Genomic DNA, 56,193 nt, shown 5'->3' with positions numbered 1-56,193 from the left:
ATAGGCGATCGGCGGAATCGGGCGCAGTACCTGCACCAGCGGATCGAACAGTTTGTAGATGGTCTTGTTGGTGCCCATCAACAGGCCCAGCGGCAGGGCCAGGCCGGCGCCGATGGCAAAACCGCCCAGCACGCGGGACAGGCTGGCCCAGGCGTCATGCGGCAGTTCGCCCGAGAACATCCACACCAGGTAGTTGCCGGCGTCGGGCGTATAGGCCGCCATCGGGATCAGGTATTCGTACCATTTCACCACCACCGCCACCGGCGACGGCAGGATCTGCGGATTGATCCAGCCGAACGTGGACATGGCTTGCCATAACAGCAGCACGGCCACCGGCACGATGGCACCGTGCGCGAAGCGTTTCATCATTTGTACATTCATCGTCAGCCTTCCAGGGTTAGCGTGGTGCGTAGGATTTCTTGGCTTTTTCCAGCAGGTCCAGCTTGACCCAGTCGCTGGCCGCTGGCGGCTTGGCCATGCGGCCGACGCCGAATTTCACCATATAGTCGGTGGTCAGCTGTACGTGGCTCTGGGTGATGTCTTCCGTAAAGATGGCGTTGTCGATCGCATCGCGGTAGTCCTCGCTGGTGATCTGGTTCTTGAACATCGATTCACGCACGTATTTTTCCGCCAGTTTCGGGTCGGCCAAAAAGGCGCGGGTGGCGGCCACGAAGCAATCCATGAAGCGCTGCGCCACGGCCGGTTTTTCCTTGTACATTTTTTCCGTCATCACCAGCGCGCGCACCGGTTCGCCCAGCGGCGTGTCGTAGGGCTTGATGATGGCGGCGCCATATTTCTTGTGGATCGCCTGCGTTGAATACGGCTCGGACTGGCTCATCACGTCGATGTCCTTGGTGAGCAGGGCCTGGTTCAGGTCCGGGTAGCCCATGTACAGGATCTGCACGTCCTTGCCCGGCTTGTCGGACCAGGTCAGCTTGGCCTTGGTCAGTTCGGCGAACAGCAGGATTTCCTGCGGACCGCCACGGGTGACGCCGACTTTCTTGCCTTTCAGGTCGGCGATGCCCTTGATATTGAGGTCGGGGCGGCCGACGATCTGCACGCCGCCCTTGGCGAAACCGCCCACCAGATACACCGGCAGGCCGGTGGCGCGGCCGGTGATGGCCGCCTCGAGCGCACTGGCCGAGACGTCGATCTCGCCGGCGATCATGGCCGGCACGATGTCGAGGCCCTTGGCGAAGATGCGTTCCTCGATCTTCAGGTCATATTTCGGCGCGATTTCCTTCATGTAGGCCACTGCGCCATAGTGGGCGAATTTCAGGTTGCCCAGGCGAACCAGATCGGCCGCGTGGACGGACAAGGGCAATTGCGCGGCCAGCGCGACGGCGATGGCCAGGGCTTTGGTGTTGAACAGGGATGAAAAAGACGAAGTGCGGGCAGGGCTGGTCATGCTGTCTCCAATATAGATGGTGTTTTACGGGCTGCTCTGACGGCGGCCATGGAAAACATAAAAGCATCTTCCGTGCCAGTGAAACGTATTTTGGAGGGAATGGCAAGTGATTGTTTCTAAACGTTAAATTGTGGCGTGCACAAAACGTTTACCGAACGGTTTCCGCTTTTCCGCACGCAGGGCGGAAAAATTGTGCGGCTGGCCGCACCGGCTAGCCGTACGGGTGACTGGGACTTGAGCCAGATCAATACGGGCTGGGTGAACCTGCGGCGTGGAATCGGCTCAAAACATAAAAAAACGCGTTGGATCGAAGACCGCAACGCGCAACTCCCCCGAGGAGTGGGGGCGCGCCGCGCTGTGGCTTTGATTCTTGCTGCGCGGCGCCGTATGGAACGACTGGCTACATCATGTTGATTATTGCGCTGGTGGCGTGGCCGGCGGCACGGCCGGTGTGGTGGCAGGGTCGGTCAGGGGAGCTGGCGTGACGCCGGGCGCCGTTTCAGGCGTGGTGGCGGGCGCGGCCGGATCAACCGGGGCTGGCGTCACTGCCGGTGCGGTGGCGGGGGGCGCGGCTTCCGGCATTGGCGCGTCAGCGGGTTTCTTGCACGCGGAGAGACTGATCAGGGCAGCGGCGGCCAGCAGATAAGGCATTTTCATCATCATGATTCCTTTGCAAAGTCAGGTTGGGAGATGCTGGTTGGTGCCGTCTGGATTACAACGCCGGGCCATGCCAGTCATCGATCGTGGGCGCCAGGCAGTGCAACAACTACATGCCTGACGATCAGCTTGATTTTATGTCAAGGCAATTCGCGCATCTGTTCGCCATCGCACGTTAGGCCGCGAATGGAAGTGCAATACTGGATTCAGCACCGCAATGCAAACGCCGCACGAAGGTTATTAGTTCCACACAGAAATATTTTTAACTTTCTTGATCTTACTGTCCGCTAATGTTCGTTAACGCACAGACCAAGATGGCCCAAACAGGCATTCTGTGGTCAGACGTCTGGAATTAGTGATTTCCTGGCACACACCAGGTACTCAGCAATTCAGGCTACCGGCAATCGTTTAAAAGGAGTATTCAAATGCATGCAATGACCCAGTCTCACGTGAAGAGCGAAATGAAGGCAGCGCACCAGGAACTTCGTGGAACCGAAAAAGGCTCCTCAATGGCAATGGTAGAGCGTGCCGCACCGATCCCCCCGGAGCGCATGAACCCGATTTCCATGGCGCCTATCGAGCGCGTTCGTTCCACTTCGGCCACCTTGCGCCGTATCGAGAACATGCAAAAGCTGATCGGCGAATTGTCGCTGCACGAAATGCTGGCTGATGAAATCGCCTGGTTCCTCAAATTCTCGCCATCGGGCGCCCGCAAATACATCCGCGACCTGCGCGAAGCGGGCGTGATCGAACTGGCCCGTTATATCGAAGGCACCGCCACCTACCTGGGCAAGGCTGTCTACCAGCTGACGCCAGACCCTGAGCGCGTGCGTGCCTTCCTGGCCGCCATCGTGCAGCCAAAACGCGAAGGCGCGCCACCGCGCAAAGACCGTCCGGGCCTGCGCGAGCAGAGCATGGCAGGCAGTGGCCGTCACTTCCACATCCTGGCCGACGACACGCATTACGCCATCCGCGTCAACCGCGGCCCGGTCACGCGTGATCCGCTGGTCGCCGCGCTGTTCGGCATGCCTCAGCAAAAAAGCGAGTAAGCCTGCGCCGGGCTGGCCTGCTGGCCTGCCGGCAGCGTAATGATAGTATTTACTACTATCATTACCATATGCAGTAGCAAAAGCCGGGTTCCGCCCGGCTTTTTGCATGGCGGCCACGGTTTGCAACGGGTTTGCAACGCGATTGAAAAGATGGCAATCAGCCCCATCTTGGCTGGACTGCCTAATCAAGGAGTCCCTGCCGTGCCCGATTTCTCCTGCTTCTTCCTGCCAGCGCCTGGCAACCCTTGCTCCGCTCTCGTGATCCGGGCCATCCCATGAATCCCTTGCTGTGGATCGCCCTGGTCACCGTCGGCATCGCGCTGTCGCTGTGGTTTCCGCGCTGGCGCCTGAAGCGCGCCTTGTCGCGCCCGCTGCCGCCCGAAGGGCTGGCCATGTTGGAAAGCAATATTCCCGTATATCGCCATATGCCGGCGCCGCTGCAGCAACAGCTGCGCCGGCTGGTGGTGCAGTTTTTGTATCAGAAGAAGTTTGTCGGCTGCGGCGGCCTGGAGATCACCGACGAGATGCGCTATACCATCGCCGGCCAGGCCTGCCTGCTGCTGCTGAACCGCGAAACGCTGGTCTATCCCGAGCTCGACACCATCCTGGTCTACCCGAATGAATTCGTTGTCACGCGCAATGAAGTGGGGCCGGGCGGCGTGGTCACGCCATCGGCCAACGGCTTGCTGGGAGAATCGTGGGGCGATGGCCGCGTGGTGCTGGCCTGGGACCATGTACAGCGCGGCGCAGCCGACTGGACCGACGGCCAGAACGTGGTGCTGCATGAATTTGCCCACCAGCTCGACAGCGAATCGGGCGCCGCCAATGGTGCGCCGTATCTGCCCAGCGTCACCAGCTACCGCAGCTGGGCCACGGTGCTGTCGCGCGATTTCGACAACCTGCGCCACGACGCCATCTATCACCAGCACAGTGTGATGGACCATTACGGCGCCACCAATCCGGCCGAATTCTTTGCCGTTGCCACCGAAACGTTCTTTGAAAAACCGTACCAGATGGCCGAGCATCATGCCGAGCTGTATGCCGAGTTTCTCAAGTTCTACAAGGTCGATCCGCGCGACTGGGCCACGGCGCCGGTCGAACCAGAACACATGCATTCGCCGTTTCCTGACTACGCGCCGCAATGGTAGGGCCGCGTTTCACGCCTTGAATTCGGCCACCAGGAAATCGATAAACACGCGCGTCTTGGCCGGCAGGTTGCTGCGGCTCAGGTAATACAGGTACAGGTCGGCCGGTGGCAAGGTGTAGCCCGGCATCACCTCGCGCAGCCGCCCGCTGGCCAGGTATTTCGCCACGTCCCACTCCGAGCGCTGCACGATGCCGTGGCCGTCCAGCGCCCAGTTCAGCACGATATCGCCATCGTTGCTCGACACCGCCCCGCGCACTTTCACCAGCTCGACCGAGCGCCCTTTCTGCAAGCGCCAAGTGCCGTACACATCGTCATTCTGCCGGTGCAGGATGCAGCGGTGGCGGTGCAGTTCTTCCGGCGTCTGCGGCTCGCCCACCTGCTTCAGATAAGCGGGCGAAGCGCACAGGAAGCGCCGGTTTCCCATCAGCTTGCGTGCCGTCAGGCGCGTATCGGGCAGCTCGCCAAAGCGGATCGCCACGTCATACGCTTCTTCGACCAGGCTGATCGGCCGGTCCGTCAGGTGCAGCTCGACTTCCACTTCAGGGTAGGCATGGGCGAAGCGCGAAACGATGGGCGCGATGCGCGTGCGGCCAAAACCGGGCGTGCCGTTTACGCGCAGCAATCCTTTGGGTGCCGCGCGGCCACTCGCCACCGACTCTTCCATGTCGCGGATCTGGTGCAATATCTGCGCCGCCTGCGCCAGGTACAGCTCGCCCTCGCTGGTCAGGCTGATGCGGCGCGTGGTGCGGTTCATCAGGCGCACGCCGAGGCGCTGTTCCAGCAAACTCAGCCGTTTGGTGACGGCGGGCGGCGTGATGCCCAGTTCGCGCGCGGTGGCCGCCATATTGCCCAGCTTGGCCAGCAGCACGAAAAACGCCAGGTCCGGTGCCGTCTCGATCTTCATCTGAAGTGAATAATGGTTTTAATTGAGGTGAATTATAAGCGTTCAATTCAAGAGTAAGCTGTGTTTTACTTTGACAGGAGCCACCCCCATGAAAATCGTTGAAATCCGTGAAAAGACCGTCCCCATCAGTTCCCCCATCCGCAACGCCTATATCGACTTCAGCAAAATGACCCTGAGCCTGGTTGCAGTGGTCACCGACGTGATCCGCGACGGCAAGCCGGTGATCGGCTACGGCTTCAATTCCAACGGCCGCTACGGCCAGGGCACGCTGATGCGTGAGCGCTTTATTCCGCGCATCCTGGAAGCGGACCCGGCCAGCCTGGTCGACGAGGCTGGCACCAATCTCGATCCGCACAAGATCTGGAACTGCATGTTTACCAATGAAAAACCGGGCGGCCACGGCGAGCGCTCGGTGGCGATCGGCACCATCGACATGGCGGTATGGGATGCGGTGGCGAAAATCGAAGGCAAACCGCTGTTCCAGCTGCTGGCCGACCGCTACGGCAACGGCACACCGGACCGGAATATCTTCGTGTATGCGGCCGGCGGCTATTACTACCCGGGCCAGAACCACGACAAGCTCAAGGACGAGATGCGCAGCTATATCGACCGCGGCTATACGGTGGTGAAGAAGAAGATCGGCGGCGCCGACCTGGACGAAGACTTGCGCCGCATCGATTCCGTGCTCAGCGTGTTGCAGGACGGCCAGAAACTGGCGGTCGACGCGAATGGCCGCTTCGACCTCGATACGGCCGTAAAATACGCCAAGGCCTTGTCGCAATACGATCTGTTCTGGTACGAGGAACCCGGTGATCCGCTCGACTTCGAGCTGCAGGCCACCTTGCGCAATTATTATCAAAACCCGATGGCCACCGGCGAGGACTTGTTCTCGATGCAGGATGCGCGCAACCTGATCCGCTACGGCGGCATGCGCGCCGACCGCGACTGGCTGCAGTTCGATTGCGCCCTCAGCTACGGCCTGGTGGAATACCTGCGCACGCTCGACATGCTGCAGGAACACGGCTGGTCGGCCAGGCGCTGCATCCCGCACGGCGGCCACCAGATGTCATTGAATATCGCCGCTGGCCTGGGCCTGGGCGGCAATGAATCGTACCCGGACCTGTTCCAGCCGTATGGTGGTTTTCCGGACGGCGTGAAGGTCGACAACGGTCATATCATGCTGCCGGAACTGCCGGGCATCGGCTTCGAGGGCAAGGCCGATCTGTACCGCGAGATGGTCAAGCTGGCGTAAGCGACTTTCCATCTCCTGGCGCCAGCTGATCTCTGGGCAGTGTGCGCAAGCGTACAGTCGCCGCCGGGTTGCAGGCGCACGCTATGCACGGTGGCGCCCATGCGCCGAGATCATCGACCAGCGACCAGGAGAACCATCATGTCACGCATTGTTGCAGCGCATTTCCAGTTACAGGACGAGGTCGCCGCGGCGCGCGCGGCCCTGGTCCGGGCGGGCTTTCCCGACAGCCGCATCAGTTCCTTTTTCGTCAACCAGCCGGGCCAGCATGACATGCATGCGCTGGGCGGCGACCGCGACATGTCGCCGGGCGCCAAGGAAACGCCGGAAGGCATCGCCGAAGGCGCCGCCGTCGGCGCGGCAGTGGGCGCAGGCGTGGGTGCGGCGGCGGTGCTGGTAACCGGGCCGATCGGTCCGGTGGTCGGTGCGCTGGTGGGCGCGCACGTGGGCTCGCTGTACAGTTTCAACAAGATGAAAGGCGCCGGCGAATCCGAAGAGGTCGAGCCCGGCGAAGGCAGCCCGCATGAAAACCTGCGCCGCCCACGCCAGCCCGGCATGCTGATCGCGGTTGCCGTCGACAGCGACGAGGAAGGCGAACGGGCGCTGGCCACCTTGCGCGAGCTGGGCGCGCGCGATCTGGAACAGGCCGAAGGGCGTATCGTCAACGGCGACTGGGAAGACTTCGATCCGCTCAGCATCCCGGTGCGCGTGGCTTGACGCGGCATGCGCACGACAGCCGTGCGCCGGCGCCATTTTCCCTGTTACTATTAATCGCATTAATAGTGCCGACAGGGATGCTTCCATGCGCCAGAATTGCTTGGAATCATTGTTACTGTCCGTCATCTTGCCAGCCGCACGCTAACGAGTATGGATAGGGGCGCGTCATGACACAAGCATGGTTCATTCTTACCCGGCCCGACGGGCGCGATATCAGCGCCCCCACGCCGACCCAGCTGGCCGAAGCGCTGGAGCAGGTGTATCGCGAGGCCGGCGCCGGCCCGGGCGGTGACCCTGCCAGCGCCATGCTGCGTTTCGGCTACGACGACGGCCTGATGTACCAGGTGGAGGTGGCTAGCGGTGGCGAAGTCACTTTCGAGGAATGGTCGGACCGCGATTGCGAGATCGCCCTGGCCAGCCCGCGCCGCATGACGGCGCTGCGCCAGGATGATGCGCTGCAGCTGTGGCAATGGCTGGCGCAGCGCCAGGTGGCCAAGATCCGTGCGCAGACCTGGCATTCCGAAGGCTGAACAAAGCTCAGTGCGCCATCAGCACCGGTATTGTCATGCTTTGCAGCACCGTGCGCGTGACGCCGCCAAGGATGGTTTCGCGCAGCCGCGAATGGCCATAGGCGCCCATCACCAGCAGGTCGGCCGACAGCTCGGCCACCTGCGTCAGCAAGGCTTCGCCGATATCGCCGCGCCGCGTGGCGCCACCATCCAATAACAGCAGTTTTGCCTGCACGCCGTGGCGCGCCAGGTATTGCAGCAGGTCGGCGCCCGGATGGGCGCCGTGCTCTGCCGCATGCTGCTGCGCGTCGAACACGGCTACGTGCACCTGGCTGGCGCGCTGCAGCAGCGGCAGGGCGGCGCTGACGGCGCGGCTCGCTTCCTTGCTGCCATTCCATGACACCAGCACATTGCGCGCCGCCGCCGGCATGCTCGCTTGCGCCAGCGCATGGGGCACGATCAATACCGGCCGGCCCGAATGCAGCAGCACATAGGCTGGAAAGTCGCGCATCACCGACGGCGACTTGTCGGCCGCGTTGTACTGGCTGATCACCACCAGATCCGCATAGCGCGCCAGCAGGCTGATGCCGCCGGCCGCCTCGTCGTCGATCACCCGCTCTTCGTACGAGGCAACTCCAAGGCTGCTGGCCTGCTGGCCGAAGCCGTCGAGCGCGCGCGCCGCCCGCTCACGCAGGAAATTGAGGTGCAGCGTCAGGTTGGGGTCGGCGTCCAGGTCGGGCTGGTGCTGGTACAGCAGGCGCGACACGCCCGTCAGGGCCACGCCCGTCAGGTGGCCGCCGCAGGCTTGCGCCACGCTGGCCGCCAGCGCAATGCGCGCATTGCGCCCGGCGCCGTCATCGATATGGAGCAACACGGTTTTATACGTCATGAGCCGGCCTTTCAATGAGAACTGGCCCCTATTCTGGCACAGACGCGGTGCACGCTTGCGCACGGCTGTACCAGACTGAGCCCTTGATCTTGCGCAAAGTCGCTGATGAAAACTCTCCTACACTTGATCCCACTCAGAAAAACAATTCAAAGGAGGCGAGATGACAGAACAACGAGTGGCGCTGGTGACTGGCGGCATGGGTGGCCTGGGAACGGCACTGTGCCGCCGCCTGCACCGCGCCGGCTTTACGGTGGTGGCCATGCATACGCCTGGCAATGCGCGCGTGGCGCACTGGCTCGAAGAGCAGCGCGCCGACGAGTTCAACTTCCATGCGCTGGCCGCCGATGTCGCCGATTTCGACGCCTGCCAGTCGGCGGTTGGCCATGTGCTGCAGCAGCTGGGCCGGGTCGACGTGCTGGTCAACAATGCCGGCATCACGCGTGACGCCAGCATGCGCAAGATGGAGCGCACGCACTGGAGCGAAGTGATGCGCACCAATCTCGACAGCATTTTCAACATGAGCAAGCAGGTGATCGAACCGATGCTGCTGAACCGCTGGGGCCGCATCATCAATATTTCGTCTGTCAATGGCCAGAAAGGCGCTTTCGGCCAGTGCAATTATGCCGCCGCCAAGGCTGGCGTGCATGGTTTTTCCAAGTCGCTGGCGCTGGAAGTGGCGCGCCATGGCGTGACCGTCAATACCGTCTCGCCTGGCTACCTGCGCACGCAGATGGTGACCGCGGTGCCGCCCGGCATCATGGAAACGAAAATCCTGCCGCAGATTCCGCTGGGGCGCCTGGGCGAGCCGGACGAAGTGGCGGCGCTGGTGGCCTACCTGGCGTCGGACGAGGCGGCTTTTGTCACCGGCGCCAATATCGCCATCAATGGCGGGCAGCACATGAGTTAAGTTGATCGTTGGTGGAGGAGACCCGGCAGCCAGTGCGCACACAGAGGCGGACGGCTGCCGGCGCAGCAGAGCGGCAGTGGCGTGGTGGCAAGACAAAGGGCAGGGCAGCGATGCCTTGCCCTTTGTCTTGGTCGGCATGCCCGCAGGCAGCACCATCAATCGCCGGCCACCTCCTGCAGCCGCTCGCGCACCGCCGCCAGCGTCGCCAGGATGCGCTCGGGGCTGCGCGCCAGCACGGCCCGGCCCAGGTTCAGCAAGCCGGTCGCCAGGCTGATCCAGTGGCTGACGCTGTCGTGGCGGGCGATGCGCTGGCGCACCGCGTCGAGCAGTCCGCTCAGCTGGCGCTGGGCCATCGCCAGCCCCGTGATGATGTGGCCGGCGGCATCGGCGTACAGCGCATTGGCTTGCTGGCGCAGCGCCACTTCCAGCGCGAACACGGCTTGTGCCTGGGCCTGGGTGATGCCGGCCTCGCCCAGGCTGGCGCGCTTGCCGATGGCGCGCATGACCGCGGCATGCAGGGTGCTGGCCGCCTGCGACAGGCTGTCGCCCAGTTGTTCGACGCGCATGGCGCTGCCGAGGGCGGCGTCGCGTCGCTCCTGTTCGCTCATCGCAAGGCTCCCAGGCCGGCCAGGCGCGCATGTTCCTGCGCCAGCGCCGCCAATTGCCGCTGCGCCAGGGTATGGCGCAGGCCGTAGAGCCGATATTCGTCGGTCTTGCTCTGCTGCACGGTTTTCGCCAGCACCGCCAGCAGGTGCTGCGGCGGCGTATCGGCAAACGGGATCTCGGTTTCCAGCAAGCCCAGCACGATATCGCGTTCATTGTCGCCGGCCTTGTCGTACAGGCGCAGCAGGCTCGTCAACGTCGATACCAGCGTTTGCAGCGCCGCATCGCCTTCCTGCATCAGCTGGCCCAGCATCTGGCGTTGCTGCGCTTCGCCGTGCATGCGCGCCAGCAGCCGCAGCAAGATGGTGTAGGCGCTGACCGCGCGATCATCGATGCCGGTGCCGGGCCAGGCGCGGATTGTCACGCCGGCAGCGTTGATCTCGCTGGTGTAGGCAAAACGGTCCTGGCGCGCCAGCTGGCCCAGGCCCAGCAGGTATTGCGACACGCCCCGTTGCAGCAGCGCCACATCTGCATGCATGGCGCGGCGCTGGCGGTCGAGCAGTTTTTCGCTGGCATCCTGCCGTGCGTCGAGGTAGGGCCGCAGGCGGTCGTAGCTGTCGCGGTGGCGCAGCGCCAGTTCGCCAAACGCTTGCAGGGCCTGGGCGTCGTCGGCCAGCGCCAGCACTTGCGCGGTGGCGGGCGCGCTGCTGGTGGCGGTGGCGCAACCGCCCAGAAGCAGGCTCAACAAAAAGAGGGCAATCGCAGGTTTCATGGCGCGCGAAAAAACAGGAGGAAAGCCGATTATCTGCGCCTGCGGATGGCAGGCCATTGCGTTACGGCAATGTTCATGGCATTCTGCCGGCCGTTCGTCGCCTTCCAGGGGGCGTTTGTCGCGCCGCAGGCGGGCTTGGTCCAAAGCTGGCTGTGCGGCGCACGATGTTTGGCCAGAATGGTGTTCATGCAGCCGGGCGCGACCGCACGGCGCTCACCGCACCACAGACCGATGCGCAGGCATCACTAATCAAGGAGTGTCATCATGAAAAAATTCGTTTTCTCCGTTCTGACTTTGTGCGCCATGCTGCCTGCGGCGCAGGCAGCATGCACCTTTAACACCAGCACGCAAGATAGCATCCGGGAAATCGTCACCGCTGCCGGCGGCTGGCCGATCAGCGATGCGCAGTGCGCCGTTCTCAATGCCAAGAAGCTGAGCTTGCTCGTCAGCGGCGACGCCACCGTGCTTGACGGGGTTTCCGTGGCGTGGGCGGCGGTATCGCTGATCGACAGCAGCGCGCGCATCAAGGCCGATGCGGGCCGCACATCGACCTATGTCAATACCAAGAAAGCCAGTATCGATGTGGCCAACGAGATGCTGGTCAGCGCCGTCAAGGACAGCCTCGCGCAACTCGATTTTGACAAGGCCGCAGCAGAAATCGATGCCTATCGTGCCAGGAACAAGGCCAAGCGCTAAGCTCTGGTATCAGGCGGCGCGCTGCGGCGCCACCAGCGCCGCGTCCGTCCCCGCAAACACAAAGCCGGCCCAGTCGAGCGGCGGGCGGCCCTGCCGTATCATGGCCTGCTTGGCGCGGTGCAGGGCCGCGCCGGGTGCCATGCCCGCGCCGATATGGCCGTACAGAAGCCGCATCAGTTCCGCGCTTGCCTCGCTGGGCACGCTCCACAGCGAGGTGATGGAACTGCGCGCGCCGGCCATTTCCACCGCGCGGCGCAGGCTGGCCAGTCCTTCGCCCGGCAGCACCGTGCCATTGCCGGTATTGCAGGCCGACAGCACCACCAGTTGCGTGCCCTGCAAGCGCAGGCGCGCGATATCGTTGGCCAGCATCAGGTCGGCCTGGCCCTCGCGCGACAGCAGCAGGCCGGCGCGCCGGCCGGGCAACAGCATGTCCATCCATTCCTGTTCCTGGCCCGGCGTTTGCGCCGTGGCAGCGTCGATATCCTGGCCCAGGATGGCATGCGCCGCCACATGCAGCACGATCGGGGTGGTGCTCGACTGCATGGCGTCGATACTGGCGTGCCGGCCTTCGTGACGCACGCTGGCGATGCCCAGTTGCCGCAGGCCGTCGGACACGGCCTGCGCTTCGTTTGCCGTGTCGGGCAAGGGCGCGACAGCGACCAGGCGTTGCCGCTCGCCGGCGATGACCTGGCCGGGCATGGCAAAGCGCATGGTGGCGGCGGCCGGCTGCGCCAGGCCACTGCCGTAGGCGGGATTGGCGAAGATGGCAGCCGGCCCCGGCGCTGCAGTGGCGGCCTGCTCGTGGCGCGGCAGCAACTGCCAGGGCGAACTGACATGGCGGCAACTGCGTGACAGTGCCAGCGGCTGGCCGTGGGCGTCGGGCAGGGCATCGAAAGGCAGCAGGTGCAGAGCGGCGTCGGCATCGATGATCCATTCGGGCGCCGCCAGCACGGCGGCTGGCAGGTCCTGCAGCAGCAGTTGCGCCAGCGTTGCCGCGCTGGCTGCGTCGGACCGGCGCGTCAGGGCGCCGCGATAGCGGTGCACTGCCTGTTCCAGCGCCGCCTGCGGACCCAGGTCGCGCAGAGCTATGCCCGAGGCGTGCACGCAATAGCGCAGATAGCGTGGCGGCGCGGCGGCCAGCGCGTTTGCCGAAGGGGGCGTGTAGACGAAAAAACCAATCAGCGCATGCTTGCCGAGGCTGCTTTGCAGCTGCGCCAGGTCGACGCTGGCCAGGCCTGCCAGGCGCAGCGCGGCCGAGGCCTGGCTGATCAGCAGGCCGTGCATGGCCGACAGCTTCATGAAGACGGTAACATCGGTCAGCGTCTGCGGCAGCGCGGCGATCTGGTCTTCCAGTTGCCGCAGCTGCTGGCGGCAGGCGATCAGTTGCGCATCTTGGCTGGCATTGAGCCTGTGCATCAATGTTTCCTGGTAGTGCGCGCCGCCGCCTTTGGCGCTCAGCACGGCGTGCAGCAGTGCGCCGGCATGGCTGTTCAAGCCGCCTGAGCGGCGCGCCTGCTCCAGCTGGGCCGAGACGATGGTGCGGCGCATGGCGACGCCCGACCACAGGCCTTCCATGGTAACGCCGGTTTGCTCGAGGCAGGCAAAACGCTGGCCGTTGGTGCGCAAGGCTGCGGCGTAGGCCTCGCCGGCGGCCGCTTCCTGGCCCGCCTGCCACAGCAGCAGGCCGACCTTGAAATGGCGGTATTCCTGCGTCAGCATGGCGGGCAAGTCGTCCGGTGCCGCTTGCAGGGTGGCGATGCGCTGGCGGTAAAAGCGTGCCAGCCGCGCAAAGTCGCCATCGGCGTGCAGCGCGCGTGCCGTGGTAAACCACAGTTCGGCCGTGGCGTGGGTGGTGTCGAACGGTATTTCGCCGACGCTGCGCAAGGCCTGCGGCGCGGCGATGGCCGACAGCAACTGGCGGCCATATTCGATCTTCAGCAGCTGCTTGCCCATCGCTGTTTCCATCGCCGCCGGCAGCCTGGCAAACGGCTGCAGCTGTTCGGCCATGATGCGATCCTGGGTCTGGATCGCCTGGAACAGGACCTCGAGCGCCTGGCGCGTGCTTCCCAAGGCCAGCTCGGCAAAGCCATAGTGCGGCAAGACCATGGCGCGAAACGGCCAGCGCCGCGCCGGATCGGCTTCGACGATGGCCAGCGCCTCGGCCAGCAAGGTGTGGCCGGCGAGGAATTTATTCTGCAGCAACATCATGTTGCCGGCGCGCGTTTTCGCATCGAGCAAGGGAAACACGCTGGTGTCGATGGCAGTGGCGGCCGGCGCTGGCGCGGCACGCCCCCACGGCGCGGCCAGGCTGGCCAGCGCCGCCAGCAAGCTGCGACGGCGGACACCATGTGTTTTCATTGCATCGTGCGGTTGGCGTAGAGCGTCAGCCAGCGCTGCCACGCTTCGGGCGTGAGCGCGGGCTGGCCTTGCGGCGCGATGCACTGCTTCAGGCTGCCGGCATCGGCCGCTTGCGCCACGCAGGCGCGCAGGCGGCGCTGCTCCGCTTCCATCTGCTCGCGCTGCACCAGCTTGCCGCGCAGCGCCGCGCGCCAGCTGGCCGTGTCACGGTATTGCCGCTCGTCGCCGGGCATGCATTGCTCGGCGCTCAGGCGGATGCGCTCGGCCACCGCCTGCCAGCGGCTGGGCGGCAAGGCGCCGGCGCCCGGCAGTTTCCAGGCCGGCCCCAGCTGCTCATCCATGCACAGTGCCGTTTCCAGTTCCAGCGGCTGTCCGGCCGCCAGTTCCAGCTGTTGCAGCCTTTGCATCTGCAGCAAGGCTGCCGGGTCGAGCGGCGCCGCCTGTGCCATGCCTGCCAGCGTCAGCAATGGCGCCAGCAGGCAGGATAGTGACGGGGACAAGTTGGATGGCATGGCCGGCAAGGCCCGCAGGCGTTGTGAGTGATCCCAAGTATAACAGCCACAACAGTGCCTGGCGGCAATATGGCCTGCGCTTGATCGCCCTGCGCGGGGCCTTCCTCGCCGGTTTGGCGCCATTCGTCGCAAGCTTGCTGTGCCGTGCGGCGCTGTCTGACAGAATGTCGGTTTTGCGCCATGGACGCGCCGCCATCGCTGGCCTATCATTGCCGGGATTTATTTTCAGGAAAGTATCACATGAGCACTGCCATTCTGGCCGACGATGAACCGCATATGCGCGCCGCCCTGCGCGAACAACTGCTGGCGCTGTGGCCCGGCCTGCAGGTACTGGGCGAAGCCGAGGACGGCGTGGCCGCGCTGGCCATGATCCAGGCGCTGCGGCCGGACATCGCCTTTCTCGATATCCGCATGCCGGGCCTGACGGGCCTGCAGGTGGCCCATGCGCTGACCGCCAGCACGCGCGTGGTGTTTGTCACCGCGTTTGACAATCACGCGCTGCAGGCCTTTGAAGCCAATGCCGTCGATTATGTGCTCAAGCCCCTGGCGACGGAACGGCTGGCAAAAGTGGTGGCGAAATTGCAGCAGGGCGCGCCGTTGCCCGGCCTGGCCGCGGCGCTGGCGCAGCTGGGCGTGGCGGTGCCGGCGCAAGTGCCGGTCGAACGGCTGGAGTGGCTGCATGTCGCCGTTGGCAAGGAAGTGTGCATGCTGCATGTCGACGATGTGTATTTCTTCGAAGCCGACAGCAAATACACGCGGGTGGTGGGCGAGGGCTGCGATGGCCTGATCCGCCATTCGCTGCGCCAGCTGAGCGACCGGCTGGAGCCTGGACTGTACCTGCAGACGCACCGCAGCACGCTGGTCAACCGGCGTTATATCCGCGCCGTGCACCGCCATGGCGAGGTGATGGAAATCGAGCTGAAGGTCGATCTGCCGCGGCTGAAAGTGTCGTTGCCGAACCACCATCTGTTTCGCGCGATGTGATGGGCGCGCCTGCTTCGGGGCATGCCGCGCGCGCGCTGGCCGGCGTGCTGGTCCTGCTGGGGCTGGCCCTGCTCGAATGGCTGGGCGGCCAGGTGCTGGGCAGCAGCTGGTCGGCGCAAGGCGTGCTGGCCGGCCTGGCGCTGGGCGCTGTGCTGTTGCTGCTGGCGCTGGCCACGCGCCGGGTGCGCGGCGAGCTGGCGGGCGCCGCTGTCGCCGCCCTGATGGCCGTGGGCGAACTGGCGCTGGGCGCGGTGGTGGTGTTTGCGCTGGCCGCCAGCGCCGCCGCGCTGCTGCCGTTGCCGCTCAGTGGCAGCTTCATGCAGGGCGACCGCGCCACCGATTTCATCGTCTTTGGCGCCTGCGCGCTGGCTTTGCTGGTGGCCGGGCGTGCCAGCTTGCGCCACCTGCGCCAGCAGCGGCGCGCGCTGGCGGCGCAACTGGCGGCGGCGCAGGCGCAAGCCACCCTGGCCGAGCGCGAGCGCGCGCTGGCGCAGGCGGAAACGGCCTTGCTGCGGGCGCAGGTGGAACCGCATTTTTTGTGGAATACCCTGGCCCATGTGCAATATCTTGCCACCAGCAAGCCGCACGATGCGGCGGCCATGACCGGCCATCTGATCCGCTATCTGCGCGCGGCGGTGCCAGGCGGCACGCACGGTGGCGGCACCATCGGCTCGGAAATCGATTCGGTGCGGGCCTACCTGGAAGTGATGAAGATACGCATGGGGGCCAGGCTCGACGTCGTCTGCGTGATGGCGCCGGAATTGATGGACGTGCCGCTGGCGCCCTTGCTGCTCCATACCCTGGTGGAAAACGCCATCAAGCACGGGCTCGAACCGAAGACGGGTGCCGTGCGGCTCGAGGTATCGGCATGCCGCGACCCCACCGCGCCCGACATGGTACTGCTGGAAGTGAGCGACACCGGCGTCGGTTTGCAGGCGGCGCCGGCCACGCGCGGCGGCGGCCTGGGCCTGCGCAGCGTGCGTGAAAGGCTGGCCCTGCAATATGGCGGCAGGGCGCGCCTGAGCGTGGCGGGCCGGCCCGGCGGCGGCGTGCTGGCGCGCATTGCCTTGCCCTTGGAGTTATCCACGGCGCCATGAAAAAACCGCCCGTCAATTGCTTGACGGGCGGTTTTTGAAAGGAGCTTGCCGTGCCTTAGCGGCCGCGGCCGCCCGAACGGTGGTTCGCTGCCGAACGCGGCGCGTTGCCGGAACGGTTGCCGCCGCCACCGCCGCCCGATGGGCCGGCGCTGCGTGGCTTGGCGCCGCTGCCGCCGGTTTTCACACGTACCACGGCGCCGGCTGGCGCGCGGCTGTTGTTGCGGTGGCCGCCGGTGCCGCTGCGCAATTGCACAGGCTGGGCGCGGGCGTTCAGGTCCGGCTCGAAGCCTTCGATGACTTCGCGCGGCAGCGTTTGCTTGATCAGCTTTTCGATGTCTTTCAACATTTCGTGCTCATCCACGCAGACCAGCGACACCGCTTCGCCCTTGGCGCCGGCGCGGCCGGTACGGCCGATACGGTGCACATAATCTTCCGGAATGTTCGGCAGGTCGTAGTTGACGACGTGCGGCAGCTGGTCGATATCGATGCCGCGCGCGGCGATGTCGGTGGCCACCAGCACTTGCAGGGTGCCGTCCTTGAACTCGCTCAGCGCGCGCGTGCGTGCCGACTGGCTCTTGTTGCCGTGGATCGCCAGCGCGCCGATGCCGTCTGCGCCCAGTTGCTCGACGAGCTTGTTGGCGCCGTGCTTGGTGCGGGTAAATACCAGCACCTGGGTCCAGTTGTTCGACTTGATCAGGTAGGACAGCATCGGGTGTTTCTTGTCGCGGTCGACCGGATGGATCTTCTGCTTGATCACTTCGACGGTCGAATTGCGGCGCGCCACTTCGATCATGGCCGGCTTGTTCAGCAGGCCATCGGCCAGGGCCTTGATTTCTTCCGAGAAGGTGGCCGAGAACAGCAGGTTCTGGCGTTTCGGCGGCAGCACGGCCAGCACTTTCTTGATGTCGCGGATAAAGCCCATGTCGAGCATGCGGTCGGCTTCGTCGAGGATCAGGATTTCCACTTTCGACAGGTCGACCGTGCCCTGGCCCATATGGTCGAGCAAGCGGCCCGGCGTGGCGACCAGGATGTCGACGCCGTGTTTCAGCTGCTTGATTTGCGGGTTGATGCCGACGCCGCCGAAAATCACGGTCGAGTTCAGCTTGGTGTACTTGCTGTAGGCGCGCACGCTTTCTTCGACCTGGGCGGCCAGTTCGCGCGTCGGCGCCAGGATCAGCGCGCGGATCGGGCGAGTCGAGCTGTTGCTGGTGATGGCCGCGCCATTGGCGTCGGTCGACAAACGGTGCAGCACGGGCAGGGTAAAGCCGGCGGTCTTGCCGGTGCCGGTTTGTGCGCCGGCCAGCAGGTCGCCGCCAGCCAGCACGGCTGGAATCGCCTGGGTCTGGATCGGGGTCGGTACGGTGTAGCCGTGTTCGGTAACGGCACGAACGATAGCGTCGGACAATCCGAGGGAGGAAAAGGACATGGTAACTTTATTGTGAGATCGGCCTGTCGCCATCGTGAGGCGCCAGTCGCAGGCAATCAGATTAGGGTCGAAAGACAGCGGCAAGGGGACTGGTCATATGTGCCGCACCCGCGAAGTATAACAGCATGCAGAAAAAGCGCTGTAACTGATTCAGATCAAGCATTGCCTGAGTGGCGCGCTCGATCCGGTGATCGCCCTGCGGCGGGCGGCGGCGCAGGGCACGGCGGAGATCGAACCGGTACTCGCGCTGGAACGTCAGGGCAAGGGCAAGCAGGGCATGGACGCCATGCGCGCGCTGCTGGCGCAAATCGGCGAGGCCGAAGCAACCTTGCTGGCCGCGCGCAGCAGCACGGCGGCGTCGCTGCAGGCGCAGACGCGCTGGGTGCTGCTCGGTGGTGGCGCCCTGACGATGCTGCTGGCGGCGATGATCGCGATGTGGCTGGCGCGCAATATCAGCCGGCCGCTGCACTCGGCCATCGAGGTGGCGCGCCAGGTGGCCGAGGGCGACCTGACGGTGCGCGCCGAGGTGAAATCAAAAGATGAAACTGGCGAATTGCTGCAGGCGCTGCGCGACATGACGGCCAGCCTGCTGCGCATCGTCACCGAAGTGCGCGGCGGCACCGACAGCATCGCCACCGCCTCGCGCCAGATCGCCGCCGGCAACCTCGATCTGTCGTCGCGTACCGAGCAGCAGGCCAGTTCGCTCGAAGAAACGGCGTCGTCGATGGAAGAGTTGACCAGCACGGTGCAGCAAAACGCCCATAGCGCGCAGCAAGCCAATGGCCTCGCCGCGTCGGCCTCGACGGTGGCGGGCAAGGGCGGCGCCGTGGTGGCGCAGGTGGTCGACACCATGGGCTCGATCAATGCGTCGTCGCGCAAGATCGTCGACATCATCGGCGTGATCGACGGCATCGCCTTTCAAACCAATATCCTGGCCCTGAACGCGGCGGTCGAAGCGGCGCGCGCGGGCGAACAGGGCCGTGGCTTCGCGGTGGTGGCCACCGAAGTGCGCAACCTGGCGCAGCGATCAAGCCAGGCGGCGCGCGAAATCAAGGAACTGATCAACGATTCGGTGGCGCAGATGGAAAGCGGCGCGCGCCTGGTCGACGAGGCCGGCACCACCATGCGCGAGATCGTCGACAGCGTGCGCCAGGTCAGCAGCATCGTCGGGCAAATAGCGGCTGCCAGCGACGAGCAGCGCGCCGGCATCGAGCAGGTCAACCAGGCGATCGTCCAGATGGACCAGGTGACCCAGCAGAACACCTCGCTGGTGGAACAGGCGGCGACCGCCGCCGAAGCCATGCAGGACCAGGCGGCAGCGGCCGCGCCGGCGACTGTCCGTGTGCGTGCCGCTGTCCGTGCGCCGGTGCATGCGCCGGCCGGCAAGCCGCGTCCCGGCGAAGATGAATGGGAAGAATTCTAAGGCAAATAAAAATCGTGTGACACTTGTCGCAGAAACTGCTTGCACAGCATGTGACAGTTGTCGCATAATCGTTGCACACACTACTGCAAGGAGTCCCATGGCCACGCCCTCCGTTACCGAACTGACGTTATTGAAAGCCCTGTGGAAAGGCCAGCCGTTGTCGGCGCGCGCGCTGCACGCCAAGGTGGAAGCCGAACTGGGCTGGTCGTTTTCGTCGACCCGCAAGACGGTCGAGCGCATGCTGGAAAAAGGCCTGCTGGTGCAGCGCAGCGAGCACGGCGTGCTGGTGTATGAAACCGGCGCCGACAAGGTGGCCACCCTGGCCGCGTTTGCCCATGATTTCGGGCGGCGCGTGATGGAGCTCGACAGCCCAATGCCGGTGACCATGTTTACCGGCAGCAAACTGGTCGACCAGCAAGAACTGGCGCAGCTGGAACAACTGCTGCAGGACTGGCCCAGTGACGGGAAGGAATAAGCCATGCCGATGATGTTCTTGACCCTGCTGCAGGCCAGCGCCGCCTGCCTTGTCACCGGCCTGCTGCTGTGGTGCTTGCTGAGCCTGGCGCAACGGCGCTGGCCTGCGCTGGCGGCCCAGCGCGGCGTCTGGCTGTTCGCGCTGCTGGTGCTGGCCGCCGCATTCGTGCTGCCGCTGCTGCCCGATACCCGGCAGCTGAGCGTGGTGCCCGAACTGAGCGTGCCGGTGGCGTTGGCCGGTGCCGCGCCCGAGGTGCCGCTGGTCATGGACGCGCCAGCCGCCGGGCTGCCGTCCGCTGCCTCCTGGCTGGCGCTGGTGCCCCCCGCCTGGGGCCTGGTCTATCTGCTGGGCGTCGCCGTCACGGCCTGGCGCTGGCAGCGTGGCCGCGCCATGTTGCGCACCTTGCTGGCGCTGGCGCAGCGGCGCCGGCTGCATGGCGTCGAGGTGCTGGAAGTGGACGCGCCGATTTCGCCGATGCTGGTTGGTGTGTGGCGGCCGCGCTTGCTGTTGCCGGCGCACCTGGCGCAGTTCACGCCGGAACAGCAGCAACTGGTGATTGCCCATGAGCTGACGCATGCCCGCCGCCGCGACCCGCTGATGCTCTTGTTGGCGACCCTGCTGCAGGCGCTGCTGTGGTTCAATCCGGCCGCGCGCTGGCTGGCCGGCAAGCTGGCCTGGGCGCAGGAACTCGGTTGCGACCGCCAGGTGCTGGCCGGTCGTCCCCAGCGCGAGCGCCAGCAGTATGCGGCGGCGCTGGTCAAACAACTGGGCCTGCAGGCGCAGCCACTGCCGGGACTGGCTTTTGGCGGTGGCCGCATGGCGGAACGCTTGAGCCATCTGCGTGACGGTCAGGCGCGCCTGCATCCGCTGCTGCGCGCGCTGACGGCGCTGGCCTTGTGCGCCATCGGCGCGGCCAGCCTGGCGCTGCAGCCGGCGCTGGCCTGGTCGGTAGCGGCCACGCCTGCCGCCGTGCTCACTGCGACTGCGCCAGCCACGGCGCCAGCTGCCTGGCGCAATCCGCTCGACACCATGCGCGTCACCGGCTTCTTTGGCGTGGTGCGCCAGATGACGCCACAAGGCCATCGCGGCATCGACCTGGGCGCCCGGCGCGGCACGCCGGTGCATGCTGCGGCCGACGGCATCGCCAGCGTCAGCGAAGATGCGCGCCTGGGCAAGGCCGTGCGCATCGACCATGGCGGCGGCATCGAGTCGCTGTACGCCCATCTGGACCGGGTCACGCTGACCACCGGCATGGCCGTCACGGCCGGGCAGGCCATCGGCACGGTGGGCGATACCGGCCTGGCGACGGGACCGCACCTGCATTTCCAGGTGAGCCGCAACGGGCGCCTGCAGGACCCGCAGCAGTGGCTGGCCGGCCTCGACGCCAACGCCACCGCGCGCTCCCTGCGCATGCGCAAGGAGCAATTCGGCTACTGAATTCGCGTCTTCGACATGCCGGCCCGGGGTCACGGGCCGGTACCACCACCTCCAGGAATCCCCATGCGTTACACCATACTGCTATGCAGCCTCGCGCTGCCATGGCCGGCCGCCGTGCGCGCCGACGATGTTGTTCCCTCGGTCACCATCAGCGCCGGCAAGCTCGAACAGCGCCGCAACGACACGGTCTCAAGCATGATCGTCGGCCACGACGAACTGATACGCCAGGGTGACCGCGCCCTGCTTGACGTGCTCAAGCGCCTGCCCGGCATCACCGTCGGCGCGGCAGCGGGCGCCGGGCAAAGCCAGATCCAGCTACGTGGTTTGGGCCAGGGCTATACCCTTGTCATGCTCGACGGCGTGCAGGTGCCCGCCGGCTTTGCGCTCGACAGCATGGACCCGGAACTGGTCGAGCGGGTCGAGATCCGGCGCGCCGCCACGGCCGAGTTTTCCACGCAGGCGATCGCCGGGTCCATCAATATCGTGCTGAAAAAGGCGGCTGCAAAGCCGCAGCGCGAGCTCAAGCTGGGCGCATCAAACAGCCATGGCGTCAACGCCGGCAGCGCCACAGTGCAATGGTCGGGCCAGCAGGAAACGCTGTCGTATGTGCTGGCCGGCACGCTGAGCCGCACGGCGCGCGAGCATGATATCGACGAGTGGAACCGCAGCCTCGATATCGACGGCAATACCACCGTGCTGCGCCACACACCGCAGCGCGAAACGGTGGGCGTCAACGCACTGGAACTGGCGCCGCGCCTGACCTGGACGCTGGCGAACGAAGGCAGCCTGGCCTGGCAGAGCCTGGTCAGTTTCAAGCGCATGGCGACGCGTCACCGGGGCCTGGAAACGGCATATGTTGGCGGCAACAGCAACTATCCCGACAATCACAGCGACTTCGACCAGGATAGCAGCACGTTGCAAAGCGACCTGCACTGGCTGCGCAAGCTGGACGCTGGCGCCAGTCTGGACCTCAAGCTGGGCCTGCAATACAACCACCGCGCCAACGATTTTGTGTTCGAGGGCGCTGGTACGAATCGCGTGCTGCGCGCGACCCACCTGGTCGACTCCGGTGTCGACGATGTGGGCGCTACCTTCAGCGGCAGCTACCGGCTGCCACTGGGCCAGCACCATCTGCTGGCCGCCGGCTGGGATACGGGACGGCGCCGGCGCGCGGACTTTCGCCGCGAACGCCAGTTCGGGCTCGATGAGGCACCCGAGCTGTCGGACGAAGACTATGCTGCCACCGCCACGCGGTTCGCCCTGTATGCGCAGGACGAATGGACTGTTTCAACGCGCTGGTCGCTGTACCTGGGTCTGCGCTGGGAAGGCTTGCGCACGGCCAGCCGCGCCGGCGATGGCGTTCCGGTGGACGTGCGCTCGCAAGTGTGGAGCCCGCTGCTGCAAAGCCGGTGGCAGCTGGGCCGCGAAGACCAGCTGCGCCTGGCCGTCACGCGTACTTATAAAGCGCCCGAAATCTTCGAGCTGATCCCGCGCCGCTACACGGTCGACAGCGGCAACAGCGCCACCAATCCGGACAACCAGGGCAATCCGGCGCTGCGCCCGGAGCTGGCCTGGGGGCTGGAAGCTGCCTGGGAATATTATCCGGCCAAGGGCGCGCTGCTGGGCGTGAGCGGTTCGCTGCGGCGTGTCAAGGGCGTGATGCACGACCAGCTGGCCCTGCTTGACGGGCGCTGGTTGGCATCGCCCGTCAATGGCGGCAATGCGCTGGTGCGCGGGCTGGAACTGGAAGCCAAACTGCCGTTCGGTGCGCTCGATGTGCGGGCCAGCCTGGCGCGCAACTGGTCGCGCGTGAGCGGCGTACCCGGCCCCGACAATCGCCTGGACAGCCAGCTGCCGTGGAGCGCCAGCGCAGGCTTTGATTACCGGCTGGCACGCCTGCCGCTGTCGGTCGGCGGCAGTGTCAGTTACCAGGCGGGGCGGTACTCGCGCACCTCGGCCGCCTTGCTTGCGTATGCCGGCGTCAAGCGTGACCTCGATCTGTATGCGCTATGGAAATGGAGCGAGCGGCTGCGCCTGCGCGTGTCCGGTGCCAACCTGCTGGGACAAGGCGAGGTCACACGCAGCCGTTACGACGATGGCGCCGGCAGCATGCTGCGCAGCGTGACGAAGGGCAGCTACCGCACCCTGCGCGTGATGCTGGAAGGGGCTTGGTAGCGCTTGAAATCAATCATCGAAAAAATCGAACATTACTTGGCAAACTTTGCGTTTTAACTTTTTCATTTCGTCCCGCATACTGCACAGCACTAGCCCGGCACACAGAAGCGCAGCAGGGAAATCAAGCACGACAGATCAAGTTTTAACACATTCAAATTTTTCGACCATTTAAAGGAAACCATCATGCCTATCGCCACCGCCCAAGCCGCTCAAAAACTGCTGACCCCGAACGACCACACCCTGATCATGATCGACCACCAGTCGCAGATGGCGTTTGCCACCCGCTCGATCGACCTGGCCTTGCTGCGCAATAACGCGGCGCTGGTGTCGAAGGCGGCCGCCGAATTCAAGGTGCTGACAATCCTGACGACGGTGGCCGAAAAATCGTTCTCCGGCCCGGTCTTCAGTGAAATCCAGTCGGTGTTTCCCGACCTGGCGCCGATCGACCGCACCAGCATGAATACCTGGGAAGATGTGCGCATCGCCGAGCGCGTCAACGCCCACGGCAAGGCCAAGATCGTGCTGGCCGGCTTGTGGACGTCGGTATGCATCGTCGGCCCGGCGCTGTCGGCCCTGGAACAGGGTTTTGAAGTGTATGTGATTGCCGACGCCAGCGGCGACGTGTCCGACGAAGCGCACCAGATGGCGATGCAGCGCATGATACAGGCCGGCGCCCAGCCAATGACGTCAGTGCAATACCTGCTGGAACTGCAGCGCGACTGGGCCCGTGGCGAGACCTACAATGAAACCGTGGCTACCGCCGTGGCGCATGGCGGCGGCTACGGCCTGGGGCTCATTTATGCAAAAACCATGTTCAACGCCAGTGAAGGTCATTGAACCTGCAGCCGTTATTTCGAGATGCGCAGTATCGCCGAAGCCAGGCGCGTAAAGCACGGGCTGAGGTCGCTCTCGGTGGCCGCATAGCAGTACAGGCCGGACGTCTCGGCCGGCTTGCGGCAGCTGCTTTTGGCGTCCAGTGTATTGGCCATGCAGCGCAGCAGGTCTTCGCCTTTTTCATTGTCCGGCCCTTCCGCCGTCGTCAGCGAGGCACCCATGCCGAGGGTGAAGACGAAAATGCCTTCCTGGCGCGCCTTGGCTGCCACCGCTTCGGCCAGGTTGCGCGAAGCGCGGTGCACATTGGTCCATTCCAGCAGCGGCGTGGCCAGCGAACTGGTGACCACGCGCGGCGTGGTGGTGACGATGGGAAATTCGCGCAGCGCCGTGTCATTGGCCTGCGCCGCCGGGTTGTGCGGGTTGTACCAGGCGGGCAGGGTGGTCAGATTGTCGACATCGCAGTAGGTGGTCGGCGCCAGTTCCGTGTCGGTCTGGTCCATGCGGTACAGGCCGCGCAGGGGCGAGGCCGAGCCCGGTTTGTCGGTCAGGGTGGCGATCGAACCGGGCGTCCTGCAGTTGCCGCTGGTCGCGGGGAAAAAGTAGGAAGAAAACGCGGCTGGCGAGCCGTCCGAGAAAAACACGATCACGCGCAGGCTGGAGCGGTTGACCTGGTCGATGCTGTTGAGCTGGTTGCGCGCCTGCCACATGCCTTCCGAGGAATTGGTGCCGCCTGTAAAACTGTACAGATTGACGGCGCTGGTGGCCACGGTGCGGTCGAAGCCCCGGTTGACCGGCTTGATCGGCAAATCGACCTGCACTCCGGTGGCGAAATGCAGCAGGCCGACCCGGTCTACCGTGGTATTGAATTTGTTCAGGAACGATACGCCGGCCGCGCGCACCGCTGCCGCATTCGGGCTCAGCGAACCCGAGGTATCCATCACCAGCACCATGTCGAGATCCTTGCGGATGGTTTGCGCGCTGGCCGCCACGTCCAGCGTCTTGAAGCCCAGGATGCCCATCAGCGACACCGGCAGCGACGCCGTGGCTGTCACGTCGACCGTCACCGTGCCCTTGTCGAACGTCACGCCGACCGGGTTGAGCACCGGCGTGGAGAGCAGGTATTTGTCGGGATAATTGACGTCGAAAAATTCGCGCGCGGCCTGGCGCGCATTGGCCGCCTGCATGGTTTGGTTGTCGCCCAGGGTCACGCCGCGCGCGGCCGCCAGGCTGGCCGAATCGACGGCCGCATTCAGTTTCGCCTTGACCAGGTAGCCCAGGCCCGAATCGATCGCCAGGCCGACGGCGGCGATCAGCATGATGGCCGACAGGGCGACCAGCAGCAGCACATGGCCGCCTTGCCGTTGCCGGATGAAAGAGGGAGTGGCGCGCATCAGAATACCGTCATCGAGTACAGGTTGGGGCCGAGTGCCGGCAAGGTGGCGTCGGTCAGCCGCGCGGCGCCGAACACCAGGTCGAAATTGTAGAACGTCTCGACCGAATAAATCAGTTCGCCATCGGCCAGCTGGCCCTTCATCAGCGTCACCACTGGCGCGCTTTCGCCCTTGCCGATGCCGCTGCAGGTGCCGGCGCTGTCCCAGCTGGAACAGCTCCAGACCTGGCTGGCCGGCTGGTAGCCGCTGGTTTTCGCACCGGCGTTCCAGCGGTATTGTTCCAGCACGATGTTGCGCAGTCCGCTCTTGGCCGTGTAGCCCATGATCTTGGTAATGTAGATCATGCCGCGCTTGTTCATGTCCAGCGGCGGCGTGGTGGCGGCCAATGCATCCATGATGGTCTGGCTCGAACCGGACAGATCGGCCGTCGAGCGCGACGCCAGGTTGGCGCCTTCGCGGCTGATATTGAGCAGGATGATCTTGGCCTGGATCGCGCGCGACAGGTCGACCACCATCAGCAGCAGGATCACCAGCAGCGGCAGCACGATGGCAAATTCGACGGCGGCGATGCCGCTTGCGTACCTGCGCCGCTGGCGGGAAAGAGGGTGTCGGGTCATATGCTGCCGCTGAAGCTTTCATTGCGCATGGTCGCGGCCACCACGAAATGCGCCTTGCCGTTGTTGAAGAACGCCGCCATCATCGGCGTCACCAATGGCCAGTTGCAATCGAGCGATATGACGACGATATCGCCCGGGTTGCCGAACATGCCGGCGCCGCTGTTGGCCCCGCCGCTGACATTGGTGACCGACACCGTTGGCGGCCCGACCTTGTCGTACATGCCCATCGAGCTGTCCTTGATCTTTTGCATCACCGCCTGGTAGCGCTGCTGGCTCGAGGTATTCGGGTCGAGATTGCTCTGGCCGGTGACCGCATAGCGCGCGCCCTCGCGCACCGCGTGCTGCATCGTCAGGTTGGCGAAATACACCATGCTCAGTTCGATCACGCCTATCATCAGCATCAGGAAAGCAGGTGCGATGATGGCGAATTCGACGATGGTGGCGCCGCGCTGGGCCAGCGTGCCGCGCGGACCGCGGCGCCGGCGTGCCGTTGGCAGGGGAGGAGTCATGACAGTATCCGGTGTGATTTTTTGCCCGGGAAAGCCGCCGGAGCCGGGCGTGTTGGCGGTACGCCTCTTTTTATTCTATATTGCTTTATGCCGCAATAGTCGGAAATATAGTTGCTTTCAATATAATAGTGTTGCTTTCAGGTCAGCTCTCGGGTATGCTGCCGGCCCGCGGCCGAACCCGACTATGATGGCAGTGGCACTGCTGCCGCATGGCAGGCCCGCTCCTCAACAGTAGCACCCACATAACAAGATTTCCATGATGCTCACGCACTTGCAGCCTGCCGAAAACGGCGCGTTTCCCGCGCCCAGCAGCGCCGATGTCGCCATGATTTCGGGCATGCGGCTGCTGCTGGCCGTGACTGCCCTGCTGACCCTGTTCGTCAACCCGGGTGACATGGGCGTGCCTGGCCACCTGACCTGGTCGGTGATGGCGCTGTACGTGGTGCACAGCGTGGTGCTGTTCCTGCTGGCCCATTTTGAGCAGCCTTTTTCGCATGGCCAGCTGATTTACTGGCTCGACGTGGTCTGGTCCTTCCTGATCGTGCTGTGCACTGGCGGCGGCGACAGTTATTTTTTTCCGTTTTTCTTTTTTGCCATCCTGACCTCGTCGTTCCAGCACGGCCTGGCGCTGGGCGCGCGCATCACCCTGGCCTCGTCGCTGCTGCTGGCGGCCGGCGCACTGACGGGCGGCCCGGTGAACCTGCCGTTCCTGCTGCTGCGCGTGACCTTCGTCATGGCGCTGGGCTACATGATCGCCTACTGGGGTGGCCTGGGCCTGCTGCAGAAGCGCCGCCTGGCGTTGTTGCACGATGTCAGCCAGCAATCGAATCCCCGCTTCGGGGTCGACCATACGCTCGACACGATCCTGGAAAAGATGCGCCGCTTTTTCCAGGCCGACAGCTGCATCCTGATCATGCATGAGGCCGGCGAACAGTGGCTGCTGCGCACGGCGACTCCTGGCGCCGCGCCGCGCAGCACGGTGATGGGCGCCGCCGGCGTGGCGCCATTGATGGCGTTTGACGCGGGCCAGAGCTTGTTGTTCGCGCCCTCGCTGCGCGCGCGCCTGGGCCTGGCGGCCTGCCTGCAAGGCGTCGACCGCGATGGCGCGCACTGGCAGGCGCTCGACAAGCAGCTTGGCGCCGGCCTGGCCGAACTGCTCGATGGCAGCTCCTTCATCAGCGTGCCGTTGCCGCTGCGCAAAGGCGAGGGGCGCATCTACCTTTGTGCGACGCGCCAGCGCTATGCGCGCGCTGACGCCCGCTTCCTGCTGCAGATCGTGGCCCAGGTGTTTCCAATGATAGAAAATATCGAACTGGTCGACCGCCTGGCCTCCGGCGCGGCCTACCGCGAGCGGCAAAAAATCGCGCGTGACCTGCATGACACGACCATCCAGCCGTATATCGGTTTGCGGCACGGCCTGAGCGCGCTGCGCAACAGCGCCACGCCAGACAATCCGCTGGTGGGTGAACTCGACAAGCTGATCGACATGAGCGGCCAGGTGATCGGCGACTTGCGCCAGATGGCGCAGTCGCTGCGTACCGGCGCGGCGCCCGAAGAGGCCGAGCTGCTGCTGGCCCTGAAGCGCCAGGCGGCGCAGATCCAGAAATTCTTCGGCGTCGACATCGTCATCGTGGTCGACGGCGTGCTGGCGCTCAGCGACCGCCTGGCGGCCGAAGTGTTCCAGATCGTCAATGAGGGCATGAGCAATATGCGCAAGCACACCACCACGCGCAGCGGCCGCATCACCTTGGCCAGCCGCGACGGCATGCTGACCATCGTGATGGAAAACGAGCGCCAGGACGCTACCGCTCACTTTACGCCGATGTCGATCACGGAGCGGGCAATGGCCCTGGGCGGCAGCGTGCAGGTGGACGGCAGCGCCGGGATAACGAAAGTGTCGGTGGCAATTCCTGTATAAGGAACAGGCAACAAGGAGAAAATCATGGAACAGGAAACGCTCTTGCAGGACAGCGCCATCCGCGTGATGCTGGTCGACGATCACAAGACCATGCTGTGGGGACTGGAAAAGCTGCTGGCCGGCGCCCAGCCGGCCATGCGCGTGGTCGGCTGCGCCGGCGATATCGACGCCGCGCTGGCGATGGCGGCGCAGCTGCGCCCGGACGTGGCCTTGCTCGATATCGACCTCGGCGGCGTCAGCTCGGTCGATTTCCTGCCGGCGCTGCTGGCCGGCGGCGCCGCGCGCGCCCTGATGTTCAGCGGCACGCGCGACCAGGATGAATTGTGCCGCGCGGTGCGCAACGGCGCGCGCGGCGTGGTGGGCAAGGAAGCCTCGGCCGAACAGCTGATCGCGGCCATTGCGCGCGTGCATTGCGGTGAAATGTGCCTGGAGCCGGCCCTGTTCGAACGCATGCTGGGCGCCATGACGCGGCCGGCGCCGGTTGCCGTGCAAGACCCGCAGGCGGCCAGGATTGCGGCGCAGATCGCCTCGCTGACGGCGAAGGAACGCAAGATCATTGCCATGATGGCCGAGGGCAATGGCGCACTGAACAAGACCATCGCCCAGCGCGCCTTTATTTCAGAGCAGACCTTGCGCAACCACCTGACGACGATCTACCAGAAACTCGACGTCGCCAACCGGCTGGAACTGTATGTGTACGCAGGCAAACATGGCCTCGACAAGCCGGTTGTCTGAACATCAAGGACAAATGTACTGGCATGAAAAGTCCTTTTGTACTGCCCATAAAGTACTTTTGTCTGATGTAAATCAAGCGGTCCATCTATAAGATACCTACATCAGCACTCGGAAACAAACACACCGGGTCAGCCAGACTGTTGGAAAGTCACAGGAGCGTAAAACATGCTCCGCCGGCAACGCTGAAGATGGTGAAATGCCAGTTCGCATGAGCCGCCATCTGCAAGGGTCCATAAAATTGATCCAATTCCTGCATGTATTAGCAAAAAACTCTCTTGTTAAACTTACTCTGAATGGATCTATCATGAACTTCATCAAAAATTTCATCGCCGAAGAAGATGGTGTCACCGCAATCGAATACGCACTGATCGCCGCCCTGGTAACCGCCGTGCTGGTGACCGCTGTCGGTTTCGTCACCGGTGGCCTGACCACCGTCTTCACCCGCATCGGCAACCTGCTGAAATAAGTTCGCCAGCTGCACCGCGCCTGACGGCGCGCAAACAGTGGTCCGGCCAGCCTCTTTGGCACCGGGCCATTTTTGTATGCCTTTCCCTTTTACTGGACAAGCCATGCCCGCTCCCCTCCCTTCCTGCCTGCCGCTGGCGGCCTTGTGCTGCCTGCTCTCGCTTGCTATCTGGCACGATGTGCGCAGCCGCCGCATTCCGAACTGGCTGGTGTTCGGCGCCGCGCTGCTGGGCGTCGCCAGCAACGCCTTGCCGTTGCCGGGCGCGCTGGGCGCGTGGCAGGCAGCAGGCGGCTGGACGCTGGGCCTGGCCTTGCTGATGCCCATGTATGCCGTGAAAACCCTGGGTGCGGGCGACGTCAAGCTGATGGCCGCCATCGGCGCCTTCATCGGTCCGCAAGCCGTGCTTGGCGCGATGCTGGCCAGCCTGCTGGCCGGCGGCGTGCTGGCGCTGGCGGTCAGCGCGTATCACGGCACCCTGGTGCAGATGACCAGCAACAGCTATCACCTGATGTTGAGCAGCCTGATGCGCGGCGTGACGGGCCAGCGGCCCGATATCGACGCGCCGGCCGCACCCAGCGGCAAGCTGCCGTATGCGATCGCGATTGCCGCCGGCACCGTGCTGTACCTGGCGCTGGCGTCGATCGGCGTGCTGCCGGAGCTGTTTTGAACGCCATGCCTGATGCCGGCACGGGCGCCCCTGCCACGCTGCGCGCGCCGCGCACGGTCGACGAGACCGGCCTGCCTTTTCTGTTTTTGTCCGAACTGCTGGCCAAGATCCTGTTCCAGCGCGGCCAGTTGCCGCTGCCTGAACTGTCCAACCACAGCAAGCTGGGACCCGGCGTGATCGAGCCGCTGATCGCCTTTTTGCGCCAGGAAAAACTGCTGGAAGTGAGCCGGCGTGGTGGCAGCGGGCTGGACGCCGACCTGCATTATCAATTGACCGACAGTGGCCGCCAGCACGCCATGGCCTGCCTGGCGCGCAACGCCTACGCCGGCGCCTGCCCGGTCACCCTGGCCGCCTACAATGCGCAGGTGGCGGCGCAAAGCCTGGCCGGCACGCCCGTCACGCGCGAGGCGCTGCTGCGCCATTTCGATGGCGTGGTGGTCGATCCGCGCGTACTGGCCCAGCTGGGCGCCGCCGTTAATTCCGGCCGCGCGATGTTGCTGCACGGCGCCGCCGGCAGCGGCAAGAGCTTCCTGGCCGAACGCCTGGCCGGCTTGCTCGACGGCGGCATCGCGCTGCCCTACGCCATCATGGTCGACGGCGAAGTACTGCCGATTCACGACCCCTTGCTGCACCGTCCGCTGGTGGAAGCGGCGCCAGCGGCCAGCGGCCTGCCGCAGGATGCGCGCTGGGTGCGCGGCCTGCGCCGGCCGACCGTATTGACCGGTGGCGAGCTGACCCTGGAGATGCTTGACTTGCGTTTCGATAGCGTGACCAGGCTGTATCGCACGCCCCAGCACCTGAAGGCCAACAACGGCATTTTCATCATTGACGACCTGGGGCGGCAGCGTTGTTCGCCGCTGGAACTGATGAACCGGTGGATCGTTCCGATGGACCGTGCATCGGACTTTCTGTCATTGCATAATGGACATACCTTCCAGGTGCCTTTCGACGTGCTGGTGGTGTTTTCCTCGAACTTCTTGCCCGAGCGCCTGTCTGATGCAGCTTTCCTGCGCCGGCTCGGCTACAAGATCGAAGTACCGGCCCTGAATGAGGCCCGTTACGAACAGGTATTTCGCCAGGCATGTGGCGTGTACGGGATTCCATTCGACGCCGCCGGGTTTGCCGCGCTCTTGCTGCGCCATGCGCAGCAGCGCGTGCCCTTGCTGGCCTGCCATCCGCGCGACCTGCTGCGCCAGGTGCGCGACCTGGCCCGCTACGAAGGCGCCGCGCCGGTGCTCGACGAGGCCGTGCTGGAGTGGGCCTGGAATAATTATTTTGCCAGCGAGATGCGCCGTGCAGGCCCGCTGGAGGATCAGCCGCAAGCGCAGCCGCAGCAGCGGCGCGCTGCCACCACGTTGATGAAGTCGGAGGAAAACAGATGAGAAATACGCGTGCCCTGATCATGTTGCTGCTGGCCCTGGTGCTGGCCGGCGCAGCCGTGCTGGTGGCGGCCCGCTGGATGGGCGGCCAGAGCACCACCGCCGGCAAGAAGCTGGTGGTGGCGGCGGCCGAGATCGGCGTCGGCGTGAAGATCACGCCCGAGATGCTGCGCCTGATCGACTGGCCGGCCAGCGAACTGCCGCCCGGTGCGGCCAGCGACGGCAAGCCGCTCGAAGGGCGTATCACGCGCACCAATATCAGCCTGGGCGAGCCTGTACTGGAAAGCAAGCTGGCGCCGCCGGGCGCCACCGGCGGCCTGTCGTCGATCGTTGCCGACGGCAAGCGCGCCATGACGGTGCGCGTCAATGACGTGGTCGGCGTGGCCGGTTTTGCCTTGCCCGGCAATTTCGTCGACATCCTGGTCAATACCGACGACAGCGCCAAGGGCGGTGGCGGCGGCCAGGCGATTTCCAAGATCGTGCTCGAACGCATACTGGTGCTGGCCGTGGCGCAAGAGTCCAGCCGCGACGACAACAAGCCCAAAGTGGTCAACGCCGTGACCCTGGAACTGACGCCCGACCAGGTGGAAAAACTGGACCTGGCGCGCAGCGTGGGCACCCTGTCGCTGGTGCTGCGCAACCAGGTCGATCCGGCGCCCGTGAATACCACCGGCGCCACCAAGGCCACCTTGCTCGGCTTGCCGCCACCAGCGCCGGTGGCCGAGTTGCCGGCCCCGGCAGCGGCCGCCGCACCGCGTGCGCCACGAGCGCCGCGCCCGCCGGTGCAGGCCGCACCGGCCGGCGACAGCGTCAAGGTGATCAAGGGCATGGACACCAGCGTTCAGCAATTTTAAAAATATTCCAGGGACAATCGATGAGCTTATTTTTACGTTTTGCAGGGCCGGTTTGCATCAGCTTGCTGGTGGCCGCTGGCGCGCACGCAGCCGAGGCGCCGCTGGCGCTGGGCGCCGACATTCCCCGCCTGGGCGCACCGATCCGCATCGCGGTCGGCAAGTCGACCTTGCGCAGCCTGAGCCGGCCGGTGTCGCAGATCGCCGTCAACGACCCGAAAGTGGCGGGCGCGCGCATGCTGGGCAGTGCCAGCGAACTGTATGTCTGGGGCGTGGCGCCGGGCAGCACCAATCTGATTTTATGGGACAAGCAGCAGCGCCCGGTGATTGTCGATATCGAAGTCGAGGTCGACGCCGACGGCTTGCAGGCCCAGCTGGCAGCTTCGTTCCCGCGTGAAACCGAGGTCAAGGCAGTGGCCGCCGGTGGCGCCATCGTGCTGTCGGGCATGGTCAGCGATACCGTCAAGGCCAGCCAGATCTTGTCGATGGCGCAGGCGTATGCGCAGCGTGGCGCTGGCGAAGCTTCCACGCCTGCGGCCGCCACGCCAGCGGCGGCTGGCGCGACGCCGGTTGCCGCAGCGCCAGCGGCAGCGAATGCGGGCGTCAAGGTCATCAATATGCTGTCGGTGGCGGCGCCGCAGCAGGTGATGCTGGAAGTAAAGATCGCCGAAGTATCGAAAACCCTGGTCGACCAGCTGGGCGCCAGCATCGGCGCGCGCGCCACCAGCGGCAACTGGACCTATACCCTGCTGTCGAACCTGCTCAGCGGCAACCCCGGCGTGGTCGACGGCTTCAATGGCAAGAACGGCAATTTCCTCACGCTTGACGCACAAAAGCGCGACGGCCTGGTGAAAGTGCTGGCTGAACCGAACATCATGGCCATCAGCGGCCAGGAAGCGAGCTTTCTGGCTGGCGGCAAGATCTTTATTCCGGTGGCGCAGGACAGCAGCAGCGGCACCAACAAGATCACGCTGGAAGAAAAAGAATTCGGCATCGCCGTCAAATTCACGCCGACCGTGCTCGAAGGCGGGCGCATCAATTTGAAAGTGGCGCCGGAAGTGTCGGAACTGAACCGCGAAGGCATCGGCATCACCGCCAGCGGCACCAGCGGCAGCGCGGTGTTGCCTGCGTTTACCACGCGCCGCGCCACCACCACGGTGCAGCTGTTCGATGGCCAGAGCTTTGCCGTCGGCGGCCTGATCAAGAACAACGTGACCACCAATATCAAGGCCTTGCCCTTCCTCGGCGAGCTCCCGGTGCTGGGCGCCCTGTTTCGCAGCAGCGACTTCCAGACTGACCGCACCGAACTGGTGTTCGTGATCACGCCGCACCTGGTCAAGCCTCTGGAAAGCAACTTCCCCTTGCCGACCGACGCCTATGTGGCGCCCAGCCGCGGCGAGTTCTTCCTGCAAGGGAAGATGGAAGGCAAGCCGCCGGCCCAGCCAGTTCAACCGGCCCAGCCTGCCAAATAGGAGAACCCCATGCAGCGACCTTTTTCGTTTCGCCTCGCCGCCTGCTTGCCGCTGATGCTGGCGCTGGCGCTGGCGGCCTGCGGCACCACGCCGCGACTGGACCGCCAGTTTGGCGCCAGCGTGGCCGTGCTGCGCGCGCAGCAAACCCTGCACGCGCAGGCCGGTCTCAATACGGATCCGGTGTCCGGCATCGATGGCCAGGCGGCCAGCGCCGCCTATGACAACTACCAGAAATCGTTCAGCGCGCCGGTACCGCAGCCGGCCGCCTTTACCATCGGCGTGGGCACGCGGCCCTAGCATACGGAATTCATCGTGAAAATAGCCATCATTTCCCGCGACGACAAGATCCTGGCCGAACTGGCCCGGCTGGTGCGCGCGCGCAATCCGGAGGACGAGGTCGAGGCCGGCGCCGGCCCGGTCGAGCAGTTGTATGCGGCGGCCCAGTTGCCGGACGTGCTGATCTTCGACCGGCCGTCGAATGACGGCGCGGACCTGGCCGCCATCGAGCGCCTGTCGAGCCTGTATCCGCGCATGGCCTTTATCGCCCTGTGCCCGCAGCACACGCCTGAATTTTTGCTGCAGGCGATGCGCGCCGGCGTGCGCGAAGTGCTGCCCTCGCCGGTGACAAGCCCCAGCCTGCAGGCGGCGCTGGAACGGATCGAAGAAAAGCTGGAGCGGCGCGACAACGGCAACGGCAAGGTGCTGGCATTCATTTCGTGCAAGGGCGGCAGCGGCGCGACCTTTATCGCCACTAACCTCGGCTATGCGCTGGCTGCGGGCGGCCACAAGCGCGTGCTGCTGATCGACATGAACCTGCACTTCGGCGACGCTTCGCTGTTCGTTTCCGAGCATAAACCGCTCGCCACCTTGTCGGACGTGGCGCACCAGATCCACCGGCTCGACCCGTCCTTCCTGGCCTCGAGTACCCTGTCGATCTTGCCCAACTACAGCGTGCTGGCCGCGCCGGAAGATCCGGCCCACGCCAGCGAAGTGCTGCCCGAACATATCGACGCCATCATCAAGCTGGCGCGCCGCCAGTACGACTTCATCGTGCTCGACGTGGGCCGCAACCTTGACGCCGTCAGCGTGCGCACGCTGGATCATGCCGACATGATCTTCCCGATCCTGCAAACCACCTTGCCGTATATCCGCGACGGCAAGCGCCTGCTGGGCATGTTCCGCTCGCTCGAATACGACAAGGATAAAGTGCACCTGATCGTCAACCGCCATGACAAGGGCGGCGAAATCCGCCTGCAGGACCTGGAGGCGGCCTACGGCACGGCGATCTACCGTACCGTGCCGAACCACTATGCGTCGGCTGCCGCCTCGGTCAACCAGGGCGTGCCCATCCTCAAGCTCGACCAGGCCAGCCCGATCACTCGTTCGCTGCGCGAGTTCGCTTCGGCCCTGTCGGGCCATGTGGAACCGGTGCGCAAAAGCTGGCTGGACCGGCTGCGCCAGCGCGACTGATCAATCAAGATAACCGTACAGGAACCCAAGCATGGCTACCACGCCTCTTTCCATCCGCGACCGTCTCGGTAGCGGCAAGATCGCCACTTTGACGCCGCAGCGCGCGCCGGCGATCGACAACCGCGGCTACCGCGACCTGAAACTGCGCATCCACGCGCTGCTGCTCGAACGCATCGACCTGGAAAGCATGCAGCGTTTGTCGCAGGATCAGATCCGCGACGAACTGCGCGGCCTGGTCGAGCGCCTGCTCGAAGAAGAAGCGGTGGTCATCAACGACACCGAGCGCAAGAACCTGACGCGCGATATCCAGAACGAGATGCTGGGCTTCGGTCCGCTGGAAACCTTGCTGTCCGACCCCAGCGTGTCGGACATCCTGGTCAACGGCCACAAGCAGGTGTATGTGGAGCGGCGCGGCAAGCTCGAATTGACCGACGTGGTGTTCAACGACGACGCGCATCTGATGAAGATCATCGACAAGATCGTGTCGCGGGTAGGGCGGCGCATCGATGAATCGAGCCCGATGGTCGACGCGCGCCTGCCCGACGGTTCGCGCGTGAACGCCATCATTCCGCCGCTGGCGCTGGACGGCCCGGTGATGTCGATCCGGCGTTTTTCGGTCGACCCGCTGCGCCTGGCCGACCTGGTCGCCTACAACAGCATGACGCCCGAAATGGCCGAAGTGCTGCAGGGGCTGGGCCGCGCAAAGATGAATATCCTGATCTCGGGCGGCACCGGTAGCGGCAAGACCACCATGCTCAATGTGATCTCCGGCTTTATCGGCCACACCGAGCGCGTCGTGACGGTGGAAGACGCGGCCGAGTTGCAGCTGCAGCAACCGCACGTGGTGCGCCTGGAAACGCGGCCGCCGAATATCGAAGGCAAGGGCGAAGTGAGCCAGCGCGCGCTGGTGAGAAATGCGCTGCGAATGCGGCCCGACCGCATCATCCTGGGCGAGGTGCGCGGCGCCGAAGCGCTCGACATGCTGGGCGCCATGAACACCGGCCACGAAGGCTCGATGGCGACCATCCACGCCAATACCCCGCGCGACGCCATCACGCGCCTTGAAAACATGATCAGCATGGCGGCGGCCAACCTGCCCAGCAAGGCCGTGCGCCAGCAGATCAGCTCGGCCGTGTCGGTAGTGGTGCAAGTGTCGCGCCTGATCGACGGCAAGCGCAAGGTCACCTCCATCATGGAAATCACCGGCATGGAAGGCGAGGTGATCACCATGCAGGAAATCTTCAGTTTCAAGCAGACCGGGGTGGGCGAGGGCGGCGCGGTGGTCGGACATTTTTCGGCCAGCGGCATTCGCCCGCGTTTCCTCGAACGCCTGAACAGCTTTGGCATCGGCGTATCGAGCGCCCTGTTCGAGCCGACCGGACGGTGATGCGCGCATGAACGATCTTTCCTACCTGGTGTATCTGCTGGTGTTCCTGGCCGTGATGCTGCTGTGCGGCGGCGTGTGGATGGCCTGGCAATCGGCGCGCGGCCCCGGCGCAGCGCGCGTGGCGCGCCGCTTGCGCGCCATGCAGACGGCCAGCGGCGAGAGCGAAAAAGCCGTCTCCATCACCAAGGACCGTCCGCTCAGCAACAATCCGGTTTTGCAGGGTTTGCTCGAGGACGTACCCGGCATCCTGCGCATCGACCAGTTGCTGCTGCAATCGGGTAAAACCTGGAACGTCGCCACCTTTCTGGGCTTGTCGCTGATGGGCTGGATGATCGGCCTGCTGCTGGCCAGCATATTGCCGCTGCCCTGGTATATCCGCCTGGGCCTGATGTTGGCCGCCACCGGCCTGCCGTATCTGATGGTGCAGCGGGCCAAGGCGAAGCGCCTGGTGCGCATCGAGCAACAGCTGCCCGATGCGCTCGACCTGATGAGCCGCGCCATGCGCGCCGGCCATGCGTTTCCCACCGCGCTGAAAATGGTCGGCGAAGAGATGACGGCGCCGCTGGCCGACGAATTTCGCATCGTCTTCGACGAAGTCAATTTCGGCGTGGCGATGGCCGACGCGCTGAACAACCTGGCCGCGCGCGTGCCCAGCACGGACTTGCGCTATTTCGTGATCGCCGTGCTGATCCAGCGCGAGACGGGCGGCAACCTGACCGAATTGCTGGGTAGCATCAGCGCGATTATCCGCGACCGTTTGAAACTGCTGGGCCAGGTGCGCGTGCTGTCGGCCGAAGGGCGCATGTCGGCCTGGGTGCTGGGCCTGCTGCCGTTCGGCGCGGCGCTGATGATGCACCTGATGAATCCGCAGTTCATCGAAGTGCTGTACACCGATTCGGGCGGCCGCAAGATGGTCGGCGCGGCGTTGGGACTGCTCACCATCGGCGTGCTGGTAATACGCAAGATTATCAATATCCGGGTCTGACATGAAAGGCATCACGCGATGAGTGGCATGAATGTGGCGCAGCTGGCTTTGCTGGGCTTGCTGTTCCTGATTGTTTTCGGCCTGGTGCTGCTGTTGCTGCGCCTGTTTGCCGGCAACCCGGTGCAGGAGCGCCTGGAAGCGCTCGACGGCGTCAAGGTCGATGTCGACCGCGGTCGCCACGCCAAGCGGCGCTGGGTGGCACGGGTGGTCAGCCTGACGCGCCCGCTGGCCAAGCTGTCGGTGCCGGAAGAGGGCTGGGAAAGTTCGCCCATTCGCAAGCGTTTCATCAACGCCGGCTGGCGCAGCCATTCGGCGCCGGCGCTGTTCTATGCGGCCAAGACGGGTTTGTTCCTGGGCTTGCCGCTGCTGGCGTATTTCACTTTGCATCATGGCAAGCACAATATGCTGCTGTGGCTGGTGTCGTCCGCCGCGCTCGGCTATTACCTGCCCAATCTGTGGCTGTCGCGCTGCCTGAAAGTGCGCCAGCGCGAAGTGTTCGAAACCTTTCCCGATGCGCTCGACCTGATGACGGTGTGCGTCGAGGCGGGCCTGGCGATGGATGCGGCGCTGGCGCGCGTGGCCCAGGAAATCGGCCTGAAAAGCACCATCCTGGCCGAAGAATTGCAGTTGGTGACCTTGGAACTGCGCGCCGGCAGCGCCAAGGACAAGGCCCTGCGCAACCTGGCGCTGCGCACCGGCGTCGAGGATGTCGATGCGCTGGTGACTCTGTTGATACAGGCCGAGCGCTTCGGCACCAGCATCGGCGCGTCCTTGCGCGTGCAATCGGATCAGCTGCGCACCAAGCGGCGCCAGCGGGCCGAAGAGACGGCCGCCAAGATCGCCTTGAAGCTGCTGTTTCCGTTGATCTTTTTTATCTTTCCGTCGCTCATGGTGGTACTGATGGGCCCGGCGTTCCTGCAGATTTACCGCGTGCTGCTGCCGGCCATGAATGGCAACTGACAGCATGAATCATTGATCATAAAACCAGGGGACAAGCATGAATTACATGAATTTCGGCAGGCCAGGGCGTGGTGCCGGCGTTGTCTGCGGCGCATCGGCCATGGCGCTGGGTCTGGCGATTACTTTGGCCGCCTGCGGCGGTGGTGGCTCGGACAGCAAGGGTTGCAGCAGCATCGATCCCGACCGCAACAGCAACCTGCCGGGCTGCCCGGCGGCGCCGACAACGGCGGCCACCGTGGCCCTGAGCCTGCTTGGCGCCGATGGCGCCGCCGCTACTTCGGTGGCGCCCGATCGCAATGCCACGCTGCGCGCCGTGATCAGGAATGCCAGTGGCACGGTGCTGCCGAATGTGCTGCTGACGGTGACCAGCAGCGACAAGACCGCTACCTTCACGCCTGATTCTGCCAGTGCGCTCAGCGACGCCAATGGTGTGGCGACCATCGTGCTGAAAGCCGGTAGCCAGAGCGGCGCCTTCCTGCTGACTGCCAGCGCTACCGTCAACGGCACGGCGATCACCTCGACCCTCAATTACAGCGCGGCGTTCCCGACCCTGACCTTGGGCGCCCTGAACGTGGCGCCAGCAACCCTGTCGGCAGGTGGCACGGCCGGCCTGAGCGTGGCAGTGATGAATGGCACGGCCTTGTATGCACCGGTGCAGTCGGTGGCATTCAGCTCACCCTGTGCGACTGCCGGCAAGGCCACCATCAGCAGCCCCGTCAACACCGTCAATGGCGTGGCCAGCACCTCGTATATTGACAAGGGCTGCGGCGCGGCTGACGTGATCACGGCCAGCATCATGTTCAACAACACCACCATCAGCCAGGCCGGGACCCTGACGGTGCAGACGGCCAGCGCCGGCCAGATCAGCTTTGTCTCGGCGCTGCCGCAAAACATCGCCCTGAAAGGCACCGGCGGCGCCGGCCGGCAGGAATCGTCCGTGGTCAGCTTCAAGGTGCTTGACCGCAACGGCAACACGGTCAGCGGCCAACTGGTCGACTTTGCGCTCAATACCGCTGCTGGCGGCCTGACGCTCAATCCTGCCCAATCGACCAGCGGCGCCGACGGCAGCGTCAGCACCACGGTGGCTTCCGGCACGGTCAATACGCCGGTGCGGGTGACGGCCAGGCTGCAGGGCACAACGCTGTCAACCGTGTCGGATCAACTGGTGGTGTCGACCGGTATCCCTGAGCAAAACAGCTTCACGCTCAGCAGTTCGATGTTCAATACGGAAGGGGGCAGCTTTGCCGGTTGCCCGGCGCCCAATGGTGCGATCATTACCGCGCGCCTCGGTGATCATTTCCACAATCCGGTGCCGGACGGCACGGCGGTCAGCTTTACGGCCGAAGGTGGCACTATCGACGCTTCCTGCCTGACGGGACTGGAAAGCACCACCCTGACCAACGGTACCGTGATCACCCAAAAAGGTACGCCGGGTTCCTGCACGGTACGTTTTTGTGCCGGCAATCCCTACCCGTCGGACGGTCGTGCGACCATCCTGGCCTATGCGCTGGGCGAAGAAAGCTTTGTCGACGCGAATGGCAACAATCTGTTCGAAACGGGCGAGGCCTATACAGACCTGGGCGAGCCGTTCCGCAATGACCGCGCGATTACGGGCGAGAATGCCGACTTCCGCGACGACGCCTACAGCACCGGCAATGCCACGCGCGCCAGTGGCGAGCCGTATATCGATTCGAACGGCAGCGGCGCCTGGAACGCCACTGGTGACGCGCAATACAACGGTGTACTGCGCGCCGCCTCCAGCGTCAATACCACGGCTGCCAATACCGTGCATGTGCGCCGGGCCCTGGTGCAGGTATTGTCGACCAGCGATGCGCGCATCACGCCGCTGGCCAGCGCGCCGATTGCGCTTGACCAGTGCGTCGATGGCACGCCGTTTCAAAACGCGCCGCGCCTCTTTCCGATTGCCATCCGTGACAGCAATCAGACAGTGTTCCCGATCAACCGTGCGGCAGTGACCGGCCGGCCGGTCGACTTGCCCGGCAATCCGCTGCCGGCCGGCACGACGATCACCTTCTCGACCACCAATGGCACCATTATCAGCGGCAACAGCTTCACCGTGCCGAACATCGACAGCGCCAGCTCCGCCAACTGGATCTATCCGCTGCAGATGATCAGCGACGTGACCCAGGTCGGCACCGCGTGCCAGCCTAACACCACGCGCAATGGCTTGCTGACAGTGATGGTGCGCACGCCGTCCGGCATCGTTACCGCCGCTTCCTACAACGTCACCGACTGACGCTGATACTGCGGGCGAAAAAAAAGCTGCCGGGGTAACCTGGCAGCTTTTTTTACATCAGATGCGATGAGGATCAGGCAAACGGCGCCAGCAGGCTGACCATCTGGCCAAACACTTTCGGGCTGGCGGCGATCACGTCGCCCTTGTACAGGTAGTCCGACTCGCCGGAGAATTCACCGACGATGCCGCCCGATTCGGTGATCATCAGCGCGCCGGCGGCGATGTCCCAAGGCTTCAGGCCTTTCTGGTAGAAGCCGTCGAGGCGGCCGCAAGCGACATAGGCCAGGTCCAGCGCGGCCGAGCCGGCGCTGCGCACGCCCTGGCTGCGTTCACCCATGATGGCGTACATTTTCAGGTATTCGTCGAGCGCGCGCGGGCCGGCGCCGTGGCCGGTGCCCAGCATGGCGTTGGAAACGCGGTCGAGTTTCGTTACGCGGATGCGTTTTTCATTCAGGAAAGCGCCGGCGCCCTTGCTGGCCGTAAACAGATCGTTGCGCACCGGGTCGTAGATCACGGCTTGCGTGACGATGCCGCGCTGGGCCAGCGCCAGCGAGATGCAGTATTGCGGGAAGCCGTGGATAAAGTTGGTGGTGCCATCGATCGGGTCGATGATCCACTGGAATTCATTCTCGTCGTGCGAGTTGGCGGAAGCGCCCGATTCCTCACCCAGGAACGCGTGGTCCGGGTAGGCCTTGGACAGCACCTCGATGATGGCTTGTTCGGCCGCCTGGTCGACGTCGGTGACGAAATCGTTATGTTGTTTTTCCGTGACGACGACGCGGTCGAGGTCGAAAGACGCGCGGTTGATGACGGTGGCGGCGCGGCGGGCGGCCTTGATGGCCGTGTTGAGCATTGGGTGCATGTGAGCTTCCGTTAAAAGCACGCGAGCGCCCGGCAGTACCGGTTTGTACTGGAGCGCAGGAGTGCAAGAATGAATTAAAGAGCAAAGCGGTGGCGAAGTGGTTAAAATCCCGGCCTGGCGTCAGCGTTTTGTGACGTCGTCCCCGACATTTCCTGTATCGATACCGCGCAATGGCGCTATTTTAAATGAATCTGCCCGAAATCAATACGTCTCTTTTCAAACGCCTCCGATTTATTCTGGTCGAGACCAGCCGTGCCGGCAATATCGGCGCCGTCGCGCGGGCCATGAAAACGATGGGCTTTTCCGACCTGGTGCTGGTCAACCCGCGCTTTGCCGACGCTTTGAGCGACCCGGAAGCGGTGGCCTTTGCCAGCGGCGCGCAGGATATTTTGTCCGGCGCGCGCATCGTCGGCTCGATCGCCGAAGCGCTGGAAGGGTGCAACTACGCGGCCGCCGTGTCGGCCCGCCTGCGCGAATTTTCGCCGCCCGTCACTGCGCCGCGCGCGATTGCCGCCCAACTGGCCGCCGGCACCGAGCTGCATGCCGCCGTGATTTTCGGCAACGAGCGCTTCGGCCTGCCCAACGAGATCGTCGAGCAGTGCAATGTGCTGATCAATATCCCCGCCAATGCCGAGTATTCGTCGCTGAACCTGTCGCAGGCGGCGCAGGTGATCGCCTATGAATGCCGGGTGGCGGCGCTCGGTGACGAGCAGGTCGCCAGCGCGGTCGGATTTCATGGCGACGCCGCCAGCCTGGCCCAGGTCGACGGCATGTATGTGCATTTGCAGGAAGCGCTGGTGGCCATCGATTTCCTCGACGCCGACAATCCGAAAAAGCTGATGCCGCGCCTCAAGCGCCTGTTTTCTCGCACCGGGCTCGAAACGGAAGAAGTCAATATCCTGCGCGGCATTGCCCGCCATATCCTGGTGATGGCGAAAAAGCCGCGATGATCGAAACGCGGCTGTTGCGCCAGTTTATCGCGGTGGCCGAGGAGCTGAACTTCCGGCGCGCCGCCGAACGGCTGCACATGGCCCAGCCGCCGCTGTCGCAGGCGATATTGCGGCTCGAAGAGCAGCTGGGCTATTCCGTATTCGAGCGTAGCAACCGCAAGGTCAGCCTGACGGCCGCTGGCACGGCCTTTCTCGCCACCGCCAGGCAGGTGCTGGCGACCCTGGAAGAGGGCGTGGCCGAAACCCGGCGCGTGGCGCAGGGCAGCGCCGGCCACGTGCGCCTGGGGTTTATCCAGATCACGCCGTATGCGCACGTGCTCGATGCCTTGCGCCAGTTCCGCCTTGATTTTCCTGACGTGCAGTTGACATTGCGCGAGGCGCCGACCCAGGAACTGGTGGAGCTGCTCGAAGCGGGTCAACTCGATGTCGCGCTGTTGCGCGCAGCGGGGCGCAGCACGCCGGCGCTGGCGTTCGAGCGCTTGTCCAGCGAAGCGATCATGGCGGCGCTGCCGGCCGGCCACCGGCTGGCGGGGCGGCAGACAGTAGCCTTGACCGAGTTGCAAAACGACGACTTTGTTGCCTCGCCGCGCGCGCTGGGGCAGGGCTTTCACGATCAGTTGGCCAGCCTGTGCCTGCATGCCGGTTTCGCGCCCAATGTGGTACAGCAGGCAAGGCGCTTGCAAACGGTGGCCGGCCTGGTGGCGGCCGGCTTTGGCGTGGCGCTGCTGCCGGCCAGCCTGGCTTTCACGCTGCCGGCGGCAGCCGTGATGCTGCCCCTGCTGACCGACGCGCCCGAGCAGCTGGTCCGGCTGGATCTTTGGATGGCCTGGAATGCGCAGCAGGCCTTGCCGGTGCGCGAGCCCTTGCTGGCCCGGCTGCGCCAGTCGGCCAGCGCACAATAAGACATTTACAGTCTCAATCCGAGACAAACAAACTATTTTACAGATGGTCCGGCAGGCGCCAGCATGGTGGTTTCTTGTATCGAGGAGCCCTCATGCCCACCGCCATCTACCTGCTGTCGCTGTGCAGCTTTGCTTTCGGTTTGTCCGAGTTTGTCGCCGCCGGGCTGCTCTCGGGCATGGCGCGCGACCTGCACGCCAGCGTGGCGGCCACAGGCGCAGTGATTGCCGCCTATGCGCTGGGCGCGGCCATCGGCGCACCGGTCCTGACGGCGCTGCTGGCGCGCTTTTCCGACAAAATTGTTTTGACCGCCACCATGCTGGTGCTTGCTGCAGGCAGCGTAGCCATGGCAGCTGCGCCGGGCCTGGTTTCCTTGCTGCTGGTGCGTTTTTTGGTCGGTCTCGCGCACGGCGTCTTTATGGCCGTGGCGTCGAACGCCGCCACCAGCCTGGTCGAACCGGCGCGTTCGGGACGGGCCCTGTCCATCGTGTGGCTGGGCCTGACCCTGGCGCTGGCCTGCGGCGTGCCGCTGGGAACCTGGCTCGGTGCGTTATGGTCCTGGCGCGCCGTGTTTGCGGCGATTGCCGCGCTGGCGCTGGCCGGCGCCATGGGATTGCCGTGGGCCATGCCGGCGGCCCGCAAACCTGCGCAAGCGATGTCCGCGCTGGCCAGCCTGCGCGCCTTGCTGCAGCCGGCCCTGCTGCTGGCGGCCAGTATCGCGGCGCTGGTCAGCGTCGCCACCTTCAGCTTTTTTACCTATATCTCGCCATTTCTGTTGCAGGTCAGTGGCCTGGACGCGCACTGGCTGGGTGCGGCCATGCTGAGCTTTGGCGTATGCGCCATCGGCGGCAACCTGCTCGGTGGCCATCTTGCCGATGGCTTGCACGCACGCGGCTGGAGCTTGCTGGCGCTGGCCGCGCTGGCCTTCAATCTGCTGGGGTTTTATGTGCTGCGTACCCAGGCGCTGGCGATGCTGGCGCTGTGCGGCAGCCTGGGCCTGCTGTTCTTTGCCATCGTCACCCTCTCGACCATGCGCCTGCTGAACCTGGCCAAGCGGCTCAATCCAGGCGTGGCGGCGGTGGCCGCCGGCCTCAATATCGCGTCGTTCAACCTGGGCACGGCGGCCGGCGGGCTGCTCGGTGGCGCACTGATCGCCGGTTGGGGGCTATCGGTGATTAGCCTGGGCGGGACGATGGCGGCGCTGCTGGCCATGCTGCTGCTGTGGCGTACAAGTTAGACCCTGCGCTCCAGTTTTTTGCTCACTGCGGATCGTGCTCCTGGCGTACACTGGCCGGAAAAAATATCGGTCAACAGGAGATGCATCACCATGCAACGCAGATCGTTTTTCAAGTTTGGCCTGCTGGGCGCGTGCAGCGTGGCGGCCGGCGGCGCCGTGTACCGGCTGGCGCGCGGACCGGCGCCCCTGCGCCGTTTTGAACTCGATGGCGAGGCGCGCGCGGCGCTGTCCGCCATCGTGCCGGCCATGCTGGGCAGCGCCCTGCCGCCGGGCGCGCCGGCGCTGGCGCGCGCTGTCGACGGCGTGCGCACGGCGATACACGGCTTGCCGCTGGCACAGCAGGGCGAAGTACAGGACCTGTTTGGCCTGCTGGCGCTGGCGCCGGCGCGCCGCTTTGTCGCCGGCGTCGACGACGGCTGGCGCAATGCCGATCCGCGCCAGATGGCGGCTTTCCTGCAAGGCTGGCGCCTGCACCGCCTTGCCACCCTGCAGACGGCCTACCTGGCCTTGCACGATTTGATCCTGGGTGCCTGGTATGCCGACAGCGCCAGCTGGGCCGCCATCGGCTATCCGGGTCCGATGCCCGAGCTGTCATGAAGGCGCAAGCATGAATTCACCCATACCTGATCCGATCACTGCCGGCCTGGCCGCCGGCTGGCAAGTCACCGACGCATCTTCCTTGCAAACCAATCGCACGCTGGAGGCCGACGTGGTGATCATCGGCAGCGGCGCCGGCGGCGGCATCACGGCCGAACTGCTGGCGCGCGCCGGCCTGGCGGTGCTGATCGTCGAGGAGGGCGGCTTGAAGTCGTCGAAAGACTTCAAGATGCGCGAAGCCGACGCCTACCCCGCGCTGTACCAGGAGTCCGCCGCCCGCAAGACGCGCGACAAGGCCATCAATATCTTGCAGGGGCGCACCGTGGGCGGCTCGACCACCGTCAACTGGACCTCAAGCTTTCGCACCCCGCCCGGCACGCTGGCGCACTGGCAGTCGCATCACGGCCTGGCCGGCTACACGGTGGCGTCGATGGCGCCGTGGTTCGCGCTGGTCGAGCGGCGCCTGCATGTCGGCGACTGGCCGGTGCCGCCCAATGAAAACAACGATTTGCTGCGGCGCGGCGCGCAGGCCCTGGGCATACCGACGGCCGCCATACGGCGCAATGTCAACGGCTGCTGGAACCTCGGCTACTGCGGCATGGGCTGCCCCACCAACGCCAAGCAGTCGATGCTGGTCACCACCATTCCTGCTGCGCTGCAATTGGGTGCACGTCTGCTCACGCATGCGCGCGCGGAACGCTTTGTGCTGCAGGGCGAGCGCATTTCCAGCCTGCAGGTGACGGCGCTCGATGCCACCGGCCAGGCTGCTACCGGAATCGAGCTGACTGTGCGCGCCAGACACTTCGTGCTGGCCGGCGGCGCCATCAATACACCGGCCCTGCTGCTGCGTTCAAACGCGCCCGACCCGCATGCCTTGCTGGGCCGGCGCACCTTTTTGCACCCGACCGTGATCAGTGCTGCGTTGTTCCAGCAACGAGTCGACGCCTATGCGGGTGCGCCGCAAACGATCTATTCCGACCATTTCCTGCACACGGCCCCGATCGATGGCGCGATCGGCTACAAGCTCGAAGCACCGCCCCTGCATCCGCTGCTGATGGCCACCACCATGGGCGGCTTTGGCGATGAACATGCGCAGACCATGCGCCAGTTTGCTCACGTGCACGGCTTGCTGGCGCTGCTGCGCGACGGCTTTCACGAAGACGCTGCCGGCGGCGCGGTCAGCCTCGACAGCCATGGCAACCCGGTGCTCGATTATCCATTGACGCCGTTCATCTGGGACGGCGTGCGCCGCGCGCTGCTGTCCATGGCCGAGATACAGTTTGCCGCCGGCGCGCGCAGCGTCTATCCGGTGCATGAAATGGCGCGCCATTACACCAGCTGGACGCAGGCGCGGCAGGCCATCGACGCCTTGCCGTACCAGGCCTTGCTGGCGCGGGTGGTGTCGGCCCATGTGATGGGCGGCTGCGCCATGTCGGACGACCCGCGCCTCGGTGTGTGCGATGCGCAAGGACGCTACCGGGGCCTGGCGAATTTGTCGGTGCACGACGGTTCGCTGTTCCCCACCTCGATCGGCGCCAATCCGCAATTGTCGATCTATGCGCTGGCCGCACGCCTGGCCAGCAGCCTGGCGCAGGAGCTGACGGGCAAGGTCTCGCCTGGCTTCGGCGCGGACATGGCGGCACTGGCATGATCGCGCGCGCCTTGTGCTGGCTGATGCTGCTGCAAGTGCTGGCCGCTGTTGGCCTGGCGTGGCTGCTGTGGCAGGCTGGTGTAAGCCAAGCCTTGCCGGCGCTGTTGCTGGGCGTGCTGGGGGTGCTGCTGGTGCGCGCGCTGATCGTGGCGCGCAATTTCTGGCATAGCCGTCGTTACGTCGTCGATCCGGTGCCGCAGCCCTTGGGAGCGCCGGCGGCGGCGCGCCTGTTCGCGGGCGAACTGGGCGCCAATCTGCGCACCTCGTCCTGGGGCATGCTGCGCCCGCGCCTGAGCAAACCCGCCGCGCCGGCGCAGCGCCTGCTGCCGGTGCTGCTGATCCATGGTTATGTGTGCAACCGTGGTTTCTGGGCGCCGTTGAGCGGCCAGCTGGCGCACGCCGGCGTGGTGCACGGCGCGGTCGACCTGGAGCCGATCAACGCCGGCATCGACGACTTCATACCGGCCGTCAATCAGGCGATCGAAACACTGTTGGCGGACGCTGGCGCGCAGCAGGTGATTATCGTCGCGCACAGCATGGGTGGACTGGTGGCGCGTGCATATTTGCGCCGGCATGGCAGCGCGCGCGTGGCGCGCGTGATCACCGTGGGCACGCCGCACCATGGCACGGCGCTGGCCAACCTGGCGGTCGGCAGCAATGCGCGCCAGATGAGCCGGCCCGGCGGCCAGCCGAACGCCTGGCTGGCGCAACTGGACGCGCACGAGTCGGCGCAGACACGCGCCCTGTTTACCTCGATCTATTCGCAGCACGACAATATCGTCGCGCCGCAGGATTCGGCGCGGCTGCCCGGCGCGCGCAATATTGCCCATGCCGGCCTCGGTCATGTGGCGCTGGCCTCGGACCGGCGCGTGTTGCGCCAGGTGCTGTCTGAAATCACTATCGTTTCGGAAGTCGGTGCTGCGGCTTTTGCGCCTGACAAAGGCTGAGCTCGCCAGCCTTTTATCAAGTTGGCAAGGGTGTCGTTTTTGACGCATTTGTTGCCCATTTTTAATAGCTTGCCCCTCACAAAAACCTGTTTTCCAACGGCTACTTGGTTTAAGCTGGCAGCTGTCGCGCGCGCTCGGCGAGTGTGTCGAACCGGAACGGGTATAGTGAAATCGACGCCAGCCGATTTATACTGAGAATGTCGGCACCCTATTGTAGGATTGTCATGCAGGCCAGGCTGTGGATGTGCGCTGGAACGCACAGAACGCCGGGCAAGTTAAGGGTATTAATAGTGAAATGTTACTTAGGTGGGAGTGCTAATTGTCCGCACGTATCCTGATTATTGAAGATAACGCCACCAATATGGAATTGATGGTGTATCTGCTGCGCGCCTTCGGCTATACGCCGCTGGCCGCCTACGATGGCGAAGAGGGCGTGCGCATGGCGCGCAGCGAAGTGCCCGACCTGATCATCTGCGACGTCCACCTGCCCAAGCTCGATGGCTATGGCGTGGTGGCCGAACTGAAGAAAGATCCGCTGTTGCGCAAGATTCCCGCGCTGGCCGTCACCGCGCTGGCGATGGTGGGCGACCGCGAGCGCCTGCTCGAAGCGGGCTTCAACGGCTATATCGGCAAACCGATCGAACCCGACCTGTTCGTGGCGGAGCTAGAATCTTTTTTACCCGGGGCGCCGTCGACGCCAGTTAAAAACGACATCTCCACTATCCTGATCGTTGACGATCATGTGCTCAACCGCGAATTCCTGACGGCCCTGCTGGGCTACAGCGGCCACCGCCTGCTGGAAGCGGCCAACGGTGTCGAGGGCCTTGACATCATGCGCACCGAGCGGCCGGACCTGATCATCTCCGACATCCTGATGCCCAATATGGATGGCTACGAATTCGTCACGCGCGTGCATGAAAACCCCGTGCTGGCCGACGTGCCGATCATTTTTTACACGGCCACCTACCGCGAGCAGGAAGCCATCCTGCTGGCGCAAGCCTGCGGCGTGCGCTGGGTGCTGCCCAAGCCGTCGGACCCCGAAGTGATCGTGCGCACGGTGAATGAAGCACTGGGTCTGGTGGCGCCGGCGGCGCAGGCCAGCGCCATGCCGCGCGCGGCCGGCGCGTTGGAAAGCGGCAAGCTGGCCGGCATCGAGCAGCATGTCAGCGGCTACCTTGACGAACTCGAATCGAGCCGCCAGCAGATCTCGCAGCTGGCCGGGCAGGGCGATGGCAGCACGCCGGTGCCGGAAGACCTGGCGATCATGACCGAGCGATTATCGCGCTCGCTGTCGAGCCTGCAGGCAGTCAGCCTGCGCCTGACGGCCCTGATTGAACTGGGCATGGACCTCGGCGCAGAACGCGATCCGCGCGCGCTGATCGCGGCAGGCTGCAAGGTGGCGCAAAACATTTGCGTGGCACGCTATGCCTGCATCGGCGTGCTGGAAGAAGGCGCCGACAAGCTCAGTTATTTTTCCTCGTGCGGCACTGAAAAGAACATCGACCAGATCGCCGCCACGCCGCGCGTGGGCGTGCTGTCGCGCCTGCTGGAGCAGCAGCAAGCGCACCGCGTCAATGGCCTGAAGGGCGATCCCGCCGCGCTGGGCCTGCCCGGCACGCATCCGCCCGTGCATTCTTTTCTTGGCGTGGCGATCGCCTCGCGCGAGCGCGTGCACGGCTGGCTGTACCTGGTCGACAAACTGGGTGCAAACGAGTTTTCGGAAGTCGACGAGCGTGTTGCCGCCACCGTTGCCGCGCAGATCGCGGTGGCCTACGACAACCTGTTGCTGTACGACGAAATCAAGCGCCACCACGAGCAGCTGACGCTGGACATGGCGGCCCGCATCCGCCTCGACGAAGACCTGCGCCGCTTTCGCCTGGCGATGGACGCCACCGCCGACGCCATCTTCCTGGTCGACCGCGCCGGCGCCTGCTTTGTCGACGTCAACCAGACGGCCTGCCGCATGCTCGGCTTCGAGCGCGAAGACTTCCTGCAGGTCGGCCCGGGCCGCGCGCACGACGGCCAGTCGCAGCTCGACGAGCTGTATGAAAAACTGCTGGCCGGCGAGCAGGGCGCGCCGATGGCCGAACTGCAGCTGCACCGCAAGGACGGTACGCCCTTGTCGGTCGAAGTGCAGAGGCGCACCCTGCGTTCGGGCCAGAGCTGGATCCTGGTGGCGGTGGCGCGCGACATCACCGAGCGCAAGGACGCCGAGCAGCGCCTGCTGAAACTGGCTCATTTCGACACCCTCACGGGTTTGCCGAACCGCAGCCAGTTCTACGATTCGCTGACCCATGCGCTGGCTCAGGCGCAGGAACATCAATGGTCGGTGGCGGTGCTGTTTCTCGATGTCGACCGCTTCAAGAACGTCAACGACACCCTGGGCCACACCATCGGCGACGAGCTGCTGCGCCAGTTTTCCAGCCGCCTGGTCGATTGCCTGCGCGTGCGCGACACCATCGGCCGCTTCGGCGGCGATGAATTTGCCGCCATCCTGATCCTGCCCGACGGCGCCCAGCATTCGGTGGTGGTGGTCGACAAGATCCGCGAAGCGATGCGTAAACCATTCGATTTGCAGGGCCATGAAGTGACGGTCACGGCCAGCATCGGCATCGCTGTCTATCCCGAAGATGCGACGCACGCCGACACCCTGATCCAGTACGCCGATACCGCCATGTACCGCGCCAAGGAAGCGGGGCGCGACGCGTTCCGCTTCTTCACGGCCGAAATGAACGCCCAGTCGATGGCGCGGCTGGACATGGAAAACGCCTTGCGGCGCGCCATCGACAACGAAGAATTCGTCCTGTTTTTCCAGCCCAAGGTGCATATCGGCTCGGGCCGGGTCAGCGGCGCCGAGGTGCTGATACGCTGGCGCCGGCCCGGCCACGGCATGGTGTCGCCGGCCGTGTTCATTCCGCTGCTCGAAGAAACCGGGTTGATCGTGCGGGTTGGCAACTGGGTGCTGGACCAGGCCTGCCGCAAGATCGCCGACTGGTGTTCCAGCAGCATCGGCCCGGTGCACCTGTCGGTAAATGTCTCGGGCATCCAGTTCTTCGTCGGCGGGCTGGAAGAAGAAGTCCTGCGCGCCATCCGCAAGCACGATATCGCCCCCGATTTGCTGGAACTGGAATTGACGGAAAGTTCATTGATGTCGAATGCCGAGGAAACCATTGCCGTGCTGCGCAACCTGAAAGCGCTGGGCATCCAGATTTCCATCGACGATTTCGGCACCGGCTACTCCAGCCTGGCTTATCTGAAACGCTTTCCGATCGACAAACTCAAGATCGACATCGCCTTTGTGCGCGAAGTCACCAGCAACCCCGACGACGCGGCCATCGTGCTGGCCATTATCAGCATGGCCCACAGCATGAAGCTGCAGGTGATTGCCGAAGGCGTTGAAAACGATGCCCAGCTGGCCTACCTGCGCCGCCATGGCTGCGATGAAATGCAGGGCTATTATTTCAGCCGCCCGGTGGCACAGGAAGAATTCGAACAGATGCTGATGAAGGGCAAGCAGCTGCAGGCGCCGCGCGACGCCGGCAGCGAAGCGCAGCAAACGCTGCTGATCGTCGATGACGATGTGTTCATGCTCGACGTGCTGAGCGACTTCCTGTCCCAGGATGGCTACCGCATCTTCACCGCCCAGACGGCGGCCGAAGGTTTCGACATCCTGGCGCGCCACCAGGTACAGGTCATTCTTTGCGACCAGTGCATGCCGGCCATGAGCGGCACCGAATTCATGGAGCGGGTCAAGCACCTGTGCCCGGACACCTTCCGCATCATGCTGTCGGCGTATGCCGACCTGACGCCGATCATGGCGGCGATCAACCGCGGCGCCGTCGACCGCTTCTATACCAAGCCCTGGAAGGGCGCCGTGCTGCGCGAAAATATCCGCGAAGGCTTCCGCTTGCATGGCTTGCTGCACGGCCCGGTACAGGCGGCCGCCTGAGCTTCCGGGCTTCTCGGTGTGCTGGCGCACCGAACGGCGCATTCAGTCACCCGCGTTTGTTTCTGGCCTCTAGAATCGAGAGCAAGGCCTTACATCACACGGGAGCGGGCAATGACAAAAAAATTGAAGCACGATAGCGCTGACGTCATGCCGGCGTCGGCGCGGCAGATCTGGCAAGCCAGCCTGGGCGCGTTTGCGCGGGCGCAAGAGGAGGGCGGGCGCATGCTGGCCAGCCTGGCCCGCGATGGCGCGCCCTTGCCGCCGGGCCAGGATGCGGCGCTGCTGGAGGGCGGTGCCGCGCACGACCGCCTCGAACAGGTATTCGAAGAGCGCGTGGCGCGTGCGCTGGCCGCCATCGGCGTACCCACGCAAGCCGAACTGGCGGCGCTGCGTGAACAAGTCGAGCAACTGGGCCGCCAGGTGGCAAGCTTGTCGGGCGGCGCCGCCAAGCCCGCCAAAAAGGCGCTGGGCAAGAAAAAAGCGGTGGCCGGCAAGCCGGGCTAGCGGGCGTCGTGGCCTGGCGCGGGGTGTTTCGCCGGGGCTATCTTCGGTGGTATGCTTGGGGCAGAACAAAGAGAGATTGCCCGCCATGCTACAAAAAGCACCACGCCGTACCCGCGAACGCATCCTGGAATTGTCGCTGCGCCTGTTTAACGAGTTTGGTGAACCGAATATCACCACCACCGTGATTGCGGAAGAGATGAACATCTCGCCCGGCAACCTGTATTACCACTTCCGCAACAAGGACGATATCGTCAATTCGATCTTTGTCCAGTTCGAGGCGGAAATCGAACGCATACTGACGGTGCCCAGCGGCCGGCGCTCGAATATCGAGGATGTCTGGCTGTACTTGCACCTGATGTTCGAGCTGATCTGGCGCTACCGCTTCTTCTACCGCGACCTGAACGACTTGCTGTCGCGCAACCGCAAGCTGGAACTGCATTTCAAGCTGATCCTCGCGCACAAGATCAAGGTGGCCACGCAGCTGTGCGAAGACTTGCGCAGCGAGCAGTCGCTGGTCGCTTCGGACATGGAAATCGGCGCCATGGCGACCAATATGGTGGTGGTTGCCACGTACTGGCTGTCGTATGAATATGTGCGCAATCCGCGCAAGTACAGTGAACAGCAGTCGATGTCCGATGCGCTGGCGCGCGGCTGCTACCAGGTGCTGTCGCTGATCGGCCCCTACCTGCGCAATGACACCCATCTGCTGTTCCGTAAGCTGTCGGAAGAATACCTGACTACACTGCAAGATGGTGGACGGCTGACCGACGGCGCGATTTGATCAAGGAGACCGTGATGGCTTGGAAACAATTTCCATATTCCGACAATGCTTATGTATATACCCCCCTGTCATTGGAAACGGCCTGGCAGCGCCTGCATGCGGGCGATGTCGAGCCGTTTCCGGTGCAGGAGGCGCTGGTGCAGGCCTGGATCGCCTACCATGCCGGCGACTTCGAGCGTGCCGCAAAACTGGGCCTGGCCATGGGCGTGCCCGGCTACAGCGTGGCGCACAAGGCCACTTGCATGGTTGCCACCCATTTGGAACCGGACGAGGGCGCCAGGCTGGCCCTGTTCGAGGAAGTGGCGGAACGCTGCGAGCGCCAGCAGGCCGAGCAGCCGGACAATCCGGCCGGCTTTTACTGGCACGCCTACAGCCTGGGCCGCTATGCGCTGGGCATTTCGGTCGTCAAGGCGCTGGCCCAGGGCATGGGCGCCAAGGTGCGTAACAGCCTGAACCGTACCGTGACCCTGGCGCCGCTGCATGCCGATGCGCATATCGCCTTCGGCATCTACCACACGGAAATCATCGACAAGGTGGGCGCCATGATAGGTTCGCTCAGCTATGGCGCCAGCAAGGACGATGGCTACCAGCACTTCAGGACGGCGCTGGCCCTGAACCCCGCCTCGGCCTCGGCGCGCAGCGAATACGCGCGTGCCTTGTACATGCTCGATGGAAATAAAAAGCTGGCCGAAGTGATGGCCTTGCATGAACAGGCCGCCGAGTGTGTGGCGGTCGATGCGAAAGAGCGTCTCGAAGTCGAGGCGGCTATTGATGAACTGAAGAAATGAGGATCCCGTGATCAAGGCTTTATGTGTGTACTGTGGCGCCAATGCCGGCGTCACGCCCCAATATGCCGTGGCGGCGCGCGAACTGGCGCGCGTGCTGGTGTCGGAAAATATCGCGCTGGTGTATGGCGGTGGCAATGTGGGCCTGATGGGCGTGATTGCCGATGAAGTGCTGCGCCTGGGCGGCGAGGTGACGGGCGTGATCCCGACCGCGCTGGTGGAACGCGAAGTGGGCCATACGGGCCTGACGCGCCAGTTCGTGGTGAAGGACATGCATGAACGCAAGGCCATGATGGCCAGCCTGTCCGATGCCTTTATTGCCATGCCGGGCGGCTACGGCACCCTGGAAGAACTGTTTGAAATGCTTACCTGGGCCCAGCTGGGCATCCATGCCAAGCCGATCGGCCTGTTGAACGTCGACCATTTTTATGATGGCTTGATCAGCTTCGTGCAAAATGGCCGCGAGCAGGGTTTCGTGCGGCCGCAGCATGCCGCCTTCCTCAATGCCGACGCCGATCCGGCCGCGCTGGTACAGCGCCTGAAAGACTGCGCGCCCTGACCCTGTCGTCGTTGTGCCGGCAAGCAAGCCATGCACCGTCAGGCGCATGGCTTTTTTATTTCCGTGTGGAAAATTAAGCAGGCTTGACGCTGCAACCGCAGGTTCAGGGTTGTAAGATGGGGACAAAATACGTGCTATTTTGAAAATAAAAATGATTTTTAGACACGAATGTGTTTTACTGACGGTTATCAAGCGAGCCGTGCCGTTTTAATGTCTTGCCGGCGCTCCAACCATGGCGCCCATCTGTTCAATATCGGCCACGATCTCGCTGCTTCATTTCCCCAAAGGTAAATATCTTGAAAACTCTGACCATCTTGCGCAGCACGGCTGTCGCCGCCGTGTTCGCCGCTGGCGCGTCCCAGGCCCAAGCCCAGGCCCAGCTATCCGTAATCACTTTCAATACGCTGGAGCTTTCCGGCTTTGGCGGTAGCGTGCTCGATTCCTACACGGAAGCGGGCTATAAAATCGACAACAACCTGTTTTACGGTATGAGTTCTCCTGCCCAGAACACGATTGCCTACGCCGGTTCGGCGGGTTTGACGGCCGCTGCCCTGTCGACCACCACCATGACGCGCACGGACGGCGCCGCCTTCTCGCTCGACAAGATCAGCCTGGCCAATTACATCAGCGGCCTGCCCGGTGCGTACGACGTGACCTTTGTCGGCACCAAGGCCGGTGGCGGCACCGTCAGCCAGACGTTCACGGTGGGCAGCAGCAACAATTTCAACAACGACTTCAGCAACTACACCTTTACCGGTTTCAGCAAGCTGGTGTCGGCCTCGTGGCAGCAGGGCTTGTTTCATACCTACCAGGTCGACAATATCGGCGCCTCCGTCAGCGCCGTACCCGAGCCTGGCACCTACGCCATGCTGCTGGCCGGCCTGGGCTTGCTGGGCTTTATGCGCCGCCGCAAGAACGCGGCCTGAGCCGCCGCAACGCCATGAAAAAAACCGGCCCGCCATTTTTACGTTTGTACACCACCATACGCATTGACATGCGTCGGACAGCTTGACTGAACGGCATTACGCTGACAGCGGCTTTTTCATGACCACAGCCGCTGGCCGGAAATGTCGAGCTGCGTCAGGTACAGGCGTACGTCGAATTCGTACTGGTGGTACTGCGGTTCCATATATGTACACAGCTTGTAGAAAGCCTTGTCGTGCTGTTTTTCTTTCACGT

The 56,193-nt window shown here is 64.4% G+C and carries 54 protein-coding genes and 1 pseudogene (2 of these 55 cut by a window edge); 39 read left to right on the top strand and 16 right to left on the bottom strand.

The window, feature by feature from the left end:
* The 3 genes from AC0Z42_RS27000 to AC0Z42_RS26990 all read right to left on the bottom strand — a co-directional run.
* A protein-coding gene (locus tag AC0Z42_RS27000; protein ID WP_485471150.1) for an ABC transporter permease crosses the window boundary here: on the bottom strand, positions 1-381 show its beginning. 441 nt of this gene lie to the left of the window's left edge; only the first 381 of its 822 coding nucleotides appear in the window; the start codon lies at positions 379-381; its stop codon lies off the left edge, out of view.
* A gap of 16 nt (positions 382-397) precedes the next feature.
* The gene (locus tag AC0Z42_RS26995) at positions 398-1,408 is read right to left on the bottom strand and encodes an ABC transporter substrate-binding protein (protein WP_485471149.1); all 1,011 of its coding nucleotides are present in this window, start codon (positions 1,406-1,408) and stop codon (positions 398-400) included.
* 414 nt (positions 1,409-1,822) lie between these two features.
* The gene (locus tag AC0Z42_RS26990; RefSeq protein ID WP_485471148.1) at positions 1,823-2,071 is read right to left on the bottom strand and encodes a hypothetical protein; all 249 of its coding nucleotides are present in this window, start codon (positions 2,069-2,071) and stop codon (positions 1,823-1,825) included.
* Positions 2,072-2,526: 455 nt separating this feature from the next.
* On the opposite strand from AC0Z42_RS26990, the gene AC0Z42_RS26985 reads away from it, so the two are divergent.
* Both AC0Z42_RS26985 and AC0Z42_RS26980 read left to right on the top strand, forming a co-directional pair.
* On the top strand, positions 2,527-3,114 hold the full coding sequence (locus tag AC0Z42_RS26985) for a winged helix-turn-helix domain-containing protein (protein WP_485471165.1): 588 nt from the start codon (positions 2,527-2,529) through the stop codon (positions 3,112-3,114).
* 275 nt (positions 3,115-3,389) lie between these two features.
* Positions 3,390-4,262: a M90 family metallopeptidase gene (locus AC0Z42_RS26980; RefSeq protein WP_485471147.1), complete on the top strand. Its 873-nt coding sequence runs from the start codon at positions 3,390-3,392 to the stop codon at positions 4,260-4,262.
* Between the two features lie 9 nt (positions 4,263-4,271).
* Here the strand turns inward: AC0Z42_RS26980 and AC0Z42_RS26975 are convergent, their stop codons facing one another.
* Positions 4,272-5,165 carry a LysR family transcriptional regulator gene (locus AC0Z42_RS26975; protein ID WP_485471146.1) on the bottom strand — a complete coding sequence of 298 codons (894 nt, stop codon included), beginning with the start codon at positions 5,163-5,165 and terminating at the stop codon, positions 4,272-4,274.
* An 88-nt stretch (positions 5,166-5,253) separates the two neighbouring features.
* Between AC0Z42_RS26975 and AC0Z42_RS26970 the strand changes: the two genes are divergently transcribed.
* The 3 genes from AC0Z42_RS26970 (at position 5,254) to AC0Z42_RS26960 (ending at position 7,661) form a co-directional block, all read left to right on the top strand.
* Positions 5,254-6,417 carry a mandelate racemase/muconate lactonizing enzyme family protein gene (locus AC0Z42_RS26970; protein ID WP_485471145.1) on the top strand — a complete coding sequence of 388 codons (1,164 nt, stop codon included), beginning with the start codon at positions 5,254-5,256 and terminating at the stop codon, positions 6,415-6,417.
* A 138-nt stretch (positions 6,418-6,555) separates the two neighbouring features.
* Positions 6,556-7,131 carry a hypothetical protein gene (locus AC0Z42_RS26965; RefSeq protein WP_485471144.1) on the top strand — a complete coding sequence of 192 codons (576 nt, stop codon included), beginning with the start codon at positions 6,556-6,558 and terminating at the stop codon, positions 7,129-7,131.
* 167 nt (positions 7,132-7,298) lie between these two features.
* Positions 7,299-7,661 carry a hypothetical protein gene (locus AC0Z42_RS26960; protein ID WP_485471143.1) on the top strand — a complete coding sequence of 121 codons (363 nt, stop codon included), beginning with the start codon at positions 7,299-7,301 and terminating at the stop codon, positions 7,659-7,661.
* Positions 7,662-7,668: 7 nt separating this feature from the next.
* On the opposite strand, the gene AC0Z42_RS26955 is transcribed toward AC0Z42_RS26960, so the two are convergent.
* Positions 7,669-8,529 (bottom strand): universal stress protein, encoded by an 861-nt coding sequence (locus AC0Z42_RS26955; RefSeq protein WP_485471142.1) that lies wholly within the window; start codon positions 8,527-8,529, stop codon positions 7,669-7,671.
* Between the two features lie 160 nt (positions 8,530-8,689).
* On the opposite strand from AC0Z42_RS26955, the gene phbB reads away from it, so the two are divergent.
* Entirely contained in the window at positions 8,690-9,436 is a 747-nt protein-coding gene (phbB, locus tag AC0Z42_RS26950) for an acetoacetyl-CoA reductase (RefSeq protein WP_485471141.1), read from the top strand.
* A gap of 155 nt (positions 9,437-9,591) precedes the next feature.
* Here phbB and AC0Z42_RS26945 read toward each other — a convergent pair whose 3' ends face one another.
* Genes AC0Z42_RS26945 through AC0Z42_RS26935 form a run of 3 tightly spaced genes read right to left on the bottom strand, consistent with a single transcriptional unit; the run spans position 9,592 to position 10,999 of the window.
* Positions 9,592-10,044 (bottom strand): hypothetical protein, encoded by a 453-nt coding sequence (locus AC0Z42_RS26945; protein WP_485471140.1) that lies wholly within the window; start codon positions 10,042-10,044, stop codon positions 9,592-9,594.
* A complete protein-coding gene (locus AC0Z42_RS26940; protein ID WP_485471139.1) occupies positions 10,041-10,811 on the bottom strand; it encodes a hypothetical protein in 771 nt (256 codons plus the stop codon). The genes AC0Z42_RS26945 and AC0Z42_RS26940 overlap by 4 nt, the downstream gene beginning before the upstream one ends.
* Before the next feature lie 29 nt (positions 10,812-10,840).
* Entirely contained in the window at positions 10,841-10,999 is a 159-nt protein-coding gene (locus tag AC0Z42_RS26935; RefSeq protein WP_485471138.1) for a hypothetical protein, read from the bottom strand.
* A 76-nt stretch (positions 11,000-11,075) separates the two neighbouring features.
* Here AC0Z42_RS26935 and AC0Z42_RS26930 point away from each other — a divergent pair, with 76 nt between their 5' ends.
* Positions 11,076-11,507 carry a hypothetical protein gene (locus AC0Z42_RS26930; RefSeq protein ID WP_485471137.1) on the top strand — a complete coding sequence of 144 codons (432 nt, stop codon included), beginning with the start codon at positions 11,076-11,078 and terminating at the stop codon, positions 11,505-11,507.
* A gap of 9 nt (positions 11,508-11,516) precedes the next feature.
* Here AC0Z42_RS26930 and AC0Z42_RS26925 read toward each other — a convergent pair whose 3' ends face one another.
* Positions 11,517-13,865: a CHAT domain-containing protein gene (locus AC0Z42_RS26925; RefSeq protein ID WP_485471136.1), complete on the bottom strand. Its 2,349-nt coding sequence runs from the start codon at positions 13,863-13,865 to the stop codon at positions 11,517-11,519.
* Positions 13,862-14,365: a hypothetical protein gene (locus tag AC0Z42_RS26920; RefSeq protein WP_485471135.1), complete on the bottom strand. Its 504-nt coding sequence runs from the start codon at positions 14,363-14,365 to the stop codon at positions 13,862-13,864. Before AC0Z42_RS26920 ends, AC0Z42_RS26925 begins: the two co-directional genes overlap by 4 nt.
* 252 nt (positions 14,366-14,617) lie before the next feature.
* On the opposite strand from AC0Z42_RS26920, the gene AC0Z42_RS26915 reads away from it, so the two are divergent.
* Both AC0Z42_RS26915 and AC0Z42_RS26910 read left to right on the top strand, forming a co-directional pair.
* On the top strand, positions 14,618-15,361 hold the full coding sequence (locus AC0Z42_RS26915) for a LytR/AlgR family response regulator transcription factor (protein WP_485471134.1): 744 nt from the start codon (positions 14,618-14,620) through the stop codon (positions 15,359-15,361).
* A complete protein-coding gene (locus AC0Z42_RS26910) occupies positions 15,361-16,458 on the top strand; it encodes a sensor histidine kinase (RefSeq protein ID WP_485471133.1) in 1,098 nt (365 codons plus the stop codon). Before AC0Z42_RS26915 ends, AC0Z42_RS26910 begins: the two co-directional genes overlap by 1 nt.
* 55 nt (positions 16,459-16,513) lie before the next feature.
* Here the strand turns inward: AC0Z42_RS26910 and AC0Z42_RS26905 are convergent, their stop codons facing one another.
* Complete coding sequence (locus tag AC0Z42_RS26905) at positions 16,514-17,884, bottom strand: DEAD/DEAH box helicase (RefSeq protein WP_485471132.1); 1,371 nt, start codon at positions 17,882-17,884, stop codon at positions 16,514-16,516.
* 166 nt (positions 17,885-18,050) lie between these two features.
* Here AC0Z42_RS26905 and AC0Z42_RS26900 point away from each other — a divergent pair.
* The 5 genes and pseudogenes from AC0Z42_RS26900 to AC0Z42_RS26880 all read left to right on the top strand — a co-directional run.
* A pseudogene (locus tag AC0Z42_RS26900) lies at positions 18,051-19,307 on the top strand (methyl-accepting chemotaxis protein); the annotation flags it as partial.
* 97 nt (positions 19,308-19,404) lie between these two features.
* Positions 19,405-19,782, top strand: a complete 378-nt coding sequence (locus tag AC0Z42_RS26895; RefSeq protein WP_485471131.1) for a BlaI/MecI/CopY family transcriptional regulator — start codon at positions 19,405-19,407, stop codon at positions 19,780-19,782.
* 3 nt (positions 19,783-19,785) lie between these two features.
* Positions 19,786-21,219 carry a M56 family metallopeptidase gene (locus tag AC0Z42_RS26890; protein ID WP_485471130.1) on the top strand — a complete coding sequence of 478 codons (1,434 nt, stop codon included), beginning with the start codon at positions 19,786-19,788 and terminating at the stop codon, positions 21,217-21,219.
* Positions 21,220-21,282: 63 nt separating this feature from the next.
* A complete protein-coding gene (locus tag AC0Z42_RS26885; protein ID WP_485471129.1) occupies positions 21,283-23,394 on the top strand; it encodes a TonB-dependent receptor plug domain-containing protein in 2,112 nt (703 codons plus the stop codon).
* 183 nt (positions 23,395-23,577) lie between these two features.
* Positions 23,578-24,231 (top strand): hydrolase, encoded by a 654-nt coding sequence (locus AC0Z42_RS26880; RefSeq protein WP_485471128.1) that lies wholly within the window; start codon positions 23,578-23,580, stop codon positions 24,229-24,231.
* An 11-nt stretch (positions 24,232-24,242) separates the two neighbouring features.
* On the opposite strand, the gene AC0Z42_RS26875 is transcribed toward AC0Z42_RS26880, so the two are convergent.
* From AC0Z42_RS26875 to AC0Z42_RS26865, 3 genes are read right to left on the bottom strand one after another with little or no spacing between them, the layout of a single operon-like run.
* A complete protein-coding gene (locus tag AC0Z42_RS26875; protein ID WP_485471127.1) occupies positions 24,243-25,619 on the bottom strand; it encodes a vWA domain-containing protein in 1,377 nt (458 codons plus the stop codon).
* The gene (locus tag AC0Z42_RS26870; RefSeq protein WP_485471126.1) at positions 25,619-26,236 is read right to left on the bottom strand and encodes a TadE/TadG family type IV pilus assembly protein; all 618 of its coding nucleotides are present in this window, start codon (positions 26,234-26,236) and stop codon (positions 25,619-25,621) included. Before AC0Z42_RS26870 ends, AC0Z42_RS26875 begins: the two co-directional genes overlap by 1 nt.
* Complete coding sequence (locus tag AC0Z42_RS26865) at positions 26,233-26,745, bottom strand: TadE family protein (RefSeq protein ID WP_485471125.1); 513 nt, start codon at positions 26,743-26,745, stop codon at positions 26,233-26,235. Before AC0Z42_RS26865 ends, AC0Z42_RS26870 begins: the two co-directional genes overlap by 4 nt.
* A 256-nt stretch (positions 26,746-27,001) precedes the next feature.
* Here AC0Z42_RS26865 and AC0Z42_RS26860 point away from each other — a divergent pair, with 256 nt between their 5' ends.
* The 13 genes from AC0Z42_RS26860 to AC0Z42_RS26800 all read left to right on the top strand — a co-directional run bounded on the left by AC0Z42_RS26860 (position 27,002) and on the right by AC0Z42_RS26800 (position 41,292).
* Positions 27,002-28,663: a sensor histidine kinase gene (locus AC0Z42_RS26860; RefSeq protein ID WP_485471124.1), complete on the top strand. Its 1,662-nt coding sequence runs from the start codon at positions 27,002-27,004 to the stop codon at positions 28,661-28,663.
* 24 nt (positions 28,664-28,687) lie between these two features.
* Complete coding sequence (locus AC0Z42_RS26855) at positions 28,688-29,398, top strand: response regulator (RefSeq protein WP_485471123.1); 711 nt, start codon at positions 28,688-28,690, stop codon at positions 29,396-29,398.
* Between the two features lie 304 nt (positions 29,399-29,702).
* Positions 29,703-29,864, top strand: coding sequence for a Flp family type IVb pilin (locus AC0Z42_RS26850; protein WP_485471122.1), 162 nt, complete (start codon positions 29,703-29,705; stop codon positions 29,862-29,864).
* Positions 29,865-29,967: 103 nt separating this feature from the next.
* The gene (locus tag AC0Z42_RS26845) at positions 29,968-30,531 is read left to right on the top strand and encodes an A24 family peptidase (RefSeq protein ID WP_485471121.1); all 564 of its coding nucleotides are present in this window, start codon (positions 29,968-29,970) and stop codon (positions 30,529-30,531) included.
* 5 nt (positions 30,532-30,536) lie between these two features.
* Positions 30,537-31,913: a P-loop NTPase and SpoVK domain-containing protein gene (locus tag AC0Z42_RS26840; protein WP_485471164.1), complete on the top strand. Its 1,377-nt coding sequence runs from the start codon at positions 30,537-30,539 to the stop codon at positions 31,911-31,913.
* Entirely contained in the window at positions 31,910-32,764 is an 855-nt protein-coding gene (gene cpaB, locus AC0Z42_RS26835) for a Flp pilus assembly protein CpaB (protein WP_485471120.1), read from the top strand. The genes AC0Z42_RS26840 and cpaB overlap by 4 nt, the downstream gene beginning before the upstream one ends.
* A gap of 20 nt (positions 32,765-32,784) precedes the next feature.
* Complete coding sequence (locus AC0Z42_RS26830; RefSeq protein WP_485471119.1) at positions 32,785-34,233, top strand: type II and III secretion system protein family protein; 1,449 nt, start codon at positions 32,785-32,787, stop codon at positions 34,231-34,233.
* A 9-nt stretch (positions 34,234-34,242) separates the two neighbouring features.
* Positions 34,243-34,530, top strand: coding sequence for a hypothetical protein (locus AC0Z42_RS26825; protein WP_485471118.1), 288 nt, complete (start codon positions 34,243-34,245; stop codon positions 34,528-34,530).
* A gap of 15 nt (positions 34,531-34,545) precedes the next feature.
* Positions 34,546-35,703, top strand: a complete 1,158-nt coding sequence (locus AC0Z42_RS26820) for a CpaE/TadZ family protein (RefSeq protein ID WP_485471117.1) — start codon at positions 34,546-34,548, stop codon at positions 35,701-35,703.
* A gap of 31 nt (positions 35,704-35,734) precedes the next feature.
* Complete coding sequence (locus AC0Z42_RS26815; protein WP_485471116.1) at positions 35,735-37,090, top strand: TadA family conjugal transfer-associated ATPase; 1,356 nt, start codon at positions 35,735-35,737, stop codon at positions 37,088-37,090.
* A gap of 7 nt (positions 37,091-37,097) precedes the next feature.
* The gene (locus tag AC0Z42_RS26810) at positions 37,098-38,075 is read left to right on the top strand and encodes a type II secretion system F family protein (RefSeq protein ID WP_485471115.1); all 978 of its coding nucleotides are present in this window, start codon (positions 37,098-37,100) and stop codon (positions 38,073-38,075) included.
* 18 nt (positions 38,076-38,093) lie between these two features.
* Positions 38,094-39,035, top strand: coding sequence for a type II secretion system F family protein (locus AC0Z42_RS26805; protein WP_485471114.1), 942 nt, complete (start codon positions 38,094-38,096; stop codon positions 39,033-39,035).
* 37 nt (positions 39,036-39,072) lie between these two features.
* On the top strand, positions 39,073-41,292 hold the full coding sequence (locus AC0Z42_RS26800) for a hypothetical protein (RefSeq protein WP_485471113.1): 2,220 nt from the start codon (positions 39,073-39,075) through the stop codon (positions 41,290-41,292).
* 73 nt (positions 41,293-41,365) lie between these two features.
* Here AC0Z42_RS26800 and AC0Z42_RS26795 read toward each other — a convergent pair whose 3' ends face one another.
* Positions 41,366-42,145 (bottom strand): inositol monophosphatase family protein, encoded by a 780-nt coding sequence (locus tag AC0Z42_RS26795; protein ID WP_094446063.1) that lies wholly within the window; start codon positions 42,143-42,145, stop codon positions 41,366-41,368.
* Positions 42,146-42,339: 194 nt separating this feature from the next.
* Here AC0Z42_RS26795 and AC0Z42_RS26790 point away from each other — a divergent pair, with 194 nt between their 5' ends.
* The 12 genes from AC0Z42_RS26790 (at position 42,340) to AC0Z42_RS26735 (ending at position 55,940) form a co-directional block, all read left to right on the top strand.
* Complete coding sequence (locus AC0Z42_RS26790) at positions 42,340-43,104, top strand: RNA methyltransferase (RefSeq protein WP_485471112.1); 765 nt, start codon at positions 42,340-42,342, stop codon at positions 43,102-43,104.
* Positions 43,101-44,006, top strand: coding sequence for a LysR substrate-binding domain-containing protein (locus AC0Z42_RS26785; RefSeq protein WP_485471111.1), 906 nt, complete (start codon positions 43,101-43,103; stop codon positions 44,004-44,006). Before AC0Z42_RS26790 ends, AC0Z42_RS26785 begins: the two co-directional genes overlap by 4 nt.
* Positions 44,007-44,098: 92 nt before the next feature.
* A complete protein-coding gene (locus AC0Z42_RS26780) occupies positions 44,099-45,241 on the top strand; it encodes an MFS transporter (RefSeq protein ID WP_485471110.1) in 1,143 nt (380 codons plus the stop codon).
* Between the two features lie 90 nt (positions 45,242-45,331).
* Positions 45,332-45,838: a hypothetical protein gene (locus tag AC0Z42_RS26775; protein WP_485471109.1), complete on the top strand. Its 507-nt coding sequence runs from the start codon at positions 45,332-45,334 to the stop codon at positions 45,836-45,838.
* A 10-nt stretch (positions 45,839-45,848) separates the two neighbouring features.
* Positions 45,849-47,489, top strand: coding sequence for a GMC family oxidoreductase (locus AC0Z42_RS26770; protein WP_485471108.1), 1,641 nt, complete (start codon positions 45,849-45,851; stop codon positions 47,487-47,489).
* On the top strand, positions 47,486-48,436 hold the full coding sequence (locus AC0Z42_RS26765; RefSeq protein ID WP_485471107.1) for an esterase/lipase family protein: 951 nt from the start codon (positions 47,486-47,488) through the stop codon (positions 48,434-48,436). Before AC0Z42_RS26770 ends, AC0Z42_RS26765 begins: the two co-directional genes overlap by 4 nt.
* A 319-nt stretch (positions 48,437-48,755) precedes the next feature.
* Positions 48,756-52,385: an EAL domain-containing protein gene (locus AC0Z42_RS26760; RefSeq protein WP_485471106.1), complete on the top strand. Its 3,630-nt coding sequence runs from the start codon at positions 48,756-48,758 to the stop codon at positions 52,383-52,385.
* A 111-nt stretch (positions 52,386-52,496) separates the two neighbouring features.
* A complete protein-coding gene (locus tag AC0Z42_RS26755; protein WP_485471105.1) occupies positions 52,497-52,889 on the top strand; it encodes a phasin family protein in 393 nt (130 codons plus the stop codon).
* Positions 52,890-52,974: 85 nt separating this feature from the next.
* Positions 52,975-53,670: a TetR/AcrR family transcriptional regulator gene (locus AC0Z42_RS26750; RefSeq protein WP_485471104.1), complete on the top strand. Its 696-nt coding sequence runs from the start codon at positions 52,975-52,977 to the stop codon at positions 53,668-53,670.
* A 14-nt stretch (positions 53,671-53,684) separates the two neighbouring features.
* Positions 53,685-54,458: a hypothetical protein gene (locus AC0Z42_RS26745; RefSeq protein WP_485471103.1), complete on the top strand. Its 774-nt coding sequence runs from the start codon at positions 53,685-53,687 to the stop codon at positions 54,456-54,458.
* Between the two features lie 10 nt (positions 54,459-54,468).
* On the top strand, positions 54,469-55,014 hold the full coding sequence (locus AC0Z42_RS26740; RefSeq protein ID WP_485471163.1) for an LOG family protein: 546 nt from the start codon (positions 54,469-54,471) through the stop codon (positions 55,012-55,014).
* A gap of 296 nt (positions 55,015-55,310) precedes the next feature.
* Entirely contained in the window at positions 55,311-55,940 is a 630-nt protein-coding gene (locus AC0Z42_RS26735) for a PEP-CTERM sorting domain-containing protein (RefSeq protein WP_485471102.1), read from the top strand.
* A 116-nt stretch (positions 55,941-56,056) separates the two neighbouring features.
* Here AC0Z42_RS26735 and AC0Z42_RS26730 read toward each other — a convergent pair whose 3' ends face one another.
* Positions 56,057-56,193 carry the end of a YgjP-like metallopeptidase domain-containing protein gene (locus tag AC0Z42_RS26730; RefSeq protein WP_485471101.1) on the bottom strand. The gene runs 373 nt beyond the window's last position, so the window shows 137 of its 510 coding nt (coding positions 374-510); the start codon falls outside the window, past its right edge — the gene reads right to left on this strand; its stop codon occupies positions 56,057-56,059.

The sequence above is a fragment of the Janthinobacterium sp. 1L-D-8-B-C4 genome (genome assembly GCF_057291295.1).
The sequence above is the reverse complement of the archived record's forward strand: the minus strand, read 5'-3'. Positions and strand labels throughout refer to the sequence as shown.

Coding starts and splice junctions, on each gene's coding strand:
- AC0Z42_RS26995 (WP_485471149.1), bottom strand. CDS start 1,408: ATGACCAGCCCTGCCCGCACTTCGTCTTTTTCATCCCTGTTCAACACC.
- AC0Z42_RS26990 (WP_485471148.1), bottom strand. CDS start 2,071: ATGATGATGAAAATGCCTTATCTGCTGGCCGCCGCTGCCCTGATCAGT.
- AC0Z42_RS26985 (WP_485471165.1), top strand. CDS start 2,527: ATGAAGGCAGCGCACCAGGAACTTCGTGGAACCGAAAAAGGCTCCTCA.
- AC0Z42_RS26980 (WP_485471147.1), top strand. CDS start 3,390: ATGAATCCCTTGCTGTGGATCGCCCTGGTCACCGTCGGCATCGCGCTG.
- AC0Z42_RS26975 (WP_485471146.1), bottom strand. CDS start 5,165: ATGAAGATCGAGACGGCACCGGACCTGGCGTTTTTCGTGCTGCTGGCC.
- AC0Z42_RS26970 (WP_485471145.1), top strand. CDS start 5,254: ATGAAAATCGTTGAAATCCGTGAAAAGACCGTCCCCATCAGTTCCCCC.
- AC0Z42_RS26965 (WP_485471144.1), top strand. CDS start 6,556: ATGTCACGCATTGTTGCAGCGCATTTCCAGTTACAGGACGAGGTCGCC.
- AC0Z42_RS26960 (WP_485471143.1), top strand. CDS start 7,299: ATGACACAAGCATGGTTCATTCTTACCCGGCCCGACGGGCGCGATATC.
- AC0Z42_RS26955 (WP_485471142.1), bottom strand. CDS start 8,529: ATGACGTATAAAACCGTGTTGCTCCATATCGATGACGGCGCCGGGCGC.
- phbB (WP_485471141.1), top strand. CDS start 8,690: ATGACAGAACAACGAGTGGCGCTGGTGACTGGCGGCATGGGTGGCCTG.
- AC0Z42_RS26945 (WP_485471140.1), bottom strand. CDS start 10,044: ATGAGCGAACAGGAGCGACGCGACGCCGCCCTCGGCAGCGCCATGCGC.
- AC0Z42_RS26940 (WP_485471139.1), bottom strand. CDS start 10,811: ATGAAACCTGCGATTGCCCTCTTTTTGTTGAGCCTGCTTCTGGGCGGT.
- AC0Z42_RS26935 (WP_485471138.1), bottom strand. CDS start 10,999: ATGAACACCATTCTGGCCAAACATCGTGCGCCGCACAGCCAGCTTTGG.
- AC0Z42_RS26930 (WP_485471137.1), top strand. CDS start 11,076: ATGAAAAAATTCGTTTTCTCCGTTCTGACTTTGTGCGCCATGCTGCCT.
- AC0Z42_RS26925 (WP_485471136.1), bottom strand. CDS start 13,865: ATGAAAACACATGGTGTCCGCCGTCGCAGCTTGCTGGCGGCGCTGGCC.
- AC0Z42_RS26915 (WP_485471134.1), top strand. CDS start 14,618: ATGAGCACTGCCATTCTGGCCGACGATGAACCGCATATGCGCGCCGCC.
- AC0Z42_RS26910 (WP_485471133.1), top strand. CDS start 15,361: ATGGGCGCGCCTGCTTCGGGGCATGCCGCGCGCGCGCTGGCCGGCGTG.
- AC0Z42_RS26905 (WP_485471132.1), bottom strand. CDS start 17,884: ATGTCCTTTTCCTCCCTCGGATTGTCCGACGCTATCGTTCGTGCCGTT.
- AC0Z42_RS26895 (WP_485471131.1), top strand. CDS start 19,405: ATGGCCACGCCCTCCGTTACCGAACTGACGTTATTGAAAGCCCTGTGG.
- AC0Z42_RS26890 (WP_485471130.1), top strand. CDS start 19,786: ATGCCGATGATGTTCTTGACCCTGCTGCAGGCCAGCGCCGCCTGCCTT.
- AC0Z42_RS26885 (WP_485471129.1), top strand. CDS start 21,283: ATGCGTTACACCATACTGCTATGCAGCCTCGCGCTGCCATGGCCGGCC.
- AC0Z42_RS26880 (WP_485471128.1), top strand. CDS start 23,578: ATGCCTATCGCCACCGCCCAAGCCGCTCAAAAACTGCTGACCCCGAAC.
- AC0Z42_RS26875 (WP_485471127.1), bottom strand. CDS start 25,619: ATGCGCGCCACTCCCTCTTTCATCCGGCAACGGCAAGGCGGCCATGTG.
- AC0Z42_RS26870 (WP_485471126.1), bottom strand. CDS start 26,236: ATGACCCGACACCCTCTTTCCCGCCAGCGGCGCAGGTACGCAAGCGGC.
- AC0Z42_RS26865 (WP_485471125.1), bottom strand. CDS start 26,745: ATGACTCCTCCCCTGCCAACGGCACGCCGGCGCCGCGGTCCGCGCGGC.
- AC0Z42_RS26860 (WP_485471124.1), top strand. CDS start 27,002: ATGATGCTCACGCACTTGCAGCCTGCCGAAAACGGCGCGTTTCCCGCG.
- AC0Z42_RS26855 (WP_485471123.1), top strand. CDS start 28,688: ATGGAACAGGAAACGCTCTTGCAGGACAGCGCCATCCGCGTGATGCTG.
- AC0Z42_RS26850 (WP_485471122.1), top strand. CDS start 29,703: ATGAACTTCATCAAAAATTTCATCGCCGAAGAAGATGGTGTCACCGCA.
- AC0Z42_RS26845 (WP_485471121.1), top strand. CDS start 29,968: ATGCCCGCTCCCCTCCCTTCCTGCCTGCCGCTGGCGGCCTTGTGCTGC.
- AC0Z42_RS26840 (WP_485471164.1), top strand. CDS start 30,537: ATGCCTGATGCCGGCACGGGCGCCCCTGCCACGCTGCGCGCGCCGCGC.
- cpaB (WP_485471120.1), top strand. CDS start 31,910: ATGAGAAATACGCGTGCCCTGATCATGTTGCTGCTGGCCCTGGTGCTG.
- AC0Z42_RS26830 (WP_485471119.1), top strand. CDS start 32,785: ATGAGCTTATTTTTACGTTTTGCAGGGCCGGTTTGCATCAGCTTGCTG.
- AC0Z42_RS26825 (WP_485471118.1), top strand. CDS start 34,243: ATGCAGCGACCTTTTTCGTTTCGCCTCGCCGCCTGCTTGCCGCTGATG.
- AC0Z42_RS26815 (WP_485471116.1), top strand. CDS start 35,735: ATGGCTACCACGCCTCTTTCCATCCGCGACCGTCTCGGTAGCGGCAAG.
- AC0Z42_RS26810 (WP_485471115.1), top strand. CDS start 37,098: ATGAACGATCTTTCCTACCTGGTGTATCTGCTGGTGTTCCTGGCCGTG.
- AC0Z42_RS26805 (WP_485471114.1), top strand. CDS start 38,094: ATGAGTGGCATGAATGTGGCGCAGCTGGCTTTGCTGGGCTTGCTGTTC.
- AC0Z42_RS26800 (WP_485471113.1), top strand. CDS start 39,073: ATGAATTACATGAATTTCGGCAGGCCAGGGCGTGGTGCCGGCGTTGTC.
- AC0Z42_RS26795 (WP_094446063.1), bottom strand. CDS start 42,145: ATGCTCAACACGGCCATCAAGGCCGCCCGCCGCGCCGCCACCGTCATC.
- AC0Z42_RS26790 (WP_485471112.1), top strand. CDS start 42,340: ATGAATCTGCCCGAAATCAATACGTCTCTTTTCAAACGCCTCCGATTT.
- AC0Z42_RS26785 (WP_485471111.1), top strand. CDS start 43,101: ATGATCGAAACGCGGCTGTTGCGCCAGTTTATCGCGGTGGCCGAGGAG.
- AC0Z42_RS26780 (WP_485471110.1), top strand. CDS start 44,099: ATGCCCACCGCCATCTACCTGCTGTCGCTGTGCAGCTTTGCTTTCGGT.
- AC0Z42_RS26775 (WP_485471109.1), top strand. CDS start 45,332: ATGCAACGCAGATCGTTTTTCAAGTTTGGCCTGCTGGGCGCGTGCAGC.
- AC0Z42_RS26770 (WP_485471108.1), top strand. CDS start 45,849: ATGAATTCACCCATACCTGATCCGATCACTGCCGGCCTGGCCGCCGGC.
- AC0Z42_RS26765 (WP_485471107.1), top strand. CDS start 47,486: ATGATCGCGCGCGCCTTGTGCTGGCTGATGCTGCTGCAAGTGCTGGCC.
- AC0Z42_RS26755 (WP_485471105.1), top strand. CDS start 52,497: ATGACAAAAAAATTGAAGCACGATAGCGCTGACGTCATGCCGGCGTCG.
- AC0Z42_RS26750 (WP_485471104.1), top strand. CDS start 52,975: ATGCTACAAAAAGCACCACGCCGTACCCGCGAACGCATCCTGGAATTG.
- AC0Z42_RS26745 (WP_485471103.1), top strand. CDS start 53,685: ATGGCTTGGAAACAATTTCCATATTCCGACAATGCTTATGTATATACC.